Here is a 44,074-nt window from a genome sequence, read left to right as displayed (position 1 = left end):
TCAGCCGCTCAGCGCAAAACCTCTGCATCCAAAGCGTGAATCAGATTTTACGCCAAACGGGAATCCCCTAATCCCCACTTTCGCAACAGGTCTATTGGCATTCCTCATGATTTCGTGTGCGATTGGTGCAGCCCGGCGCGCCGCGCGCCTGCCACGGCTTTTAACAAACCGCACACGTTTCGCCAGCGACACTGCGGTAAAGCAAGATTGATCGGTTCCCGCCGTCGCAATAGTCCCCAAGCGACCGCTCGGCAGGCCGCTTCAAAAGCGCGGCCAGGGCGCGCTACGAGAATCGTGTTTACTGCGTGTAAAGCGGATCAAGCCTATGGGCAGGCCTCTCCGGATCGAGAACCAGATATTGTGAAAAGCGCTAATGAACTTGTCGGCCTCGCTATCAGCGAGCACAATCACGCCAATGTTCCGGACCGGGTAAAAGAGATCGTCGAGCGACATCGCCAGGCGCTGCTCGATCTTGCTGATGCCTTGATCGCGTCTGGCCGTAACGAAGACGAGGTCGTCCAGATCATCCAGAAGGCATCCGAGAGCTTCTCCACCAAAATGAAATCAGAGACTGAGGGCCTGCCGTCATGAGCGCTGTCTGTGACCTGAATTACCTGTCTAAACCCAAGTTCGACGAAGCAGGCCGTCAGCGCTCGCTTGATCGGTTGAACGTGGCCAATTCAGAGGTCGAAGCGCCGTTCGAACAGATTGTCGATCTTGTGAAGGCGACGCTGAATGCACCGATTTGTGCGGTGTCTCTCATCGATAACGACCGCCAGTGGTTCAAGGCTGCCCGGGGATTGGGCGTCAATCAGACACCCCGGAACATCGCCATTTGCGATCATGCCATCCGTGCGGAGGAGCCGTTTGTCATCGAAGATGCGGCGCGTGATCCCAGGTTTGCTGACAATCCGCTTGTCACCGGCGATCCGTTTATCCGGGCCTATCTCGGCATACCGCTCAAGATGTCCGATGGTTACATCGTCGGCAGTCTCTGTGTGATTTTCAAAGAGCCGAGATCCTTCACCACGCATGAAATCGCCATTCTTCAGAGCTTTGCGAATCTCGTGGTCGGAGAGCTTGAACTGCGAACGATCGCATTTACCGATGGCCTGACCAAACTCATGTCGCGCAAGGCGTGGCGAGACCGTGTTCAGGCAGAAATCGACCGTGCTGAACGTTACCCGACCGAGTTGTCCATTATCGTGCTTGATCTGGATCACTTCAAGAAGGTCAATGACACGCTTGGTCACGATGTCGGTGACCTGGTCCTGCGAAAGACCGCCGCGGCGGTAAACGCGGTGCTGCGAAAGGACGATCTGGCCGGGCGGCTGGGCGGCGAGGAGTTCGCCGTTTGCGCGCTTCACGCCCCTCAGGATGTCGGACTGGCGGTTGCCGAGCGCATCAGAGCCCGGATTGAGGCTCTGGAGTTTCCAGAACACGATGGTCTTGCATGCAGCGCCAGCATCGGTGTTGCCGTTTTTGAACCCGGTCTTGGCGTCGATGATCTTTTGAAGATGGCCGATCTGGCCCTTTATGAAGCCAAACGGTCCGGTAGAAACCAGGTCCGCCAAGGCGTGGCACTGGCGGCCGAGGGTCAATCTGCGGCTGCCATGAACCCCGCCGATTTATCCTTGCTTTCCGCGCTGGGAGGCGCGTGAGGAGGCTGCTTTAACCAACTGACGGGCCAAACCCGGATACCCTTCGCAAGCGCGCGATTGCGCCCCTGTCGCCGCGCTGTGCCGCGCGTGTGCAACGGCAATCGTAGGACATTTCAAAATCGGGCCTGTTGATCGCGGCCGCGATAACCTAAGGGGGCGCGGTACTTGCCTAACGCTCGCCCGATGGCGACATGGGCACAACCTGCCAAGAAATGGCCCCACTCGCTCTGCCGCGGCAGACATTCCGACAATTCCCATTGATGCCGTGCTGCGTGTGCACCCCGGCAGGAGAAATACACCATGAAGGGTTACAAGGCACCGAGCTTTCAGGACCGGGCTGCCGCCTCGTCGCAAGCCAAGGACAAGGCGCTGGCCAAGCTGAAGGCCGTGCCTCAGCCAACTGAAGCCGAACTGGCCGAACGCGCAGCACGGCGCGCCGAACGCGAAGCGCAAGCCGAGGCCAAGGCCGCCAAGGCCCGCGCGATGCGGGAAGAAAAGCAGCGCCTCGCCGAAGAAAAGAAGGCCGAGGCAATCCGCGCCAAAGCGGCGGCCAACCCGCCCAAGCGCACCGATGCCGAACAAAAGGCCGCGCGCGATGCCCGCTATGCTGCGCGCAAAAACCGCAAGTGACAGGGGCAGGGCTGCGCTTCCGGGACTTTGATGTCGCGGCGTTCTTGCGCGATTACTGGCAGCAACAGCCGCTGCTGATCAAATCGCCGTGGGTGAGCTGGTCAAACCCGGTCGAGCCGGACGAATTGGCGGGCCTCGCCTGCGAGCCGCTGGTCGATTCGCGCATCATCACTCGCCGGGAACACGCGTGGGAACTGGAACACGGCCCCGTGCCGGAAAGCCGCTTTGCGCAGGCCGGCCGCGACCCGTGGACCCTGCTGGTGCAATCGGTCGATCATCATCTGGCCAGCGTTGCCGCGCTGCTCGATCCGTTCCGCTTTGTGCCCAACTGGCGCATTGATGATGTGATGATCAGCTATGCCGTGGACGGCGGCGGAGTTGGCGCTCATTTCGATCATTATGATGTGTTTCTGGTGCAAGGCCTTGGCCGGCGCCGCTGGGAAATCGGGGCATTGTGTGATGATGACACGGCGCTGCTGCCCCATGATGGTCTGCGCCTGCTCGCGGATTTTCAAGCGACGCAGGAATGGATTCTCGAACCCGGCGACATTCTGTACCTGCCGCCGCGCATCGCCCATCGCGGCACGGCGTTGGGCGATGATTGCATGACCTATTCGATCGGATTTCGCGCGCCGTCACGCAGCGAACTGATCGAGGCCTGGGCCGATGACATCACGACCGATCTGCCCGATAGCGACCGGTACGAAGACCCGCATCTGGCGCAGCAAGGCAATCCCGGGGAAATCAGCGCCGATGCGCTCGCCCGGCTGCAAGGCATGATCGCCGAAACGCTGCATGACCCGGCCCGGTTCGCCCGCTGGTTCGGGCAATACAACACCGCTCCCAAAAACCCCGAGATCGACTGGGGGCCGCAGCAGCCCGTCACCACCGACGACATCGCGGCGCATCTGGCCGCAGGCTTGCCGCTGATCCGCAACCCCGCCAGCCGATTTGCCTTTACCCGCGACAGCGCGTCATCGGTGCTGCTGTTTGCTGACGGGCAATGCTTTGTTTGTTCGGCTGAGACAGCGGGTTTTGCCGAAGCGATCTGCGCACACAGCGCGCTTGTGCTGGATGAGCCTGCCTCAGCGGTGACGCTGGAATTGATCGCTTTGCTGGTGGGCGCTGGCAGCCTCGCGCTTGATGACGGGGGTTCAGACGGGGATTGGGACGAGGAGGCAGACTGACCGTTCTAGACGGTGATCTGCCTGAATTCGCCCGGCGCGATCCCGCTGACGGTCCAATCGCCGATAGACCAGCGCACCAGCCGCAAGGTCGGCAGGCCAACCGCCGCTGTCATGCGCCGCACCTGCCGGTTGCGCCCTTCGCGCAGCGTGATTTGCAGCCAGTGATCGGGGACCGACTTGCGCTCGCGGATTGGCGGATTGCGCGGCCACAGCTCAGGCGGGGCGATCGCTTCGGCGCGGGCAGGCAGGGTCATGCCGTCCTTCAGCATCACGCCGCCGCGCAAGGCTTCCAGCGCTGCTTCGCTGGGATCGCCTTCGACCTGCACCCGATAGGTTTTGGGCAGCTTGAACCGCGGATCGGCAATGCGCGCCTGCAACCGCCCGTCATCACACAACAGCAACAGGCCTTCGCTGTCGCGGTCGAGCCGTCCGGCGGGATAGACGCCCTTGATCTCGATGTAGTCCGACAAGGTCGCGCGTGCCGTTTCCGACCCGCGATCCGTGAACTGCGACAGCACGCCGAACGGTTTGTTGAAAAGGATCAGCCGGGCCATCATCGTGTCCTTTATGGTCGGTCGCAGCCATGGTGTCAGGCAATCGGCGGCGACCGGATCAGCCGGGCCGCACCAGATGCGCGTCGGCAATCGCCACGGCGAGCGCATCGGCCGCGTCGCTTCCGGCGAGCGCTACGCCCGGCAGCAGCACCTTGACCATCGCGGCAACCTGCGCCTTTTCCGCCCCGCCCGTGCCGGTGACGGCTTTCTTGACCAGCCGCGCGGCGTGTTCGTTCACAGTCAGCCCCGCCGCCCCACACGCCGCCAGCACGCTCCCTCGCGCCTGCGCCAGCTTGAGGGTGGATTGCGGGTTCTTGTTGACGAAGATTTCCTCCGCTGCCGCGCGGGCGGGCTGGTGGGTGGCAATCACCTCGGCCAGCCCTGCTTGGAGCGCCGCGAGCCGATGAGACATCGGGGCGGACGGGTCGGTCTTAATCTGGCCATTGGCGACATGGCTGATCCGCGCGCCTTCGCTGCGGATCACACCCCAGCCGGTCGAGGAGAGCGAGGGGTCGAGGCCGAGGATGATCACGGCTTTCTCACCCCGTCATGCTGAACTTGTTTCAGCATCCATCCTTCCTCTCAGAGCTGCGGTTCAATTCGGAGAGATGGACCCTGAAACAAGTTCAGGGTGACGGAAAGAGGAACATTGGGCCCGTTACCCCAGCTTCTCCATCACTTCGTCGGAGATTTCGTAATTGCCCCAGACGGTCTGCACGTCATCATCATCGTCGAGCGTGTCGATCAGCTTCATCAGCGTGCCCGCCGTCGCCTCGTCGACATCCACGCTGAGCACCGGCTTCCACGCCAGCTTCACATTGTCCGCCGGGCCGAGCACCTTTTCGAGCTCGCCCGCAACGCCGTGTAGGGCATCGGCGGCGGTCCAGATGGTGTGGCCGTCCTCGGAGGATTCGACATCATCTGCGCCAGCCTCGATTGCGGCTTCGAGCACCTTCTCCTCGTCGCCCGCAGCGGCAGAATATTCGATCAGCCCGCGCCGTTCAAAGCCATGGCTGACGCTGCCTTCGCTGCCAAGGTTCCCGCCGTTCTTGGAAAAGGCGGTGCGCACATTGGTCGCGGTGCGGTTGCGGTTGTCCGTCAGCGCCTCGACGATCAACGCGACGCCGCCCGGGCCGTACCCTTCGTAGCGGATTTCGATGTAGTCTTCGCCGCCGGCCTGCGCGGCCTTGTCGATCGCGCGCTGGATATTGTCCTTGGGCATCGACTGCGCCTTGGCCGCATTGACCGCGAGGCGCAGGCGCGGGTTCATGTCGGGATCGGGCAGGCCCATCTTGGCCGCCACGGTGATCTCGCGCGAGAGCTTGGAGAACATCGCCGAGCGTTTCTTGTCCTGCGCACCCTTGCGGTGCATGATGTTCTTGAACTTGGAATGGCCTGCCATTGGACGATGTCACCGGAAATGTTGGAATGAGAAGCGCGCGCCTTACTCCGGCAGGCGCGGGGGATGCAAGCGCCCGGTTGGCGCAGGCCATGCCGCTACGCGCGCGGCTGGCGGAGGTGGGGCGGTTTATGGTGCGGCCCGGTTTTCTTGCGCAGCCGCTGGCGTGGCGCAGTGGCGGCGCGCAGGCGCTGGCGGCGGCAGGCGCGGTGCATATGGTGCTTGCGGTGCTGGTGATGGCGCCCTTGTGGCTATGGGGTGGGGATAGCGGTCTGCTGCCTTCACCCGTGCGGCAGGATACGGGCGTGGCAGCGAGCCTGTTTTCCTTTGTCGTGGTTGCGCCGCTGACCGAGGAACTGTTGTTTCGCGGTTGGTTGGGCGGGCGCGTCGCTGCCTTGCGCTTCGCTGCCTATGGCGCGCTCGCGCTGGGGTTGATGCTCGCAGGGGTTACGATTGCGCCCGAATGGTCGCGCCCGCTGGCGCTGGCAGGAGCAGGAGTGGCGCTGGTGGGCGTCGTGCACTGGGGGCTGACCCGGCAGCGCGATACGCGCGTACCCGCGTGGTTTATCGCCCATTTCACGGCCATCGTGTGGGCCACAACGCTGGCGTTCGGCCTGGTACATTTGGGCAATTACACCGCAATCGGCCATCCGGTCGGTGTGCTGGTGGTGCTGCCGCAGATCCTTGGCGGGGTGCTGCTGGCCTATATCCGCACGCGCGCAGGCCTGACTGCGGCGATCGGCTACCACGCGGCGTATAATGCGCTGTTTCTGGGCCTGTCGCTGGCAGGGCCAGCTACACCCTGACCGCCGTGCCGCTTGCCGAAACCATCAGCATCGAACCATTGGGCCCGATTACTTCGTAATCAAGATCAATCGACACCACCGCATTGCCGCCGAGCGCCGCAGCCTCGGCCTGCAATTCCTCGATCGCCTGCTTGCGCGCGTCGGCGAGGATGCGTTCATAGCTGCCCGACCGCCCGCCAACGATGTCGCGGATATTGGCAAACAGATCGCGGAACAGGTTGGCGCCGACGATCACCTCGCCGGTGACGATGCCGAGATAGTCCTGAATCGGGCGGCCTTCGAGCGTCGGGGTGGTGCTGACGATGACGCCGCGTGCGTCTTTCCAGGGGGATGCCATTGCTCGTGTCTCCTTGCCTTGCTGTATTAGGTGCATAACACAGTTTGGTAAAACTTCAATGACACCTCGTCAGGATGCACCAGCCCGCCAACCTTCAGCCGGTCACGCCATCCCGAGTGCGGTCTTGTAGGTCTCCAGCAGCATGTCCTGCTCGCTGCGATCATCGGGCTTCATCTTCCGCAGGCGCACGATCTGGCGCATGATCTTGGGATCATAGCCGACCGCTTTGGCCTCCATGTAAACATCGCGGATATCGTCGGCGATGCCCTTCTTTTCTTCTTCGAGGCGTTCGATCCGCTCGATCAGCAGGCGCAGGCGGTCGTCGGTCGATTGGGCTTCGTCAGCCATGGGTATCTCCATCGGAATAATGAGAATCGGTTGGCAGGGTCGATAGCCAGCCCGCAGCCGGGATTGAACCGCCCGTGCAAATTATTCCTGTGCGTTCTTCGCGATGCTCGCGTCCATGCGCGCCAATTGCTCCGGGGTGGCGGGGGTCTGGCGGGTGGCTTTCCATTCGGCGCCAGACATCCCGTGAATCACTTCGCGCGCGGCCTCCTTGTCGCCGGGGTAGCCTGCATCCCTGATCCAGTCGGCCAGGCAATTGCGGCAGAACCCTGCCAGCCCCATCAGCTCGATGTTCTGGGCATCGTGGCGATGGCGCAGGTGGCGTACCAGCCTGCGGAAGGCAGCGGCAGCCTGTGCATCATCGAGATTATCGAGCGGATCGGCATTGCTATTCATCGCGGCTTTTCCTTGAGTAGAACTGCGCCTGTGCCATAGGCTCGCCTTCAAGAGGGATACCCACAAATGTCACGACGCGATCAGTCACGGATCGACCCGCGCGGCCGCAAGGTCAAGATTCTCGCCACCATTGGCCCGGCCAGCCGCTCGCCGGAAATGCTCGAACGGCTGGTGCGCGCCGGTGCCGATGCGTTCCGCCTCAATATGAGCCATGGCGCCCATGCGGATCACGAAGCCGCCGTCCACGCGATCCGCGCGCTGGAAAAGCAGTTCGCGCGGCCGATCGCGATCCTCGCCGACTTGCAAGGGCCCAAGCTTAGGGTTGGCACCTTCAAAGACGGTCAGGCGGTCATCCGCCATTCGGGCCATTTCGTGCTCGACCGGGACGAGACGCCGGGCGACGAAAACCGCGTCTACCTGCCCCATCCCGAATTGTTCGGCATCATGGAGCGCGGGCAGCGCCTGCTGATCAATGATGGCAAGATCCGGCTGAAGGTGCTGGAAGCGGACGCCAGCCGTATCCTGTGCAGCGCGGAAGTGGGCGGGGTCATCTCCGACCGCAAGGGCGTGAACGTGCCCGATGCCGAGGTGCCGATCCCGGCGCTGACCGAGAAAGACCGCCGCGATCTGGCCTTTGCGACCGAACACGGCGCGGACTGGATCGGCCTCAGCTTCGTCCAGCGGCCCGAGGATATCGCCGAAGCGCGCAAGCTCATCGGCACGCACGGCACGGCCATCTGCGCCAAGATCGAAAAGCCGCAGGCTGTCCACCGTCTCGATGCCATCATTGAACTGGCAGACGGGATTATGGTCGCCCGCGGCGATCTGGGCGTGGAGCTGGAACCTTATGAAGTTCCGCCGTTGCAAAAGCGCATCGTCAACGCCGCCCGCCGCGCCGGCAAGCCGGTGATCGTGGCGACCCAGATGCTCGAATCGATGATCGAAGCGCCCACCCCGACCCGCGCCGAAGTCTCCGACGTCGCCAATGCGGTCTATGACGGGGCAGACGCGGTGATGCTCTCGGCCGAAAGCGCGGCTGGCGCCTGGCCGGAAGAATCGGTCGCCATGATGGACCGGATCGCGGTGCAGGTTGAGCGGGACGAGGGTTACAGGGCGCGGGTGCGCTTTCTGGAAACGCCGCCCGATGCGACCACATCCGACGCGCTGGCCCATGCCTGCATGACCATCGCCGATACCGTTCCGATCAGCGCGATCACGGTGTTCACCACCTCGGGATCGACCGCGCGGCGCGTCGCCCGCGAACGACCGGGCACGCCGATGTTGGTGCTTACCCCCTCGATCCGCACCGCGCGCCGTGTGGCGCTCCTGTGGGGCGCGCATGCCGTGGCGACCAAGGATATCGGCAGCTTTGAAGAGATGATCGGCAAGGGCAAGCGGATGGCCCTGCGTCACGGATTTGCGCAGGCGGGAGCCAAGGTGATCGTGCTCGCCGGGGTGCCGTTCGGCACGCCGGGGGCGACCAACTTGCTGCACGTGGTCAGCGTGACCGGCGACGAGCTGGACAAGCACAAGGCCTGACGCCCGCCTGTCTTGGGTGGAGGCCCGTGCCGTAATCGAGGGAGAAAGCGATGAAGCAGGCATTTATCCGGATCACGGCGTTGGCATTGGCAGGGGCGCTGCCGGGCTGCATGGCCAGCACCGCTGGCAATGGCGCGGACCGGGCCGAGGCTGTTCCGCCGCCGTCCAACGCAATGGTGTGCGATGCGGCGCCGGCGCAATCCTTCGCCGGGCGCGGCGCGGATCAGGCGGTCGGTGACGCGATTCTCAAGGCTAGCGGCGCGCGCAGCCTGCGCTGGGGGCCGCCAAACAGCGCGTGGACGATGGATTACCGCGAGGACCGGGTGAACGTGCGCTATGACGCGCAGATGATCATCACGGACATCACCTGCGGATGAGCGGCGCACCTTCAGAGCGGCTGCGCACGACGTCGGGTTCGCCGTTCGAGGCCGCTTTCGGCTTTGCGCGTGCGGTGCGAGAGGGCGATCGTGTCATAGTTGCAGGCACCGGCCCGGTTGAACCGGACGGAACGACAACGCCCGGCGGCGCGGCCGAGCAGGCGGCGCGGTGCTGCGCGATTATCGTGGCTGCGATCGAAGAACTGGGCGGCAGCGCCGCCGACGTAGTCCGCACCCGGATGTTGCTGACCGACCCCTCCGATCAGGATGCGGTTGGCGCGATGCATGCTCGTTTCTTTGGCGCGGCCCGCCCTGCCGCGACGATGGCCGGCGTCGCGTGGCTCTGCCGCCCGGAATGGAAGGTCGAAATCGAGGCTGAAGCCATCGTGCGTTAGGCGCGCGCGGCGATTCGCATTTCGATCAGGGCCATCAGCGCCGCCAGATCAGGCAATGCCGCCAGCTCCTGTGCGCTCACGAAGATTTCCGGTTGTTCGCCATCGCCGCCCAGCAGCACGGCGGGCAGGGCAAGATCGCGCCGATCAAGCTCGCCCCTGAACTCGTCCCGATACAGGAACAGGGTGGGCAGCCCTAGCCGTTTCAGAAACCGTCGCCACGCGCCTCGCATGGCAACCGGGCCATAGGTCAGCGCGCACAAGGAACACGGGTAGGTTGCGGGCGAGACGATCTTGTGGACCATATCGCCCAGCGCATCCAGCACCCCGCCATCGGCGTTATAGATGAAGATCAGGGTCGAAGTTCTGCTTGTCATTGCGGGGTTTACGGAAGGACTGGGACGTCGGATGTGGCCCAAACAGCGCGAACTAGCAAATTTCCGCAGGCCGGGTGGGCGCGCTGCTCTTTTCGCGGCGGTTCAAGGCCGCTAGAGCACCCGGCATGCACGGACAATTTCAGCTCACCGAAGACCAGCTTGCCATCCGCGAGGTTGCGCAGCGCTTCACCGCCGACCAGATCAAGCCCCACGCTGCGGAGTGGGACGAGAAACACATTTTCCCGCGCGATACGATCCAGCGCAGTGCCGAACTTGGCTTTGGTGCGATCTATGTCTCCGAAGGATCAGGCGGCATCGGCCTGGGTCGGCTTGAAGCGGCGCTGATTATGGAGGCGATGGCCTATGGCTGCCCGTCAACCAGTGCCTTCATTTCGATCCATAATATGGCTGCGTGGATGATCGACCGCTTCGGCGGGGAAGCGGTCAAGGCCAAGTATCTCCCCGATCTGGTCACCATGAACAAGATTGCGAGTTACTGCCTGACCGAGCCTTCGAGCGGGTCAGATGCTTCCGCGCTGCGCACCACCGCGCGCCGCGATGGCGACCATTTTGTGCTCAATGGGACCAAGCAGTTCATCTCCGGCGCGGGCGCGAACGAGATTTACGCTGTGATGGTCCGCACCGGGGAGGATGGGCCCAAGGGCATCTCCTGCATTGTGATCGAAAAGGACATGCCCGGTGTCAGCTTCGGTGCGAACGAGAAGAAGCTCGGCTGGCATTCGCAGCCGACCGCGCAGTTGATCCTTGAAGACGTGCGCGTGCCGGCCGAAAACCTTGTCGGCGGGGAAGGCGAAGGCTTCCGCATCGCGATGATGGGGCTGGATGGCGGGCGGCTGAACATCGGTGCCTGCTCGCTGGGCGGCGCGCAGCGCTGCCTCGACGAAGCGATCAAGTACACCAAGGAACGCACCCAGTTCGGGCAGCCCGTGGCCGAGTTCCAGAACACCCAGTTCATGCTCGCCGACATGGCAACCGATCTGGAGGCAGCGCGTGCGCTGCTCTATCTCGCCGCAGCCAAGGTCACTGACAACGCGCCTGACAAGACGCGGTTTTCGGCGATGGCCAAGCGGCTGGCGACCGATAATGGCTCGTCCGTGGTCGACCGCGCGCTGCAATTGTTCGGCGGCTACGGCTATCTGCAAGATTACCCGATCGAGCGCTTCTGGCGCGACCTGCGGGTGCATTCGATCCTCGAAGGCACCAACCAGATCATGCGGATGGTCGTGGGCCGGGATCTGCTGCGCCAGTGACCTGTGCCCGGCTTGCCCTGACAACGCTGGTGGTGCCCGATTACGATACGGGTATCGCGTTCTTCGTGGGTGCGCTCGGCTTCGATCTGATCGAGGACAGCGACATGGGCGCGGGCAAGCGCTGGGTGGTCGTTGGCGGAAAAGATGGAGGGTGTTTGCTGCTCGCCAAGGCCGCCAATGACACGCAGGCTGCCGCGATCGGCAACCAGACCGGCGGGCGCGTGGGCTTTTTCGCCCACACGCAAGATTTCGCAGGAACCCATGCACGGCTGGTCGAAGCAGGGGCGAAATTCGAAGAAGAACCGCGCCGCGAACGCTATGGCACAGTGGCCGTGTTCAGCGATCCTTTCGGCAACCGCTGGGATCTGATCGAACCGAGAGAAACACCGAAAGACATGGGGCAATGACCGACGACGTTCTGATCCGGGTGAATGGCCCGATTGGCCATATCAGCCTCAATCGCCCCAAGGCGCTCCATGCGCTAACGCTGGAGATGTGCCACGCGATGAGCGCGGCGCTGACGCAGTGGGCCAGCGACGACACCATCAGGGCAGTGATCCTCGATCATCACGAAGGCCGGGGCTTCTGCGCGGGCGGCGACATCGCTTTCCTGCGCGATTCGGCGCTGAATGACGGCGGGGTGTCGGGACGCAAGTTCTTCCACGACGAATACCAGTTGAACCACCAGATGCACGCCTATGCCAAGCCGATCGTAGCCTTCATGGACGGGATCACCATGGGCGGCGGTGTGGGCATCAGCCAGCCCGCCAAATTCCGCGTGGCAACCGAGAACACCCGCTTTGCCATGCCGGAAACCGGCATCGGCCTGTTCCCGGATGTCGGCGGCGGCTGGTATCTGTCGCGGCTGGGGCGCAGGCTCGGTCAGTTTCTCGCGCTGACGGGCGCGCGGCTTGATGGCGCGGAGTGCCTGTGGACGGGGCTTGCCACCCATTACGTGCCGCACACCATGCTGGAAGATATCAAGGCGCGGATCCACGATCACCCGGACCGGATCGCGGGCATTCTCAGCGAGCCGGTTGGCACCCCGCCCAAGGCGCGGATCGAGGCCAACGCCGACAAGATCGCCAAGCATTTTGCCTCCGATCGCTACGAGGACATTCTCGCCAGCCTCGAAACTGCGGCAGATGCAGGAGACGACTGGGCGATGAAGGAGCGCGATACACTCGGCACAAAAAGCCCGCAGACCTGCAAGGTGGCGCTGCGGCAGCTCGCGCAAAGCGCCGCGCTGACCGATTTTGCCGACAATATGGCAATGGAATATCGCATCGCCAGCCGCGTGCTGACCCGCCCGGACTTTGCCGAAGGGGTGCGCGCGGTGATCGTCGACAAGACCAATGATCCCAAATGGAACCCGGCAACGCCCGAGGATGTGACCGATGATCTGCTCGACGCGATCTTCGCACCCTTGCCCGCCGATGAGGAATGGAAGCCCCTATGACCTACGAAACCATCACCGCCGAAGCTGATGCGCGCGGCACGAAGGGCGTGACGCTGCTGACGATCAACCGCCCGCAGGCGCTGAACGCCTTGAATTCCAAGGTGCTGGAAGAACTGATCCACGCCTTCGCCGCCTATCAGGCGGACGGCTCGCAGCTGTGCGCGGTGCTGACGGGCAGCGGCGACAAGGCCTTCGCCGCGGGCGCTGACATCAAGGAAATGAGCGACAAGGCCGCGGCCGATTTCTTCCTCGATGATTTCTTCAGCCCGTGGACGGCCGAGATCGTCAAGAAGACCCGCAAGCCGTGGATCGCCGCCGTCAACGGCTTCGCGCTGGGCGGCGGGTGCGAATTGGCAATGATGGCAGACTTCATCATCGCGTCGGACAAGGCGAAGTTCGGCCAGCCCGAGATCAAGCTGGGCGTGGCGCCGGGTATGGGCGGATCGCAGCGGCTCACCCGCGCGATCGGCAAGTCGAAGTCGATGGAAATGTGCCTCACCGGCCGCATGATGAACGCCGAAGAGGCCGAGCGCAGCAATCTGGTGGCCCGCGTGGTGCCGCATGAGGAACTGATCGCCGAAACGCTCAAGACCGCCGCCACAATCGCCGGGATGCCGCCGATGGCGACCATCGCCAACAAGGAAATGGTGAACTCGGCCTTCGAAATGACGCTCGATCAGGGCCTCATCGTCGAACGCCGGATCTTCCAGATCCTCACCGCAAGCGAGGACAAGGCGGAAGGCATGGCCGCGTTTATCGAGAAGCGCGAAGGGCAGTGGAAGGGGCGGTAGACCTGCCAAAACTCGTCATTGCGAGGAACGCAGTGACGAAGCACTCCATGACCCACCATTTGGCCCATGCTGCGCCATGGATTGCCGCGCGACCTTCGGTCGCTCGCAACGACGAATTGAGAGGGAAGCCAAAATGAAAATCGCATTCATCGGCCTCGGCAATATGGGCGGCGGGATGGCCGCGAACTTGGTGAAGGCGGGCCACGATGTCCGCGCCTTTGATCTCAGCGAAGCCGCGCTGGCCGCTGCACGCGAGGCGGGGTGCACCACCTTCACCACCGCCAAGGAGGCCTGCGCCACCGCCGAGGCGGTCGTCTCGATGCTCCCCAACGGCGCGATCGTGAAACAGGTCTACTGGGACGACGTTATCGGTCACGCCCCCGAAGGTGCGATCCTGCTCGATTGCTCCACCATCGACGTCGCCACCGCGCGCGAGGTGATCTCGGTGACCGAGGCGCACAATTACCAAATGGTCGACGCCCCCGTCAGCGGCGGAATTGCGGCAGCCAATGGCGGCACGCTGACCTTCATGGTCGGGGGCACCGCCGAAGCCTTTGCCCGTGCCCAGCCGATCCTTGCCGCGATGGGCAAGGCGGTGATCCATGCCGGCGACGCGGGCAACGGGCAGGCCGCCAAAATCTGCAACAACATGCTGCTCGCGATCCACATGATCGGCACCTGCGAGGCCTTCGCTATGGCCGAAAAGCTGGGGCTGGACGCGCAGACCTTCTTCGACATCTCCAGCGTTTCCAGCGGCCAGAACTGGTCGATGACGTCTTACTGCCCCGTGCCCGGCGTTGGCCCCGTGACCCCGGCCGACAATGGCTATCAGGGCGGGTTCGCCGCCGGGTTGATGCTGAAAGACCTCAAGCTGGCAATGGAAGCAGCGCGTGCGGCGGGGGCGAAGGTCGAATTGGGCGAGCATGCCCGCGCGATTTACGAAGCCTTTGCCAAGGACAACGCGGGCACCGATTTCTCGGGCATTATCCGCACGCTGTGATCGCCGGCTAGCGGCAGCGCGCCTGCGCTGCCTTGGCCAACCGTTCGGCAGCGACAGCATCACGCCGCGCCAGATCCTTGATCGCTGCGGCGAGCTGCGGGCAGTTGAACGCGGCCCCGCGGGCAAGGCTGGCCGTCGCAATATCGCTGAACGCATCGGCGGGCATCACGGCCACACCGCGGCGCAGGAACAGGTTATGCCACCGCTCTCCGCCGGTCACGATGGCGGTCATGGTCTCGCGTCCCGGCCCGCCAGCTGTGCCGAGCACCTGCGCGCCTGTTTCGGCCAACAGCTCCTGCGGCGCTTCGCTGCGCAGAAACAGCGCAGCGTAACGGCGGGCGGCTTCGGCTGTGTCGCCGCTGGCAAGTGCGAGGCGCAGCACGGCTTCCTGGGCCAAGGGTTCGCGCCAGCCGCGTTGCCCGGCGATTTGGATCGTGATCGATGATGGTCCGGCTTGCCCGGCCTGCGCCTGCGCGACAGCGAGCAGGCTGAGATATTCAGCCGGGACAGGACGCCGGTTCACCAGCCGCTCGGCTTCGGCCAAGGCGCGCGTTGTATCCTCGCTCTGCAACGCGGCGAGCGTGATGGGGACCTGGGCAAAATTGCGCAGGGGACCAGGCACTGTCGCTGCCAGCGACGGCGTTATCTGCGTCTGCTTGTCGATTTGCAGAAATGCGGTGAGGACCGCGAATGATCCCAGCGCGGCAAACCAGAGAACGCGGCCGATCATGGGGTGCCCCCGCTTCTGCCGTGCGGCGTGTCGGCGGCAGCGCGCGCCAGGACCAGCACGGCGAACCCGGCGAGGGCAAGGATGGTTTGGTTGCGCAAGGGATAATCCGTGATCGATTGGGCTCTTGTGCTGGTGCTGTTCGAGATAGGCGTCGATATCCTCGGCGATGAGGCTGTCGGTCTGGAAGCTGGAGGGCGTATCCATCAGAAGTAACCTTCCTGCTTCTTGTCTTCCATGCTGGCCGATTGCCCCTTGTCGATCGCGCGGCCTTGCCGTTCGGAACTGGTGGCGAGCAGCATTTCCTGAATGATCAGGTTCATGTCGGTCGCTTCGCTGACGGTCGCGCCGGTCAGCGGGTAGCACCCCAGCGTGCGGAAGCGCACCGAGCGTTCCACCACCGTATCGCCCGGCTCCATCCGGAAGCGATCATCATCGACCACCAGGATCATCCCGTCACGCTCCACCGTCGGGCGCTTTTTCGAAAAATAGAGTGGCACGATGTCGATGTTTTCCAGCGCGATGTATTGCCAGATGTCGAGCTCGGTCCAGTTCGAGATCGGGAAGACGCGGATGCTTTCGCCCTTGGTCTTCTTGGCGTTGTAAAGGTTCCAGAGTTCCGGGCGCTGGTTCTTCGGATCCCAGCGGTGGGCGCTGCTGCGGAAGCTGAAGATGCGTTCCTTGGCGCGGGCCTTTTCCTCGTCGCGCCGCCCGCCGCCGAAAGCTGCATCAAAGCCATGGGCGGTCAGCGCGCGCTTCAACGGATCGGTCAGCTGCGCCTGACTGTACAGCGCGCTGCCGGTGTCGAAGGGGTTGATCCCCTGCGCCTCGGCCTCGTCGTTCTGGGCCACGATCAGCTCCAGCCCATATTCACTCACCGTGCGGTCGCGGTGGACCAGCAGATCCTGAAAGTCCCATCCGCTCGCCACGTGCAGCATCGGAAAGGGCGGCGGCGCAGGATAGAACGCCTTGCGCGCCAGATGCAGCATGACCGAACTGTCCTTGCCCACCGAATAGAGCATGACCGGGTTTTCCGCCTCGGCCACGACTTCGCGGAAAATATGGATGCTCTCGGCCTCAAGCCGTTCGAGATGGGTCAGACTGCGCATGGTTGCGCGTGCTACACGCTGCAATGCACAAAACAAGCAATTTTGGCTTGGGCTGCCGATGGCACAGATTGGGCGTGCGGACCTGCCTCGCGGGGCTTGCTCTTGCCCGCAGCCCGCGCCACAGAGCATGCCAAACGGGAGAGAAATATGAGCCATTCGACAGGGCCGCTGGCCGGCCTGCGCGTCCTTGAATTCAGCGGTATCGGGCCGGGGCCGCATGTTGCGATGCTGCTCGCCGATCTTGGCGCCGAGGTGGTGCGGATCGACCGGCCCGGGGCAGGGGTGAGCAACCCCGTGGTGGAGCGTGCGCGGCATCGGCTTGCAGTGGATTTGAAAAGCGAGGACGGCAAGGCGCAGGTGCGCGCCGCCGCCGCCAAGGCCGACGTGCTGATCGAAGGCTTCCGCCCCAGTGTGATGGAGCGGCTGGGGCTGGGGCCGGACGTGCTGCTCGAAGCCAATCCACGCCTCGTCTATGCGCGGATGACCGGCTGGGGGCAGGACGGGCCGCTGGCGCAGGCCGCCGGGCATGACATCAATTACATCGCGATCACCGGCGCGCTGGCCGCCGTGGGCAAGGCGGGCGAGACCGCGACCCCGCCGCAGAACCTCGTCGGCGATTTCGGCGGCGGGTCGATGTACTGCGCCTTCGGGATCATGGCCGCGCTGTACGAGCGCGAACGCAGCGGCAAGGGCCAGGTGGTCGACGCTGCGATCGTTGACGGGGCAACCAGCCTGATGAGCTTCTTCTTCGGGGTGCGTCAGGTGCCGCACCTCTCCACGACACGCGGCAAGGGGATGCTGGGCGGCGCGGCGCATTTCTACCGCTGCTTCCGCTGCGCTGACGGCAAGGAGATTTCCTTGGGGTCAATCGAGCCGCAGTTCTATGCCGAAATGCTCCAGCGCACAGGTGCTCCGGCGGAGTTGGCGCAGGGACAGATGATCCACGCCAATTGGGAGGACTACGCTGAAAAGCTTGCCGCGCTGTTCCTGACAAAGACCCAGGCCGAATGGTGCGCGCTGCTGGAAGGCACCGATGCCTGTTTCGCCCCGGTGCTGGGGATCGATGAGGCGCGCGATCACCCGCACATGCAGGCCCGCGGCGCTTATGTGGAGCATGACGGCCTGTGGCACACTGCGCCTGCCCCGCGTTTCAGCCGCACGCCGGGCGCCGTGCGTTCTAGCGCGGATGACGGCGCGGATGTGGTTGCCAGCTGGGGGGCGGCCTGATGGCGGGCAAGTTTTTTGGCGAATGGGTGGTGGGTGAGCGGATCGAGCACGAGATCCGCCGCACCGTGACCGAAACCGACAATCTGCTCTTCTCGACGATGACCCACAATCCGCAGCCTTTGCACCTCGATGTCGAGGCGGCCAAGGCCAGCGGGTTTGGGCAGATTCTGGTGAACTCGACTTTCACCTTCAGCCTGCTGGTCGGGCTGTCGGTGGGGGACACCACGCTGGGCACGCTGGTCGCCAACCTCGGCTTCGACAAGGTGGTCACGCCCAAGCCGGTGTTTATCGGCGATACGCTGCGGGCCACGTCCGAGGTCAAGGAATTGCGCGAAAGCAAATCCCGCCCCGATGCTGGCATTGTCACCTGGGTTCACGAAATGTGGAACCAGCGCGATGACGTGGTGTGCCGGTGTGAGCGGTCAGCCCTGATCCGCCGGCGCGGGTGACGCCATCACCTCGCCGCCCAGCGCCTGCCACAGCACGATCCGCGCGCGGTTAGCGCGGCCCAGGGCAGCGGCTGCGCTCTCGCCGCTGGAATCGGCCGCCCGGCGGGCTTCGAGCACTTCGAGGAAGCTGGCAAGGCCGGCCCGGTAGCGCGTTTCGGCAATCGCGGCCGCGCGGTTCAGCTGGTCGCGCTGGGTCACCGCAAGCTGTGCCTCGGCATCGGCAGCGCTCACCACGCCGTAAGCCGCCTCTGCATCGCCAAGCGCAGTGAACACCGCAGCCCGATAGGCGGCAAAGGCGGCGCGCTTGTCAGCGGCGGCAAGATCGATCCCGGCGCCCACACGCCCGAAATCCAGTAGCGGCCCGGCGATCCCGGCGGTCAGCGTGCCGATGATGGAATCGTTGAAGAAATCCTCCGGCCGGAACGACAGCAGCCCGATCACGCCTGACAACGTGATGCGCGGAAAGCGGGCGCGGGCGGCGGCGGCAAGATCGGCATCGCTGGCGGCGAGATTGGCCGCGGCAGCGGCAACGTCAGGCCGGTTGGCGAGCAGATCGGAGGGCAGGGCGGCGGGCGCGGGTGCGGGTGCCAGCATTGGCGCAGGGGCCGCCAAGGCTGCGCGCACGGCGGCACTATCCTGTCCGGTCAGGGTGACCAGCCGCCCGATCAGCCGGGCGCGCTCGCTATCCAGCGCGGCAAGGCGCAGGGCAGACGAGCTTGCCGTCGCCTCGGCCCGCACACGGTCGAAACCCGGCGCGATACCGGCATCCTCGCGCACCTTGGCAAGGCTGGCGAGTTGGCGGGCGGCGGCACCATCGGCTGCAATCGCCGCGGCGCGGGCATCAAGCACCCGCCAATCGGTTACGCTACCAGCGATTTCGGCGAGCAGGCTCAGCCGCACGCCTTGCGCCTGCGCGCTGGCGGCATCGATCCGGGCGATGGCGGCGCGTTCCTGCGCCTTCAATCGCCCGAAGATGTCGATATCCCAGCTGGCGGTGATGTCGGCCCCGTAAGAGGTCTGTTCGCGCGGGATGAAGCCCTGCTGCCCCGCCTGCCCGAACTGCGCGGGGTTGATGCGGTTGCGGGTGACGTCGGCCCCGGCGGTGACGTTGGGCAGGCGTTCGGCCTCGGCGCGGCGAGCCCCGGCGCGGGCGGTGTCGATCCGCGCGAGCGCCTCGGCAAGGCTCGGGCCTTGCGCGATGGCGGCGGAAGAGAGCGTCTGCCACGCTGGATCGTTCTGCGGCAACAGCGCGGCGAGCGCGGCCCCTGTGCTCGCTTCCGGGCGGAAGAAGAAGGCTGGCGGCAGTTCGGGCACAGGCGTGTCGATTTCGGGGGCGGGCTGCATCACGCAGGCGGCAAGCGCCAGCGGCAGGAGAGCGGGGAGGCGGCGGCGCATCGCCTCAGCCCTCCGCCTTGGCGGCCGCACCGGCCTTGGCGGGGATGAAGGCGTCGATCTGCTGGCCGACGCGGAACGCCTCTGACGGCGGCAGGGCGTAGATCAACTGGAGCACGCGCACATCAACCCGTTCCGCCGCGCTGTTGGTGAGCGAACGCTTGGGCACCACCTGCGGTTCGGCGCGCACGAAGGTGGCATCGACGTGGAGTTCCGCCGCGCCGCGCGGGGAAATCACCGCAGGCGCGCCCAGCTTGACCCGCGCGACCTCGTTTTCATCAATGTCGACGCGCACGTGAAGCGGGTTGGTTTCGCCCATCTGGATGAACGGGATGCTGTTGCCGCCCTGCGTGGCGACGAATTCACCGGGCCGGATGTTGACCGCCAGAATCTCGCCCGCAATCGGCGCGCGGATCACCAGCCGTTCGATCTCGGTGCGGGCGGCAGCGGCGGCCGATTGCGATGCGGCAAGGCGCGCGCGGGCAAGGCCCAGCCGGCTGGTTGCGGCCGCTTCCTCACCCTCGGCGCGGATCACTTCGGCGCGGCTGACGGCGGCGGGATCGGTGAGGCTGCGATAGAGATCAAGCTGCTGGCGCGCTGTCTTCTGCGCGGCGCTGGCTTCGGCAATGGAGGCGCGGGCTTCGGCAATCGCCGCGTTGGCCTGATCGAGGCTGGCCTGCGCGGCGCGGGCATCGACGGTGAACAGCACCTCGCCTTTGGCCACCCGGTCGCCGGGCCGGACCCGCACGTCGATAACAAGGCCGGACAGGGCCGAACCAATGTCGATCACCTCGCTCGCCGGTTCGACGATGCCTGCGCCGGCAACGCGCGGTTCATTGGCCAGCTTGCCGACGGCCTTGGGGGGCTGTTCAGCCGGCTCGGCGGTCGACCGGTCGGGCAGGCCGACAAACACCAGCCACACGGCAACAGCGATGCCGATCAGCGCGGCAATCGGCAGGATCTGTCGGGCAAAACTCAGATTGCGCAGCATGGCGTCCTCGGCGGGTTCGGGAGAAGGAGGGAAGCGGGACGGGCAGCATCAATGGCCATCGGGCATTTCCTTGCCGTCATGGGTGATGCGCCCGTCTTCAAGCACGATGATCCGGTCAGCCAGATCGAAGATGCGGTTATCGTGGGTGACGATGATGCAGGCCCGGTCGGGTGCGACCGCGACTTCGCGCAGCAGGTCCATCACCCGGCGGCCCGACGAGGCATCCAGCGCCGCAGTCGGCTCGTCACACACCACCAGCCGCGGTTCGTGCACCAGCGCGCGGGCAATGGCGACGCGCTGCTGCTGCCCGCCCGAAAGCTGGCGCGGCAGCTTGTCCGCCTGATTGCCGATATTGAGCTTGTCGAGCAGCACCTTGGCCCGTTCGCGTGCCTCGGCGCGGGGCACGCCTTGTGCAATCAGCGGGACAGCCGCGTTGCTGGCGACGTCGATCGATGGGATCAGGTTATACTGCTGGAAGATGAAGCCGATATTGTTGAGGCGGAAGTTGACCAGTTCGGTATCCGACAGCTTGTAGATATCCGTGCCGAAGACCTTCACCTCGCCTTCGGTGGGCCAAAGGATCCCGCACATGATCGAGATCAGCGTGGTCTTGCCCGATCCGCTTTCGCCCACGACATAGGTCATCTCGCCCGCGCGGATCTCGGTATCGATCTCGTGCAGCACGCGGATGGTGGTTTGCCCGGCCTCGAAATCGCGGGCGATGCCGCGCGCGCAGATGGCCGCTTCGGAGGCGCGGTTGCCGATTGTCGACGTGTCCATGGTCACCTCCCCGCTCATCTGAACACCGAGGCCGGTTCGGTGTTGAGCACGCTGCGGATGGCGATCAGGCCGGTGATGGCCAAGATCACCACGACCGCCGCCAGGCTGATGAGCGGGATCTGCCAAGGGATGTAGAACCCCTTGAAGAACGGATTGGTGCTGAAGCCCTTGATAAAGGCCACTGTACCGATCACGCCCAGCGCATATCCGATCAGGCCGACCATTCCGGCCTGCACGCCCACCATCTGCACGATCTTGGCATTGGTGACGCCGATCGCCTTCAAGGCACCGAACTGCTTGATGTTGTCGCGCAGGAACAGGCTGAAGGTGAGGCCGACAATCGCGATCCCGACGACGAAGCCGAGAAATACCGTAATGCCGAAATTGGTCGGGATGCCGGTGTTCTCGATAATGAAATTGACCCCGGCCTGCGCAAATTCTTCGCGGGTCTCGGCCTTGAGGCCGGTCTCCGCCTCGATCCGGGCGGCCACAGCTTCGGGGGTTTGCCCTTCGCTCACGCCGACGAGCACGAAGCTGAGGCGGTTGCGGGTACCAGGCACGAAGTTCAGCGCGCTGGAATAGCGGGTGTAGAGCACCACCGTGCTGGTAAAGCTGGGGATGGCGTCGGAAATGCCGCGGATCACGGCGCGCTGATCGTTCAGTTCGAGCCGCTCGCCCAGCGCGCTGTCTGCATCGGGGAACAGGCGGGTGGTGCCGACATCGTCGATCACCACACTATCAGGGGCGAACAGCACCGATTTGTCGCCCATCGCCATGCGCTCGGGCAAGCCGATCAGGGTGGCATCATCGACCCCGACGATTCCCACGCCTTCAAGATCGCCGTCCTTGGTGCGGACATTGGCGACTGCGCGCAGATGCGGCACCGCCCATTCGACACCGGGGACCGACCGCACCCGGTCCAATGCAGTGCCGGGCATCGCATAGCTGACATCGGTGGTGCGGCTGACCGGGTCCATCACCCATACCTCAGCCTCGGGCGCGTTGTAGACGCCGCTGGCGCCGCGTTCGACCAGATTGACGAAGATCGTCATCTGCTGCGTGATGAGCAAGGTGGAGAAGCCGATGCCGAACAACAGCCCGTAAAACTTCTGGGCGTCTCCGGTGAGCATCCTGATGGCGATCCAGAGCAACGGTCAGACACCTTTACGAGCAGAGAGGGTTGCACGGGTTGGCGAACGGGTCCATGATTAGTGAACGCCAGCGTTTAATTGAACGGAGCCGTTCATTTTGTCAATCTGCGGTTCATCTGAACCCGAAAAAAAATCCGGTCGCCGCAAGGTTGGCCGTCCGCTTGATGCGGCCAAGCGCGCCGTGATTGTTGAGACGGCCGCGCATCATTTCTTTCACCACGGCTACGCCGCAACCGCCATCGAGCAGGTCGCCGCAGACGCGGGCGTTTCCAAGGTCACGATTTACAACCAGTTCGGTGACAAGCGGGCCCTGTTTACCGCTGCGGTCGAATGCGAATGCGAAAAGATGCGCGGCAGCTTCAGCATGGACGCGATGCCGCACGGGACCATCCGCGAACGGCTGACCATGCTTGGCGAGGCGATTTTTGCCTTTCTCTTCCGCCCCGAAATGATCCAGTTCGAACGCCGGATCGCCGCTGAAACCGAACATGACCCCGCGATTGGCGCAGCCTTTCTGGAAGCCGGGCCGCGGCGCATGAAAGCGGGCTTTGCGGCCTGGCTGCGTCACGCTGCGGTGACCGGCGATCTCGTTATCGACGATGCGGAACTGGCAGCGGAACAGTTCGTCTCGATGTGCAAGGGCATGGGCGATCTTGAGCGGCGGTTTGGTGCCCGCCTTGATGCCGATGAAAGTCGCCGGCGGATTCGCGGCGCGGTCGACGTGTTCCTGGCGGCCTATGCAGCTCCCGGCCATCGATAATTCGCATCACGCTGTTCGAAAATTAGCATCAAGTGCCGGGGGGCGCATTATCTTGCCATTCGCCGCAGCCGTCCTACATTGTGACCTGACGAAAGGAATCCCCTGTAATGAGTCAGCAAAACGATCCCCAGCCGCAAGGCGAAGGCCCTAACCCCTGGGTCAAGCAGCTGATGATCTGGGGCGGGATCTTTCTTGCCTTGCTGCTGGTGGTGACCATGTTCAGCAATGCCGGCCAGTCCGGCGGCGCTGCGATCCGCTATTCTGATTTCCGTGCTGCTGTCGCCGAAGGCGAAGTGCAGGACGTGCAGATGGGCACGGACATGATCACCGGCACGCTCAAGAACGGCGAGGCCTTCAGCACTGTTCCGGTGCCCAATGATGTCGAAATCACCAAGCTGATGGAAGACAACGGCGTGCGCTTTACCGGCAAGGCGCGCGAAGGGCAGAATGTCCTGCTGTTCATCTTGCTCAATTCACTGCCCTTTATCCTGATCCTCGGGATCGCCTTCTTCGCGCTGCGCCAGATGCAGAAGGGCGGCGGCGGCGGAGCAATGGGCTTTGGCAAGTCCAAGGCCAAGCTGCTGACCGAACGGTCGGGCAAGGTGACCTTCGACGATGTCGCGGGCATCGACGAAGCGCGCGAAGAATTGCAGGAAATCGTCGAATTCCTGCGCGATCCACAGCGCTTCTCCAAGCTCGGCGGTCAGATCCCCAAGGGCGCGCTGCTGGTCGGCTCGCCCGGTACCGGCAAGACGCTGCTCGCCCGCGCCATTGCAGGCGAAGCCGGCGTGCCGTTCTTCACCATTTCGGGTTCGGACTTTGTCGAAATGTTCGTGGGCGTCGGCGCCAGCCGTGTGCGCGACATGTTCGAACAGGCCAAGAAGAACGCGCCGTGCATCGTCTTCATCGACGAAATCGACGCTGTGGGCCGTTCGCGCGGTAACGGCCTTGGCAATTCGAATGACGAGCGCGAACAGACGCTGAACCAGCTGCTGGTCGAAATGGACGGGTTCGAAGCCAACGAAGGCATCATCATCATCGCGGCGACCAACCGTCCCGACGTGCTCGATCCCGCCCTGCTGCGTCCGGGCCGGTTTGACCGTCAGGTGGTCGTGCCGATCCCCGATATTGACGGGCGTGAGAAGATCCTTGCTGTGCACATGAAGAAGGTGCCGCTGGCCCCTGACGTCAACTCGCGTGTGATTGCGCGCGGCACCCCGGGCTTCTCGGGCGCCGATCTCGCCAACCTCGTCAACGAGGCCGCCCTGTTGGCCGCGCGCCGTAACAAGCGGCTGGTGGCGATGCAGGAGTTCGAGGACGCCAAGGACAAGGTCATGATGGGCGCCGAGCGTCGCAGCATGGTGATGACCGACGACGAAAAGAAGATGACCGCTTATCACGAAGCCGGCCATGCGATTGTCTCGGTCCACGAAAAGGCGTCTGATCCGATCCACAAGGCCACCATCATCCCGCGCGGCCGCGCGCTGGGCATGGTGATGCGTTTGCCGGAACGGGACAGCTATTCCTACCACCGTGACAAGATGCACGCGAACCTGTCGGTCAGCATGGGCGGCCGCGTGGCGGAAGAAATCATCTTCGGCCATGACAAGGTCAGCTCCGGCGCGTCTTCCGACATCCAGTACGCGACCAATCTGGCGCGCAGCATGGTGACGCAGTGGGGCATGTCGGACAAGCTCGGCCCGCTCCAGTATGAAGAGCAGTCCGAAGGCTATCTCGGCATGGGCGCCTCGCAGCGGACCTTCCGTTCGGGCCAGACCAACGAATTGATCGATAACGAGATCAAGGGTCTGGTCGAAGGGGCGCACAAGCGGGCGACGGATATCCTCAAGACCAACGAGGATCAGCTCCACCTGCTGGCACAGGCCCTGCTCGAATATGAAACGCTGACCGGTGATGAGATCAACGCGCTGCTTGAAAACGGCCGGATCGACCGCCCGGATGCGCCGCGTGGACCGAGCGTTGCTGTGCAGGTGCGTGGGTCTGCCATTCCCAAGGCCGGCAAGCGCTTCGGCCCGAAGGAAGCGGGCGGCGATGGAGCGCCGCAAGGAGCCTGACACTTATTGCAGCATCACACAGGGCGCCGGGAGCAATTCCGGCGCCCTTTTCGTGTGTCCAGGCCACCTATGCGTAATCGCGCATCGCCACTGCTTGCTCCACCTGAACCCCGGGTGTCATTACGGGCTTATGCGCCGCACCTGCGGGCTCAAAACGCGCCCAGCACACCCAGGATAAGCACAAACAGCATCAGCACGATCTGGCTCGATATCAGCAGCATGCCAAACCGCCAGAACGCCGAAAAGCGGCTCAGACCATAGGCATAGCGCAACTGCTTGTAGAGGTGCAGCGGCGAAGCGATCAGGAACAGCAGTACCGCCCACCCTCCACCGCCCGGGATGGTGCTGAGGATCGACATCACGATGAACAGCATCGACATGAAACTGAGCGAATAGGTCACGAACACCGCGTGGTCATAGGCCTTGTACTGCCGCCGCCAGGCGAACATCAGCCACAAGAACGGCACCGACAAGGGGATCAGCAACCAACTGAATTTATAGCCATTGGCCTGTAACTTGTAGATCATCAGGCCCGGGTTCTTCTGCCACTTGGCGATCAGCTTCTTGTCGACCCAATCGATCCCGGTGTTCACGTTGACGACCTTGTTCGATCCGCCGGACCGGCTGGCGGCCTTGGCGAGAACGAAGTTGAGGCCTTTGAGTTCGTTGGCGATTTCCGTCCGGCGCGGGCTGGTGGCCGGCAGGGCTGCGCGTTCTTTTTCCAGGGTGTTGATCTGCTCGCGCACATCGGCCTGAAACGGCGTGTCATCGTCCGACCCGAACAGATCGGACGCAATATCCGTCGGCGCGCCGATGCCAACCATCTGAAAAACGGCGAACATTGCAAAGATGGTGAACAGAAACATCGCCATCGGACTGACGAATTTGGCGCGTTCCCCGGCGACATAGCGCCGGGTCAACTCGCCCGGTTTGAAGGTGAGCAGCGGCAGCGTGTCCCACATCTTCCCGTCAAGGTGCAGCACGGCGTGCATGATATCGTGCCCGATGGCCGCAAGACTGCGGTGAATGTGCGCCTTTTGGCCGCATTGGGGGCAGAAATGACCGTGATAGGTAGCGCGGCAATTGGCGCAGGATACGGCGCCGGTAGGGGAATGGCCACTCACCTCGCCCGCCTGCGGTTCAACCGCACGCGCCAGCAATCCGCCCTCGATCGCTGCGCCGATCCCTTCGCCCAATGCGTTCATGCCGCGCGCCCCCGTGTTTTCATTCGGCTCTGGTATAGGCCGATTTGGCGCACCTGCAAAACCGGCTATTTCTGCGCAAGCTTGCGCTCGATCGCGGTCCAGAGTTGGGCAATGGCCCGGGCCGCCGGTGAGCGCGGCGCAAAGGCGCCCACAGGCTGGCGTTCCACCGCGCATTGTTCGACCGCACTGGCAAGCGGGATGATCGGCCAGGTCGGATTGGCATCGCGCGCCTCGCGGTGCAGGCTGCGGCGCAGATCGAGCATTGTCAGCACGGGCAGGATCGGAGGATGGCCCTTGCCACTTCCGCGCACTTCTTCGACCACCACATCAAGCGCCCGGGCTGAAAGCGGCGACGGGGGCAGCGGCACGATCACGACATCGGCGGCGCGCATGATCTGGGCGCTCAACTCATTGAGAACAGGCGGACAATCGAAGATAATCCGGTCATAGGCCTTGCTCAGCCCCTCGGTCAGCCGGGCGATCCGCTTTTTCTTGCCAAGCCGGTCAAGCTGCCGGTCAAGCGTGCGGATGCTTTCGTCGGCGGGCAGCAGATCGAGACCCGGGTAGGCGGTGGACTGAATGACCTTGGCGGTATCGCTTCCGTCAGCGAAGATACTGTCTGCGCTGTGTTTTCTTTTGGGATCAACGCCCAGCAGAAAGCCCGAGCCGTTGGCTGCGTCCAAATCCCACAGCAGGGTTTTGCGGCGCGACAATGTGCTGGCACACCAGGCGAGGTTGACGGCCAGCGTGGTCTTTCCGACCCCGCCCTTGACGCTGTAAATCGCGATCGATGCCATGCGCCCTGTGCTGCCCCGTGTTGTGACCGGATCGTTACAACATACAGGGATAACGCGGGCATCGCCCATGGCAAGCACCTGCACGGCAGCGTCAAGAACCGGTCAAACCCAGCCCTGGGCCGGTCAAGTGGCACGACAAAACGATCAAGGGGCGGTCTAAACCCGGCTAAACCGGGTCTGGACCGCCCCTGAAATCAGGCTAATAATTTGAAACGAAAGGATTACCCGTCGTAATCGCCGCCCAGCGAGGAGGTGCGGGCAGGCGCAGAGGCGGTGATCCGCAGCGCTTCGGCCGACTGGCTGAGCGAACCGATTTCGTCGGCCTCGTCCTCGTCATCGGGGAGGATCTTTTGCAGGCTGGTCACCAGCGATTCGTGCAGCGCACGCGGGCCGATGGTTTCTTCCGCGATTTCGCGCAAGGCAACGACCGGGTTCTTGTCACGGTCCCGATCAATCGTCAGTTCGCTCCCGCCGGAAATCTCACGGGCGCGCTGTGCAGCAAGCAATACGAGGTCGAACCGGTTGGAAACCTTGTCGACGCAATCTTCAACGGTAACGCGTGCCATGGGCGGCCTTCTGACGGATTCGGGAAAGGGAAGCGGGCGGGCTAAGCCTCAAGGGGGGCAAAGTCAAGGAAAACGGCCAGGCCCAGCGGTGCAGCCATGGGCGCCGGAGGGTCAGATCCACCCTGCCGCCCAGGCGATCACCACTGCGGCCGGCACCAGCAACACCTGGGCAGCCAGCGTGCCGGCAAGGCGGCTGAGCGATACCCACACCATCGCCCGGCGGAAGGTCGCCTCGCTCACGCTGCCATCGACCACATCATCGGTCAGCGCCGAGATTTGCGGATCGATCAGGGCAAACAGCAGGATCGTGGCAAACCCGTTGACGATGGCGGTCATCTGCGAGGCGGTGACGCGGAATTCGGGTACGAGGTAGCCGGCATAAAGTGAGGCGATCACGCCAACCGCCAGCAGGCCCTGCGCCATCGCATTGGCGGCGAGCACGGCCCAGCTCACGCCGCGCGGCTGTTTGAGTGCGCGAAGGGTGCCGCTGGCCGGAATCGCAACCGCTTCGCGGATGGTGCGAAGGCCTGCCGGGGTGACGCTCCGCAGCAGCAGCCGGGTGGTGGAGCGATGGGCCTGAAAATGCGTGATCGCCGCCGCAAACAGGCGCTGGCCGGTTGGCACCAGCACGATCCCCAGCATCACCGCCGCCGCGGCGGACAGCAGCACCAGCCTGAGATCGAGCAGCAGCGCCTCGCCCCCGCCGCTGGCCAGCGCGGTTTCGATCCGCTTGGCAAGGAAGGGCCCCAAAAACCCGTTCGACGTGCGGGAAACCAGCAGCAGCACGTTGAACAGCGCAAACGACAGCGCGATGCGCCCGGTTCGCACCCCCGCTATGCGCGCAGCATAGGCCAGCGCGCCGATGAGGTTGATGATCCCCGTCAGCGCGCAGATGAGGATCAGTTCGGTGTCCATCACGCCCGCTCCTGCGTCAGATGATCGGCCACGCTTTGTAGATGCTGAAGGCGCTGGTGACGATCAAAACCACCGCGACCGCCAGCAGCAGCGTTCGGGGTTGCACGCGGCTGGCAAGGATTGCACCGAAGGGCGCAGCGATCACCCCGCCGATAATCAGGCCGACCGTGATGAAGGTGAAGGCGGCAAAGCCGATCGAAGCAATGAAGGCGATCGAGATCGACAGGGTCAGCAGGAATTCGGCGGAATTGACTGTCCCGATGATCTTGCGCGGATCGCCGCCCTGGATCAGCAGGTTGGAGGTCACCACCGGCCCCCACCCGCCGCCGCCCGCTGCATCCAGAAACCCGCCCACCGCCGCCAGCGGGCTGGTGAAACGCGGGTCTGCAAACCGCGGTTTGGACAGGCGGATACCGCGCCACAGCAGGTAAAAGCCGATGCCGGTGAGGTAGATCATGACGAAGGGCCGGGCGGCCGACGCATCGACATTCGACAACAGATAGGCCCCGCTGACCCCGCCCAGCACACCGAAGGGCACCAGCCGCCGGAACAGCCCCCAATCGACATTGCGGTGCCAGATATGGCTCGCCCCCGATGCCCCTGTGGTGAACAGTTCGACCAGATGGACACTGGCTGAAGCCGCTGCCGGCGGCACGCCCAGCGCGCTCACCAGCAGGGTCTGCGTGATGACCCCGAAGGCCATGCCCAGCGCACCGTCGATCATCTGAGCGGCCATGCCGATCGCGATGAAGGGAGCGATGTCGATCAGAAGCGGGATGATATCAGGCATGAGGCGGTCCTCTCTGCATGGAGCAGGGTCAGGGCAGGATCTAGAAAGTAATGCTGGCAGTCGCGCCCCAGGTGCGCGGATCGCCGGGCAGGCCTGCAATCAGCCCGGTATTGCCGGGCCCGACGAAGAGCTGCTCGAAATAGTTCTGGTCAAAGGCATTGCGCACCCAGGCGAACAGGTTGAGGCCGTCATCGGCGCGGAAGCCGACCCGAAAGTTCGACAGGTGGTAGCCTGCGATCTGCGTCGCGGCCGATGGTGAGGCATTGGATGAAAACTCCGTCCGGTAGCTGCCGTCATAACCCAGATAGGCCTCGCCATCCTTGCCAAAAACGCTGGCTGGCAGATTGCCTTCTGCGCCGAAGGAAAATGACCATTCCGACACGCCAGGCAGGCGCTGGCCCGAAATGTCGCAATTGGCCGGGCTGATCCCGCCGGGTGTGCCGGGCGCGGACGGGGTTTGTCCGGGCGCCGCCGTGGTGCCGCCAGCCAGTTCCGGCGGGCAGGGCGCGTCGACAAAGCGGATATACTTCGCGTCCGTATAGGCCCCGCTGACATAGGCGGTGAACCGCTGGCTGGGGCGGATGCTGAAGTCCGCCTCAACCCCTTGCGAGCGCACTTTGCCCGCATTGGCGAGGAAGCCGCGCAGCACGCCGAACTGGCCATTGGTGACGGTTGCCTGATAATCGCGGATGTCGGTGCGGAAGGCTGCGAGGTTGAGCGTTGCGCGGCGATCCCAGAACTGGCTTTTCAGGCCGATTTCGAAGTGATCGACGGTTTCGGGCCGGATCGTCCCCGCCTCGGCAATCGGCACGCCATTGGCATCGGTGGGCAGGCCGTTCTGATTGATCCCGATGGTCTTGAAGCTGCGCGCATAGGTGCCGTAGCCCAGCACATCGGGCGCCAGTTCATAGCTCAGTGTCAGATCGTAGGTGAGGTTCCAGTCGGTATCCTCGGGCGCGCTTTGCTGCGGCTGGAACACGCCCAGCTGCGCCCGGCTGCGGGCGTCGGTTTCGGTGCCGGTCAGCTCGGTCCCGGTGCCGGTGAAGACCCGGCGCTCGTAAAAGCCGCGCTTCTCGTCATAGTTGAGACGCACGCCCGGCTGGATCGTGAAGGCATCGGTGACCTTCCAGCTCAATTGCCCGAACAGCGCGGCGCTGGTGCTTTCAAGGAACTGGGTGTTGCGCGCGGTCAGCCCGTTCAGCACCGTGGGATCATTCGACAGCGGGTTATTGGGCGCAATCGTCCAGCGGCTGGAGGCCGGACCGTGCGCTTCGAGACCCTGCGTGTCGATCCGCTGATCGAAAGCGAAGGCCCCGACCACGAAATCGAAGGCGTCGCCAGTGTAGGCGTAGCGCAGTTCCTGGGTGTACTGGTTCTGCTGCGAAGGGTTGTTGGAGGCGATGACGATCGGCAGGCCCGTGAAATCGCGGTCATTGCGCGGGATCCAGTCCCAATACCGCCACGCCGTTACCGAGGTGAAGGTGCCCGGGCCGATGTCCCACACCAACCGCAGCGCCGCGCCCGCAATGACGTTGGCGGCCCGGAGTTCAGCATCGAGATCGCTCAGCCGGTCGAACGCGTTGGTGCTGGGCGGTGCATAGTTCTGCGCGGCGGCCAGCGCGGCGAATTGCCGGTTCAGCGGGCGCTGGGTCGCGGTGGTGCCGACAAACACCGATCCGCAGCACACCGCATCCTGCTTGTTATAGTCACCCACCAGAGTGATTTTCAGGTTGCTCGCCGGCTCCCACAACAGCTGCCCGCGCACGCCGATATTATCGAGGCTCTGGATGTTCTGTCCGGTTACGACATTGGTAATCGTCCCGCGCCGTGTGGTGCCCGACACCGCCACCCGCGCCGCAACCGTTTCGGACAGCGGGCCGGACAGTGACAGGCGGGATTGGCGGAAATCGAAATTGCCAAGGCTCACCTCTGTCCGGCCTTCGAAGGCAAAGGTCGGCTGATTGGTGGTGATGTTGATCGCGCCCGCGGTCGTGTTCTTGCCGTACAGCGTGCCCTGCGGCCCGCGCAGCACTTCGATCTGGGCGACATCGAGGAAATCGAACGTCGCCGAGGCCACGCGCGAATAATAGACATCGTCGATATAGATGCCGACACCCTGTTCGAACCCGTCGCTGGTCAGCCCGAACGGCGCGCCAAGGCCGCGGATGTTGACGGCGGTGTTGCGCGGGTTGGACGAATAGAACTGCAAGGTCGGCGTCAATTGCTGAAGCCGCGCCACGTTGAACGAGCCGGTTTCATCCAGCTGCTTGGCATCGATCACCGACACGGCGAGCGGAATGGATTGCGCGCTTTCGGAGCGGCGGCGGGCGGTGACCATAATGTCATTGCTGGCAGGCTCCTGTGCGGCGTCGGAGGAAGGTTCGGCCGGCGCTGCGTCCTGCGCGGCAGCAGGCGCGGGCAGGACCGCGACCAGCGCCGCGCTGAGCAGCAAGACGCTGCGAGTGGAAATCGGATACATGGTCTCGCCTTTGCAAGCGGGCATCATGCATCCGGTGGTCCGGTCTGCGGGTCCCTGGTGTGGTGTGGTGATGTGAGAGGATCGTGGCTGCGCCGGCCGGGTCAGGCCGATCAATCGGTCAGCCGCTTCCTTTCGGTAACGTCGATCTGCATGACCTTGCCGTCATGCACCGTCAGCTGGATCGCGCCGTAACGCAGCCGGCTCAGCGCATCGCTGACCACGGCCAGGGCTTCGGGCAGAATGCCGCCGGGGGTAGAGAGTTTCTCGTTGCGGTCCATGGATGGGCCTTTCGTTGCGCGGGGTCTGTCCGCAGCGACGCAATTAAACTCAAGCGATTTACTTGACAATAGGCTTCGCGAACAGATTTTCTGCATTGCGACAAAAGGTGGGGTTTATGCGCCGCGATGCTGGCCGCTGATCGTTCAGGCGGTGTCCTGACCGAACGAAGGCACGGGCTCAATCGGGTCGGAAAGCCGAATGCCATCAAGGATTTGCGCGGTTCGGTCGCGCACGTCCAGCAACAGCGCGCGGGTCCGGCATTCGCCTTCCTCAAGGCAATTCTTGCACTTTTCATGGGCATAGCGGCTGGCACAGGGCACCAGCGCCAAGGATCCGCGCATGTGCCGGATGAGATCGCCATAGGTGATGTCGACCGGCGGGATCGCCAGCCAATAGCCGCCGTCACGCCCACGCTGCGATTCGACCAGCCCTGCGCGTGTCAGTTCCGACAGGATCACGGTCAGAAACTTGGCCGGGATTTTCTGGGCTTCGGCAATCGCGGCCAGCTGCATTGGCCCCTCGCGATAATGATCGGCGAGGTGCTGCATCGCTCTGATGGCATAGCGGGTCTTCTGCGACAGCATGGCTTTGTCTATCCCGCTGGTAGGCAATCAGGTCAAGAGCCTGGACGATCAACTACGGCTCCCGCACAGGGTAACCGCTTTACCGCGCGGCTCTGTCAACTGACCGCGGTTTCAGGCTACACATCCTGCCATGGCCACACCTCACGCCGAATCGCCCGCCGCCGACCCGGCTGACACAGCCTGCGACTACGCGGATCTGGAACCCTTCAGCCTTACAGCGGCGGGACACGAATTTACGTTCTATCCCCGCGGACAAGACCGGCTGCGCGCGTTGGTGGATCTGATTGGCAGCGCTGAGGCGAGCCTCAGGGTGTTCTACTATCTGTTTGATAGCGACATCTCGGGCACGATGGTGCGCGATGCGCTGGTGGAAGCGGCCCGGCGCGGGGTTACGGTTGAACTGATCGTCGATGATTTCGGCAATGATGCGGGCGCCGATTTCTTTGCGCCGCTGACCGAGGCGGGCGGCAATTTTGCGATCTTTTCCCCCAAATGGGGCAAGCGCTATCTGGTGCGCAATCATCAGAAGTTTGTGATCGCCGATGAACGCCGGGTGATGACTGGCGGGGCCAATGTCTCGGACCATTATTTTGCGATCCCTGCCGATAATGGCTGGTGCGATCTGTCGGCGATCATCGAAGGGCCGGTGGCGGATCAGTTCACCCGCTGGTTCGGCCTGCTGCAACGCTGGGTCGCCAATGAGGAAGCGGGGCGCACCCGCCAGCTGCGGGCCTTGCGCGATATCGTGAAGGAATGGGACGGCGGAGATGGCCCGGTGCGGCTGCTGGTTGGCGGCCCGCTGGTGCGCAAGGGCCACTGGGCCTGGGTGCTGCGCCGCGATCTGGTGGGGGCCAAGCGGCTCGACACAGTCTCGGCCTATTTCTCCCCGCCGCGCAGTTTCCGCCGCTTGTTCGCGCGGATCGGGCGGCGCGGCAGCGCGCGGATGATCATGCCGGGCAAATCGGATATTTCCGCCGCGATCGACATGGCCCGGCTGCTCTATGGCAAGCTGCTGCGCGCGGGCGTCAAGATCTTTGAATTCACCCCCTGCAAGCTGCACATGAAGCTGCTGGTGGTGGATGACATCAGCTATGTCGGCAGCGCCAATCTCGACAAGCGGTCGTTCCGCGTCAATGTCGAGCTGATGGTGCGGATCGAGGATGCCGGGCTTGCGGCGCGGCTGCGCGAACTGATCGATCATATGGAAGCGGCCAGCATGCCGATCACGCCGGAATGGTACGCGCGCGAAAGCACGGTGTTCAACCGGCTGCGCTGGCGGCTGGCCTATTGGATGAGCCTGGCTGATTACCGCATCAGCAAGGCGGGCACGGGTTAGGGGGCTGATAGGCCGGGGGTGACATCCGTCATATCCCGCCCCTGACACCCCGCACTGCCTGCTGGCCCGGAGCCAGGCTATTTCGGTCTCGTTATCAACGAAAGGGACCGATCATGCCGCTCAACGCTTGCCCGCCTGTCGCCATGCTGGGCCATGTAACCAAGGCTTATAAGGGCCGCCGCGTGCTCGATGGGTTCGATTTCGCGCTGGAGGCCGGACAGGTGACCGCATTGCTCGGCCCCAACGGCGCAGGCAAATCGACGGTGGCCGGGTTGCTGACGGGCCGTATTGCCGCTGATGCGGGCACGGTGCAGCTGTTCGGGCTCGACCCGCGCGCGCCGTTGGCCCGGGCAAGGCTGGGGATCATGCTGCAAGCGGGCGGCCTGCCCGAAACCCTGACCGTGGCCGAAGCGGTGGCGCTGCACGCGGGCTATTTCGCCCGCAGCCTGCCGACCAGCGATGTGCTCGAACAGGCGGGCCTCACCGATCTGGCGCACCGCCGCTGCGACCGTCTCTCCGGCGGGGAGGCGCGCAAGGTGCAGTTCGCGCTCGCCATTGCCGGGTCGCCCGATCTGCTGGTTCTGGACGAGCCGACCACCGGCTTCGATCCCGAAGCGCGCCGGGCGATGTGGCAGGTGGTGCGCGCCAAGGCTGAAGCCGGGGCCGCCGTGCTGCTCGCCACGCACCACATGGACGAGGCCGAGGCGCTGGCCGACCGGATCGTGGTGATCGCCGATGGCCGCATCCTCGCCGATGGCCCGCCCGCCGCAATCAAGGCGCAGGTCGCCGCCAGCGTGCTGAAACTGCGCACGCGTCTTGCCGCGCAGCGCTTTGCGGCGCTGCCCGGCGTGGTCAAGGTGGAGACGGTCGGCGCTGATCTCGCCATCCTGACCACCGCCCCGCGCGCCGCGCTGGAAGCGGCCTTCGCGCTCGACCCAGCGATCGAAGCTTTCGAAGTCACCAGCGCGAGCCTGGAAGACGCACTCGCCAATCTTGTCACCGCCAACCGCACCATGAAGGAGGCTGCATAATGTCCGCCGCTCTGATCGCCCCCGCACCCGCCGTCTATGCCCGTGAAAGCTGGGCAGAGATCGTCAAATCGGCACGGATGCCGCAGTTCATCATTCCCACGATTGCCTTGCCGCCCGCATTCTACGCGCTGTTCGCATTGGCGATGGGGCAGGGCAGCGCCGAGGTTGCAACCCGCACGCTGGCGACCTTCGGGGTGTTTGCAGTGATGGGCCCGGCGCTGTTCGGCTTTGGTGCCAATATCGCGGCTGAACGCGAAAGCGGCCAGCTGGAACTGAAGCGCCTTTCGCCCATGCCTGCTGGCGCGCAGATCGCCGCCAAGGTGGCGGCGACCACGGTGTTCAGCATGGTGGCCTTCGTGCTGCTCTATGCGTTGGGGCTGGCGGGCGGGGTGGTGCTGCCGGCCGGGCGCTGGGCGGCGCTGATCGCGGTGCACACGCTGGCGATCATTCCCTTTGCGCTGATCGGGCTTGGCATCGGCTACCGGCTTGGCCAGAAAGGCGCGGTGGCGGTGGCCAATATCGTGTTTCTGGCGATGGCTGTGCTGGGGGGATTGTGGATGCCGATTGCCGTCTTGCCGCAGGCGATGCAGGCTCTGGCCTGGACGCTGCCGTCCTACCATCTGGGCGAGATCGCGCTGATGGCGGTGGGCAAGTCGGATGCGGCCAACCTGTGGCTCCATGCTGGCCCGCTCGCGCTGATTACTCTGGCCGCCGCTCTGTTCGCCTGGACGGGTGAGCGTCAGCAGGCCGGGTGACATGACAGGCGCTGACACCAAGGTGGCCAAAGGCCGGATGCTGCGATGGGAAGCCATCGATCATCCGGCCATCTGGCTGGCCTATCTCCCGCTGTTCTTCATCCCCTGGTTCATCCGCTTGCCCAGCCCGGTGCAGATGATCGCCGCCGGGATTGGTCTGGCGGTGTTCCTCGGCCTGTATTTCGCCTCGATGAGCGCGGCGGGCGGGCGGCTGGTGGCGCTGGCAGTGGCCTGTCTGCTGCTCTCCTTCGCGCTCGCCTTTACGGGCAGCAACTGGACGGTGATCGCGGTCTATGCAGCCGCCATGATCGCCGAACTGCGCCCGGCCCGGCGCGCGAGCTTTGCGGTGGGCGGCTTTGCGGCGGCCAGCGCTGGCTTGGCATGGGTGACCGGCCAGCCGGCGATTTACTGGCTTTTGGGCGTGTTCCTGATGATCATGGTCGGCATCGGCAATATCTCGCGCGCGGCCTTGCAGGACAAGAACCGCGCGCTCGCCGCCGCGCAGGAGGAAGTGCGCAACTTTGCCGCCTCGGCCGAGCGGGAGCGGATCGGGCGCGATCTGCACGATCTGCTGGGCCGCACGCTGACACTGATAGCGCTGAAAGCCGATCTGGCCGCGCGCCTGTCGGCCACTGCGCCGGACAAGGCGACCGCTGAAATGCGCGACATCGCCGCCGCCGCGCGCGAAGGGCTGGCCGAAGTGCGCGCCGCGGTCAGCGGGATGACCGGGGCCAGCCTCGCGCGGGAAATCGCCGGGTCGAAGGCCGCGCTCGCCGCCGCCGGGATCGCTTGCGAGATCGAAGGCGATGCCGAGGCTATCGATCCGGGCACCAGCGCCGTGCTGGCCATGGCGCTGCGCGAGGCGGTGACCAACGTGATCCGCCATTCCGGCGCGCGCACCTGCCGCATCGCGCTGATCCAGCAGCCGGGGGGATTGGAACTGATGGTCAGCGACGATGGTGATGGCAAAGCGGTTCGCTCTGGCGGCGGGATCGCCGGGCTGACATCGCGCCTGACCGCAGCGGGCGGCGACCTTGCGGTGCATGGCGATGCGCAGGGCACCCGCCTCACCGCGCGTCTGCCCCAAGGAGCGCTCGCATGATCCGGCTGGTGATTGCCGAAGATCAGGCGCTGGTGCTGGGCGCGCTGGCGACGCTGCTGGGGCTGGAGAATGACATCGACATCATCGCCCGCGTCGGAGACGGCGCCGCGGCGCTCGACGCGGTGCGTGAGCACAAGCCCGATATTCTCCTCTCCGATATCGAAATGCCGCAAATGAGCGGTCTCGACGTGGCCGAAGCCATCGCGCGCGAAGGGCTGGCGGCCCGCGTGCTGATTGTCACCACCTTCGGACGGGCGGGTTATCTGCGCCGCGCGATGGATGCAGGCGTGCGCGGCTACCTGCTGAAGGACACGCCGTCCGACGCGCTGGCGGCTGCGATCCGCAAGGTGGCCGCCGGTGGCCGCGCGATCGCGCCTGAACTGGCCGAACTGGCGTGGGACGCGCCCGCCAACCCCCTGACTGAACGGGAGCGTGATGTGCTGCGGCTGGCGGACGAGGGGCGGTCGAACAAGGAAATCGCCCGCCAGCTTGATCTGTCGCCCGGAACGGTGCGCAACTACCTCTCCGAAGCCTCGGCCAAGCTTTATGCCGCCAGCCGGATCGAAGCCGGACGCATCGCGCGCGATCGCGGGTGGTTGTGAGTCGCACCATGACGCTTGTCACCCCGCCGCGCTGACACCCTGCACTGCCGCGTCCCCGATCCCGGCGGCATCTGTATCGGAAACATGGGAGCCAAGCCGATGACATGGACCAAAGGAGTGATGGCAGCCGCAGCGATCGCGGGCCTGCTGGGCGCAGCGGCGTTGTTCAAAGGCCTGGCGCCTGACCGTTACGGCCTGCCGGAAATCGAAGTGCTCGCACCCGGCAAGACGGGGCAGCGGATTACGGAAGGACGGTTGTTCGGCAACTACTTTCCTGCCGCTGGCTCTGCCTTAGCTTCCGCCACTGGCCAGCACCCGGCGGTGCTGCTGCTGGGCGGATCGGAAGGCGGGCTGGGCAGCGGCACGCATGTGATGGCGCTGGCCTTGCAGAAGGAAGGCTTTGCCGTCTTCCACCTCGCCTATTTCGGTGCGCCGGGGCAATCCGATGCGCTGGAGCGCGTGCCGCTGGAACTGTTTGATGAGGGGCTGGCGTGGCTGAAAGCGCAGCCCGGCGTCGATCCGGCGCGGATTGCGGTGATGGGCGCGTCCAAGGGGGCAGAGGCCGCGCTGCTGGTCGCCGCCCGCCGCCCCGATCTGGTCGCCGCCATCGCCGGGATGCCAACCAGCGTTGCCTGGAACGGGGTCAACTGGGCCAGCGGCGGGCAGTCCGAATATGCCTCGTGGACGGCAGGCGGCCAGCAGGTGGCAACCATGCCGTTTGGCGACTGGGATCAGGCGCAAGGCATCATCAGCGTCTATCGCAAGGTCGAAGACCCCGCCCATCAGGCCGCCGCCGCGCGCGCCGCGATCCCGGTCGAACGCGCGCGGGCCAAGGTGCTGCTGGTGTGCGGAGAGGCTGAAACCATGTGGCCCGCCTGCCCGATGGCGCGGCAGGTCGCCGCCCGCAGCACGGCGCGCCGCGGCCCGCCGGTCACGGTGCTGGCCTACAAGGACGCTGGCCATTTCGTGTTCGGCCCGCCGATTGCGCGCGAACACCCCGTTTATGACCGGCTGGGCGAATATGGTGGCAGCATCGCCGGCAATGCCGCCGCGCGGGCCGATAGCTGGCCCAAGGTGATCGCGTTCCTGAAACAGGCCGCCGACGCTGCGCCCGCCGACCCGGCCTGATGCGCTATTCGTAACCGTAGTCCGAATAGTCCTTGTAATTGGGCGAGGTAAACTTGGTGATGTCGCTCTGGAAGTGGAGCGGCACGTTGCCAGTCGACCCGTGGCGCTGCTTGGCCACGATCAGCGTTGCACGGCCCACCATCGCCTCGAACTTTTCTTCCCACGCGCGGTATTTTTCCTGCACGTCGGGCGTGCTGCTGGCATCGGGCGTGTCGGGCTTGACCAGCAGGTGATAGTAATCGCCGCGGAAGATGAACCACACCATGTCGGCGTCCTGCTCGATCGAGCCGGATTCGCGCAGGTCGGACAGCATCGGGCGCTTGTCCTCGCGCTGTTCGACCGCGCGGCTAAGCTGCGACAGCGCGATCACCGGCACCTGCAATTCCTTGGCCAGCGTTTTCAGGCCCCGGCTGATTTCCGAGATTTCGTTCACCCGGTTGTCGTTCGCGCGGCCCGATCCCTGCAACAGCTGGAGGTAATCGACGATGATGAGGCCAATGTCATGCCGCCGCTTCATCCGCCGCGCGCGGGTGCGCAAGGCGCCGATGGTCAGCGCGGGCGTATCGTCGATATAGAGCGGCAGTTCGGCCAGCCGCTGGCTGGCATAGGACAGCTTCTGGAAATCCTCGCGCGACAATTTACCGCTGCGCAGCGCTTCCGATGAAATCTCCGCCTGTTCCGCCAGAATACGGGTGGCGAGCTGATCCGCGCTCATTTCCAGACTGAAGAAGGCCACCGGCCCGCCATAGTTGAACTCGCCCCCGTCGCGCTGCCATTCAAGATGCTTTTCGGCGCAATTGAAGGCGATATTGGTGGCGAGCGAGGTTTTGCCCATGCCGGGGCGTCCGGCCAGAATGATAAGGTCGGAACTGTGCAGGCCGCTCGTCTTCTGGTCGATGGTGGCAAGGCCCGTGGTCTTGCCCGACAGGCCCCCGCCCGAATTCATCGCCGCTTCGGCCAGTTTGATCGCATGCATGGCAGCTTCGCGGAAGGTTGCCGCTTCCCGGCCCGTCGCCGCGCCTTCAGCCACGCGGAACAGATCGGCTTCGGCCTGCGCGATGCGGTCCAGCGGCGAGGTGTCTTCCGAGGTATCAAGCGCGCCTTCGACCAGCCCGCGCCCGACGCTGACAAGTTCGCGCAGCAAGGCGAGGTCATAGATTTGCTGGGCCAGTTCGCGCGGAACCAGCAGGCCGGCGCCGCTGGCGGTCAGCTGCGCCAGATAGGATGTGCCGCCCAGTTCCTTCAGCGCCTCGTCCGCCTCGAAAAACGGGCGCAGCGTCACGGGCGAGGCGGTGGCGTTGCGTTCGATCAGGGTCAGCACCCGCTCATAGATGCGGGCGTGCAGGCCTTCGAAGAAATGTTCAGGCCGGATCGGCACCGGCAATTCCTCGATCACCCGGTTGTCGATCAGCACCGCGCCAAGAAACGCGGCCTCGGCATCAAGATTATAGGGCAGCTTGCGCGCCACAGCTTCGCTGTCGCCAGCTTGCGGTTTGATCGGGGTGACTTTTTCGGGTTCGGCCATGGCCGCCTGATGCGCGCGACTGGCGGCTGCGCGCAAGGGTAAGGGCGCGCAATTTTTATTTTGGTCGCTGTGGATAGTGGGGAGATCGCGTCCCCAACCCTATCGAAGTGCTTGAAGTGTCGCCCCCCGATCTGCGAAGGCAGGGGTTATGGGCCATCCGCCGTCCGATTCCCTGCCTGTTTCTCCCGCGCCCGGGGCCGCGGGTGCGCATCGCATTGCCCAGATCACGCTGGATGAAGCAACGATCCTGTGGCGCAATGCCGATGTCGAACAGGAACGCCGTGTGGCGATTTATGATCTGATCGAGGAAAACAGCTTCAAGCCGCTGCGCTCGGCCGAACGCGGGGCGCCGGGGCCGTACCACCTGCATCTGTCGGTGACCGATGGGCGGCTGGTGATGGACATCCGCGATACCGGCGACGTGCTGCTGGAAACGTTGCTGATCGGCATGGGCCGGTTCCGCCGCCCGATCCGCGAGTATTTCGCGATCTGCGATTCGTATTATCAGGCGATTCGCAAGGCCACCCCGGCCGAGATCGAGACGATCGACATGGCCCGGCGCGGCATTCACAACAACGCGGCCGAACTGCTGCTGGAGCGGCTGGACGGCAAGGTCGACACCGATTTTGCAACAGCGCGGCGCTTGTTCACGCTGATCTGCGTGCTGCACATCAAGGGCTGAGGGGCAGGGCAGGCAGGCATGGCAAAAGGGGGCAAGGCCAGGGCGCTACGGGCGCCCAGGCGCTGGTTGCTGCGGTTGGCGGCGCTGGTGGTGCTGTTCGCCATGGCTTTCGCCGCCTGGCTGTGGTGGGACATGCGCGCCTGGCGCCCTGACCCGGCGATGTACCCCGAACAAGGCGCGCTGGTTCCCGCAAGCGGCGCCGATGTGCGCTTTGCAACCTTGAAGGCGGTGGGCGCGCAGTTTGTCTATTTGCCGCTGGCCGCCGGAGCCTCCGGCACCGACGCGCCCGGTGGCTTTGCCGACCGGTTTGCCCGCGCGCAGGAGGCGGGCTTGCAGGTCGGCGTGTTGCTGCATTTTGATCCTTGCGCAGGCGCCGATGCGCAAAGCGGATTGTTTGCCCAGATGGTCCCGCGTGATCCCGACCTGCTGCCGCCCGCCATCGGCCTTGATCGGTTGGCTGACACGTGTGCGCCCAAGGTCAGCGATGCGGCGGTGGAAAGCGAGCTGATGACGCTCATCAACCAGATCGAGACCCATGCCGGCCGGTCGGTGATTCTCAAGCTGACGCCCGCCTTTCAGGAGCGTCACAGCACCGCGACCACGCTGGCGCGCGACCTGTGGCTGGCCCGCGACCGCGCGCGGCCGGACTATGCGGGCCGTCCGTGGCTGTTATGGAGCGCCAACAGCGCGCTGGTGACCGAAGCGAGCGAGGAGCCGGTGGAATGGGTGGTGGTGCAGAAATGACGCTGGGTGATGCGCAGGAACAGGCGCTGATTGACGCAGCCTTTGCGGCGGCGGCGCAGGCCTATGCACCCTATTCCGATTACCCCGTCGGCGCGGCGCTGTTGTTTGATGACGGCGCGGTGATCACCGGCTGCAATGTCGAGAACGCCAGCTACGGCCTTGCCCTGTGCGCTGAGACGGTCGCGGTTGCCAAGGCGCTGGGCGAAGGGCGGCGCGGCGGGTTGGTGGCGGTCGCGGTGGTCGGGCTGAAGGCCGATGCCGAGCCGATCACCCCCTGCGGGCGCTGCCGTCAGGTGCTGAACGAAGTCGCGGCCTTGGGCAGCACCGATCCGCTGGTGCTGTGCGTAGCCAAGGACGGCGTGCGGCGCATCACGCTGTCAGCGCTGCTGCCGCACGCCTTCGGGCCTTCGCACTTAGGCTAGGCTTCACGCCTCAGGCGGATTTGGCCTCAAGCCACTCGACCAGCGCGGCCATGCATTCGCGGCCCAACAGCTTGCAGCGCTCGGGCGACCAGCCCTGTTCAGGCTCGGGGAAGTCGGCGAGATCCTTGTACGGCATCTCCAGCGTCATCGCGACCGCGCCGAAGCGTTCGGCGAGCTGGTTGGTGCTCATCGACAGGTTCGCGCGGCCCGGTGCGGCCTTGGGATAGCCCAGCTTGGTCTGGAAATCGGGCGTGCGGCGATCAAGAATGCGCTGGTAGCGATCATAGCCATCGCCTTGCGCCTGCGTCCACGAAGGGATGCCGTCAAACCCGGCAATGAACACCGCGGGGATGGCTTCGTCGGCATGCGCGTCGATGGCGAAATCGACCCCCGTTTCGTCCATCCGGTTGCGGATCGCCAGCACCTCGGGCGAACGTTCGGGCGTGGGATCGGCCCACTCGCGGTTGAGGTTGGTGCCCACCGCATTGGTGCGCAAATGCCCGCGGCGCGATCCATCCGGGTTGCAGTTGGGAACGATGTGGATGCGGCAGGCCTTGCGCAGTGCGCGCGCGACCGGATCGGCCGGATCGATCAGGCATTCAATCGCGCCCTCCATCCACCATTCGGCCTGGGTTTCGCCCGGATGCTGGCGGGCATAGAGCCAGACCTGCACGTCGCCTTCGCCCAGTTCGAGGCAATCGATCGGTTGCCCGTCCAGCGTGGTGCCCAGCCGGACGTAGTCCACGCCCTCGCAGGCCGCGGTTTCGGCAATCAGATCGTGGTGCCGTTCCATCGAATAGGGCGCAAAGTAAGCCACCCAGAACACGCCGCCGGCCGGCACATAACGCACGGTCAGCGTGCCGCCGTCCTCGTCCTTGTCAAAGGTGCTTGCCGCACGCGCCCAGTAATCGCGGTCTTCCGAGACGCAGGCGTCATAGTCGGGCCAGCCGCCGGGATAGGCGCTGGCATTCAGACCGGTCAGCTTGAGCACCGCCTCTTCGCCCGCGGGCGCGGTGACGCGGAAATGGAACCACTGGAAAAACTCCGAAGCATTGTCGCGCCGGATCGCAAGGCGCGCGGTGGCGCCGTCGATCCCCAGCACGTCGATATTGCCGCTGTCGAATCCGGCATCGATAAAAAGAGCGGTCATCGGGTTCCCTGAAGTTTCTTGACGTCGATTGTTACGGTCTCGCCATTGCCACCGGGAAAGTCCCGGAACAACCCGGAAGCCAGCGTGCGCGCGCTGGTATCGATTTGCGAATAGGGCGACTTCACCCCGGTCGCCAGCTGCGCGCGGCCCTCCCACAGGGCGGCGTTGGCATCATTGGTGATCCGCACCGACAGTTCGGTGTTGACCGCCGGCCCTTCGCGGCCCCCGCCCAGATTGATGCCGACGCCCATGCCAAGGCCCGACCCAAAGCTGCCCGTTCCCCCGCCCACGCCGACATTCACCGGCCCCCGGCGATTATCGATGGTGGCGGCAATCGGCGTGCGGGCGGTGCGGATGGCCGCAACCTGAACGCCGCGGCCTTCCTGCGCGGCGATGGTGTAGCCCAGCGCCTGCAATTCTTGCGTCACCGCCGCCGTGATCGCCGCTTTGGCCTGCGCATTGGCGATCTCGTCCGGGAAATAGATCACGATGGGCCCTTGCCCGAGGCCCGCCCGGTCAGGCGCGACAAAGCGGGTGACCTCGACCGGTCCGGTGAAAGGTGTGGTCGCACACGCCGACAGCGCAAGGGCAGCAGCAAGCGTGGCAAGCAGGGATAGGCGGGGCATGGCGCAGGTTCCTTTTGTGGTCAGCGTCTTATAAGGCGCACGGATGAACCTGCACAGACTGGCTTTTGGTGACCCCAGATTAGACCTGTTGCGAAAGCCGGGCCAGTTTGATTTTTCTGGGACATCGAGTGAGGACAGGGGGGTGTCTTTTGATGCAAGGGATCAGAAGCCGGC

General features: G+C 64.6%; 51 protein-coding genes. 27 read left to right on the top strand and 24 right to left on the bottom strand.

Annotated elements, in window-relative coordinates:
• The 5 genes from C0V72_RS16625 to C0V72_RS11500 all read left to right on the top strand — a co-directional run.
• Nucleotides 1-211: hypothetical protein (locus tag C0V72_RS16625; RefSeq protein ID WP_233999916.1), on the top strand; the 211-nt coding region annotated here is incomplete at its 5' end.
• 149 nt (nt 212-360) lie between these two features.
• Nucleotides 361-591 carry a hypothetical protein gene (locus tag C0V72_RS11515; RefSeq protein WP_101794281.1) on the top strand — a complete coding sequence of 77 codons (231 nt, stop codon included), beginning with the start codon at nt 361-363 and terminating at the stop codon, nt 589-591.
• Nucleotides 588-1,661: a sensor domain-containing diguanylate cyclase gene (locus C0V72_RS11510; RefSeq protein WP_101794280.1), complete on the top strand. Its 1,074-nt coding sequence runs from the start codon at nt 588-590 to the stop codon at nt 1,659-1,661. The genes C0V72_RS11515 and C0V72_RS11510 overlap by 4 nt, the downstream gene beginning before the upstream one ends.
• A 300-nt stretch (nt 1,662-1,961) precedes the next feature.
• A complete protein-coding gene (locus C0V72_RS11505) occupies nt 1,962-2,291 on the top strand; it encodes a DUF6481 family protein (protein WP_101794279.1) in 330 nt (109 codons plus the stop codon).
• Nucleotides 2,288-3,478: a cupin domain-containing protein gene (locus tag C0V72_RS11500; RefSeq protein ID WP_233999915.1), complete on the top strand. Its 1,191-nt coding sequence runs from the start codon at nt 2,288-2,290 to the stop codon at nt 3,476-3,478. Before C0V72_RS11505 ends, C0V72_RS11500 begins: the two co-directional genes overlap by 4 nt.
• Nucleotides 3,479-3,483: 5 nt before the next feature.
• Here the strand turns inward: C0V72_RS11500 and C0V72_RS11495 are convergent, their stop codons facing one another.
• The 3 genes from C0V72_RS11495 to C0V72_RS11485 all read right to left on the bottom strand — a co-directional run bounded on the left by C0V72_RS11495 (nt 3,484) and on the right by C0V72_RS11485 (nt 5,434).
• Complete coding sequence (locus C0V72_RS11495; RefSeq protein WP_101794288.1) at nt 3,484-4,032, bottom strand: pseudouridine synthase; 549 nt, start codon at nt 4,030-4,032, stop codon at nt 3,484-3,486.
• Between the two features lie 58 nt (nt 4,033-4,090).
• Nucleotides 4,091-4,564, bottom strand: a complete 474-nt coding sequence (gene ruvC, locus C0V72_RS11490; RefSeq protein WP_101794278.1) for a crossover junction endodeoxyribonuclease RuvC — start codon at nt 4,562-4,564, stop codon at nt 4,091-4,093.
• A 126-nt stretch (nt 4,565-4,690) separates the two neighbouring features.
• Nucleotides 4,691-5,434, bottom strand: a complete 744-nt coding sequence (locus C0V72_RS11485; RefSeq protein ID WP_101794277.1) for a YebC/PmpR family DNA-binding transcriptional regulator — start codon at nt 5,432-5,434, stop codon at nt 4,691-4,693.
• 26 nt (nt 5,435-5,460) lie between these two features.
• Here C0V72_RS11485 and C0V72_RS11480 point away from each other — a divergent pair, with 26 nt between their 5' ends.
• On the top strand, nt 5,461-6,237 hold the full coding sequence (locus tag C0V72_RS11480; RefSeq protein ID WP_101794276.1) for a CPBP family glutamic-type intramembrane protease: 777 nt from the start codon (nt 5,461-5,463) through the stop codon (nt 6,235-6,237).
• On the opposite strand, the gene C0V72_RS11475 is transcribed toward C0V72_RS11480, so the two are convergent.
• The 3 genes from C0V72_RS11475 to C0V72_RS11465 form a co-directional block, all read right to left on the bottom strand.
• Complete coding sequence (locus tag C0V72_RS11475; RefSeq protein ID WP_101794275.1) at nt 6,227-6,574, bottom strand: heavy metal-binding domain-containing protein; 348 nt, start codon at nt 6,572-6,574, stop codon at nt 6,227-6,229. The two genes, C0V72_RS11480 and C0V72_RS11475, sit on opposite strands and share 11 nt — an antisense overlap.
• Nucleotides 6,575-6,676: 102 nt before the next feature.
• On the bottom strand, nt 6,677-6,922 hold the full coding sequence (locus C0V72_RS11470; protein ID WP_101794274.1) for a DUF2312 domain-containing protein: 246 nt from the start codon (nt 6,920-6,922) through the stop codon (nt 6,677-6,679).
• A gap of 81 nt (nt 6,923-7,003) precedes the next feature.
• A complete protein-coding gene (locus tag C0V72_RS11465; protein ID WP_101794273.1) occupies nt 7,004-7,315 on the bottom strand; it encodes a DUF1244 domain-containing protein in 312 nt (103 codons plus the stop codon).
• Between the two features lie 66 nt (nt 7,316-7,381).
• Between C0V72_RS11465 and pyk the strand changes: the two genes are divergently transcribed.
• Genes pyk through C0V72_RS11450 form a run of 3 tightly spaced genes read left to right on the top strand, consistent with a single transcriptional unit; the run spans nt 7,382 to nt 9,626 of the window.
• Entirely contained in the window at nt 7,382-8,854 is a 1,473-nt protein-coding gene (pyk, locus tag C0V72_RS11460; protein ID WP_101794272.1) for a pyruvate kinase, read from the top strand.
• Between the two features lie 50 nt (nt 8,855-8,904).
• Entirely contained in the window at nt 8,905-9,231 is a 327-nt protein-coding gene (locus C0V72_RS11455) for an I78 family peptidase inhibitor (protein WP_233999914.1), read from the top strand.
• The gene (locus C0V72_RS11450) at nt 9,228-9,626 is read left to right on the top strand and encodes a RidA family protein (protein ID WP_101794271.1); all 399 of its coding nucleotides are present in this window, start codon (nt 9,228-9,230) and stop codon (nt 9,624-9,626) included. The genes C0V72_RS11455 and C0V72_RS11450 overlap by 4 nt, the downstream gene beginning before the upstream one ends.
• On the opposite strand, the gene C0V72_RS11445 is transcribed toward C0V72_RS11450, so the two are convergent.
• The gene (locus C0V72_RS11445; RefSeq protein WP_101794270.1) at nt 9,623-10,000 is read right to left on the bottom strand and encodes a hypothetical protein; all 378 of its coding nucleotides are present in this window, start codon (nt 9,998-10,000) and stop codon (nt 9,623-9,625) included. The two genes, C0V72_RS11450 and C0V72_RS11445, sit on opposite strands and share 4 nt — an antisense overlap.
• Before the next feature lie 125 nt (nt 10,001-10,125).
• On the opposite strand from C0V72_RS11445, the gene C0V72_RS11440 reads away from it, so the two are divergent.
• From C0V72_RS11440 to mmsB, 5 genes are all read left to right on the top strand, one after another.
• Nucleotides 10,126-11,271 (top strand): acyl-CoA dehydrogenase family protein, encoded by a 1,146-nt coding sequence (locus C0V72_RS11440; RefSeq protein ID WP_101794269.1) that lies wholly within the window; start codon nt 10,126-10,128, stop codon nt 11,269-11,271.
• Nucleotides 11,268-11,678 (top strand): VOC family protein, encoded by a 411-nt coding sequence (locus tag C0V72_RS11435; protein ID WP_233999913.1) that lies wholly within the window; start codon nt 11,268-11,270, stop codon nt 11,676-11,678. The genes C0V72_RS11440 and C0V72_RS11435 overlap by 4 nt, the downstream gene beginning before the upstream one ends.
• Nucleotides 11,675-12,730, top strand: a complete 1,056-nt coding sequence (locus C0V72_RS11430) for an enoyl-CoA hydratase/isomerase family protein (protein ID WP_101794268.1) — start codon at nt 11,675-11,677, stop codon at nt 12,728-12,730. The genes C0V72_RS11435 and C0V72_RS11430 overlap by 4 nt, the downstream gene beginning before the upstream one ends.
• Nucleotides 12,727-13,521 (top strand): enoyl-CoA hydratase-related protein, encoded by a 795-nt coding sequence (locus C0V72_RS11425; protein ID WP_101794267.1) that lies wholly within the window; start codon nt 12,727-12,729, stop codon nt 13,519-13,521. The genes C0V72_RS11430 and C0V72_RS11425 overlap by 4 nt, the downstream gene beginning before the upstream one ends.
• Nucleotides 13,522-13,597: 76 nt before the next feature.
• Nucleotides 13,598-14,521 carry a 3-hydroxyisobutyrate dehydrogenase gene (gene mmsB / locus C0V72_RS11420; RefSeq protein WP_324761537.1) on the top strand — a complete coding sequence of 308 codons (924 nt, stop codon included), beginning with the start codon at nt 13,598-13,600 and terminating at the stop codon, nt 14,519-14,521.
• Nucleotides 14,522-14,528: 7 nt separating this feature from the next.
• On the opposite strand, the gene C0V72_RS11415 is transcribed toward mmsB, so the two are convergent.
• Both C0V72_RS11415 and cysD read right to left on the bottom strand, forming a co-directional pair.
• A complete protein-coding gene (locus C0V72_RS11415; protein WP_101794265.1) occupies nt 14,529-15,251 on the bottom strand; it encodes a hypothetical protein in 723 nt (240 codons plus the stop codon).
• A gap of 203 nt (nt 15,252-15,454) precedes the next feature.
• Nucleotides 15,455-16,357 carry a sulfate adenylyltransferase subunit CysD gene (gene cysD, locus C0V72_RS11410; protein WP_101794264.1) on the bottom strand — a complete coding sequence of 301 codons (903 nt, stop codon included), beginning with the start codon at nt 16,355-16,357 and terminating at the stop codon, nt 15,455-15,457.
• A 147-nt stretch (nt 16,358-16,504) separates the two neighbouring features.
• Between cysD and C0V72_RS11405 the strand changes: the two genes are divergently transcribed.
• Both C0V72_RS11405 and C0V72_RS11400 read left to right on the top strand, forming a co-directional pair.
• On the top strand, nt 16,505-17,584 hold the full coding sequence (locus C0V72_RS11405; protein ID WP_101794263.1) for a CaiB/BaiF CoA transferase family protein: 1,080 nt from the start codon (nt 16,505-16,507) through the stop codon (nt 17,582-17,584).
• On the top strand, nt 17,584-18,033 hold the full coding sequence (locus C0V72_RS11400) for a MaoC family dehydratase (protein WP_101794262.1): 450 nt from the start codon (nt 17,584-17,586) through the stop codon (nt 18,031-18,033). The genes C0V72_RS11405 and C0V72_RS11400 overlap by 1 nt, the downstream gene beginning before the upstream one ends.
• On the opposite strand, the gene C0V72_RS11395 is transcribed toward C0V72_RS11400, so the two are convergent.
• The 4 genes from C0V72_RS11395 to C0V72_RS11380 are packed head-to-tail and all read right to left on the bottom strand — an operon-like array spanning nt 18,007 to nt 22,347.
• Nucleotides 18,007-19,428, bottom strand: a complete 1,422-nt coding sequence (locus C0V72_RS11395) for an efflux transporter outer membrane subunit (RefSeq protein ID WP_101794261.1) — start codon at nt 19,426-19,428, stop codon at nt 18,007-18,009. The genes C0V72_RS11400 and C0V72_RS11395 overlap by 27 nt on opposite strands.
• 4 nt (nt 19,429-19,432) lie before the next feature.
• Complete coding sequence (locus tag C0V72_RS11390) at nt 19,433-20,416, bottom strand: efflux RND transporter periplasmic adaptor subunit (RefSeq protein ID WP_101794260.1); 984 nt, start codon at nt 20,414-20,416, stop codon at nt 19,433-19,435.
• Nucleotides 20,417-20,464: 48 nt separating this feature from the next.
• A complete protein-coding gene (locus C0V72_RS11385; RefSeq protein WP_101794285.1) occupies nt 20,465-21,196 on the bottom strand; it encodes an ABC transporter ATP-binding protein in 732 nt (243 codons plus the stop codon).
• 14 nt (nt 21,197-21,210) lie between these two features.
• A complete protein-coding gene (locus C0V72_RS11380) occupies nt 21,211-22,347 on the bottom strand; it encodes an ABC transporter permease (RefSeq protein WP_101794259.1) in 1,137 nt (378 codons plus the stop codon).
• Between the two features lie 181 nt (nt 22,348-22,528).
• Between C0V72_RS11380 and C0V72_RS11375 the strand changes: the two genes are divergently transcribed.
• Entirely contained in the window at nt 22,529-23,107 is a 579-nt protein-coding gene (locus tag C0V72_RS11375; protein ID WP_233999912.1) for a TetR/AcrR family transcriptional regulator, read from the top strand.
• A 107-nt stretch (nt 23,108-23,214) separates the two neighbouring features.
• Complete coding sequence (gene ftsH, locus C0V72_RS11370) at nt 23,215-25,182, top strand: ATP-dependent zinc metalloprotease FtsH (RefSeq protein ID WP_101794257.1); 1,968 nt, start codon at nt 23,215-23,217, stop codon at nt 25,180-25,182.
• A gap of 149 nt (nt 25,183-25,331) precedes the next feature.
• Here ftsH and C0V72_RS11365 read toward each other — a convergent pair whose 3' ends face one another.
• The 8 genes from C0V72_RS11365 to C0V72_RS11330 form a co-directional block, all read right to left on the bottom strand.
• A complete protein-coding gene (locus tag C0V72_RS11365) occupies nt 25,332-26,387 on the bottom strand; it encodes a DUF3667 domain-containing protein (RefSeq protein ID WP_101794256.1) in 1,056 nt (351 codons plus the stop codon).
• A 65-nt stretch (nt 26,388-26,452) separates the two neighbouring features.
• Nucleotides 26,453-27,184 carry a ParA family protein gene (locus C0V72_RS11360; RefSeq protein WP_101794284.1) on the bottom strand — a complete coding sequence of 244 codons (732 nt, stop codon included), beginning with the start codon at nt 27,182-27,184 and terminating at the stop codon, nt 26,453-26,455.
• Between the two features lie 221 nt (nt 27,185-27,405).
• On the bottom strand, nt 27,406-27,750 hold the full coding sequence (gene rpoZ, locus C0V72_RS11355; RefSeq protein WP_101794255.1) for a DNA-directed RNA polymerase subunit omega: 345 nt from the start codon (nt 27,748-27,750) through the stop codon (nt 27,406-27,408).
• Nucleotides 27,751-27,861: 111 nt separating this feature from the next.
• A complete protein-coding gene (locus C0V72_RS11350) occupies nt 27,862-28,665 on the bottom strand; it encodes a lipid II flippase family protein (protein ID WP_101794254.1) in 804 nt (267 codons plus the stop codon).
• Nucleotides 28,666-28,681: 16 nt separating this feature from the next.
• Nucleotides 28,682-29,455, bottom strand: coding sequence for a sulfite exporter TauE/SafE family protein (locus tag C0V72_RS11345; protein WP_101794253.1), 774 nt, complete (start codon nt 29,453-29,455; stop codon nt 28,682-28,684).
• A gap of 40 nt (nt 29,456-29,495) precedes the next feature.
• Nucleotides 29,496-31,934: a TonB-dependent receptor gene (locus C0V72_RS11340; protein WP_101794252.1), complete on the bottom strand. Its 2,439-nt coding sequence runs from the start codon at nt 31,932-31,934 to the stop codon at nt 29,496-29,498.
• Nucleotides 31,935-32,044: 110 nt separating this feature from the next.
• Complete coding sequence (locus C0V72_RS11335) at nt 32,045-32,212, bottom strand: YezD family protein (protein ID WP_101794251.1); 168 nt, start codon at nt 32,210-32,212, stop codon at nt 32,045-32,047.
• A 144-nt stretch (nt 32,213-32,356) separates the two neighbouring features.
• Nucleotides 32,357-32,797 carry an RrF2 family transcriptional regulator gene (locus C0V72_RS11330; protein WP_101794250.1) on the bottom strand — a complete coding sequence of 147 codons (441 nt, stop codon included), beginning with the start codon at nt 32,795-32,797 and terminating at the stop codon, nt 32,357-32,359.
• Between the two features lie 130 nt (nt 32,798-32,927).
• Between C0V72_RS11330 and C0V72_RS11325 the strand changes: the two genes are divergently transcribed.
• The 6 genes from C0V72_RS11325 (at nt 32,928) to C0V72_RS11300 (ending at nt 38,751) form a co-directional block, all read left to right on the top strand.
• Nucleotides 32,928-34,133, top strand: a complete 1,206-nt coding sequence (locus C0V72_RS11325) for a phospholipase D-like domain-containing protein (protein ID WP_101794249.1) — start codon at nt 32,928-32,930, stop codon at nt 34,131-34,133.
• A 113-nt stretch (nt 34,134-34,246) separates the two neighbouring features.
• A complete protein-coding gene (locus C0V72_RS11320) occupies nt 34,247-35,164 on the top strand; it encodes an ABC transporter ATP-binding protein (RefSeq protein WP_101794248.1) in 918 nt (305 codons plus the stop codon).
• Entirely contained in the window at nt 35,164-35,919 is a 756-nt protein-coding gene (locus tag C0V72_RS11315; protein WP_101794247.1) for an ABC transporter permease, read from the top strand. Before C0V72_RS11320 ends, C0V72_RS11315 begins: the two co-directional genes overlap by 1 nt.
• 1 nt (nt 35,920) lies before the next feature.
• The gene (locus C0V72_RS11310; RefSeq protein ID WP_101794246.1) at nt 35,921-37,021 is read left to right on the top strand and encodes a sensor histidine kinase; all 1,101 of its coding nucleotides are present in this window, start codon (nt 35,921-35,923) and stop codon (nt 37,019-37,021) included.
• Complete coding sequence (locus tag C0V72_RS11305; RefSeq protein WP_101794245.1) at nt 37,018-37,623, top strand: response regulator transcription factor; 606 nt, start codon at nt 37,018-37,020, stop codon at nt 37,621-37,623. The genes C0V72_RS11310 and C0V72_RS11305 overlap by 4 nt, the downstream gene beginning before the upstream one ends.
• A 99-nt stretch (nt 37,624-37,722) precedes the next feature.
• Nucleotides 37,723-38,751 (top strand): acyl-CoA thioester hydrolase/BAAT C-terminal domain-containing protein, encoded by a 1,029-nt coding sequence (locus C0V72_RS11300; RefSeq protein WP_172439004.1) that lies wholly within the window; start codon nt 37,723-37,725, stop codon nt 38,749-38,751.
• A gap of 4 nt (nt 38,752-38,755) precedes the next feature.
• Here the strand turns inward: C0V72_RS11300 and C0V72_RS11295 are convergent, their stop codons facing one another.
• Nucleotides 38,756-40,276 (bottom strand): replicative DNA helicase, encoded by a 1,521-nt coding sequence (locus C0V72_RS11295; RefSeq protein ID WP_172439003.1) that lies wholly within the window; start codon nt 40,274-40,276, stop codon nt 38,756-38,758.
• A 148-nt stretch (nt 40,277-40,424) separates the two neighbouring features.
• Between C0V72_RS11295 and C0V72_RS11290 the strand changes: the two genes are divergently transcribed.
• From C0V72_RS11290 to C0V72_RS11280, 3 genes are all read left to right on the top strand, one after another.
• Nucleotides 40,425-40,958, top strand: a complete 534-nt coding sequence (locus C0V72_RS11290) for a UPF0262 family protein (protein ID WP_233999911.1) — start codon at nt 40,425-40,427, stop codon at nt 40,956-40,958.
• A 66-nt stretch (nt 40,959-41,024) separates the two neighbouring features.
• Entirely contained in the window at nt 41,025-41,702 is a 678-nt protein-coding gene (locus C0V72_RS11285) for a glycoside hydrolase family 25 protein (RefSeq protein WP_233999910.1), read from the top strand.
• Nucleotides 41,681-42,124 carry a cytidine deaminase gene (locus tag C0V72_RS11280; protein WP_233999909.1) on the top strand — a complete coding sequence of 148 codons (444 nt, stop codon included), beginning with the start codon at nt 41,681-41,683 and terminating at the stop codon, nt 42,122-42,124. Before C0V72_RS11285 ends, C0V72_RS11280 begins: the two co-directional genes overlap by 22 nt.
• 10 nt (nt 42,125-42,134) lie before the next feature.
• On the opposite strand, the gene C0V72_RS11275 is transcribed toward C0V72_RS11280, so the two are convergent.
• Both C0V72_RS11275 and C0V72_RS11270 read right to left on the bottom strand, forming a co-directional pair.
• On the bottom strand, nt 42,135-43,274 hold the full coding sequence (locus tag C0V72_RS11275; protein ID WP_101794241.1) for a M14 family metallopeptidase: 1,140 nt from the start codon (nt 43,272-43,274) through the stop codon (nt 42,135-42,137).
• Nucleotides 43,271-43,900: a hypothetical protein gene (locus tag C0V72_RS11270; RefSeq protein WP_101794240.1), complete on the bottom strand. Its 630-nt coding sequence runs from the start codon at nt 43,898-43,900 to the stop codon at nt 43,271-43,273. Before C0V72_RS11270 ends, C0V72_RS11275 begins: the two co-directional genes overlap by 4 nt.
• Nucleotides 43,901-44,074: the final 174 nt, after the last annotated feature.

Origin of the sequence: Porphyrobacter sp. TH134 (genome assembly GCF_002855495.1) — a bacterium.
Classification (GTDB): Bacteria; Pseudomonadota; Alphaproteobacteria; order Sphingomonadales; family Sphingomonadaceae; genus Erythrobacter.
The sequence above is the reverse complement of the archived record's forward strand: the minus strand, read 5'-3'. Positions and strand labels throughout refer to the sequence as shown.

Bases quoted from the DNA above. Each gene is read 5' to 3' on its own strand.
- C0V72_RS11440 (WP_101794269.1), top strand. From the start codon at position 10,126: ATGCACGGACAATTTCAGCTCACCGAAGACCAGCTTGCCATCCGCGAG.
- C0V72_RS11485 (WP_101794277.1), bottom strand. From the start codon at position 5,434: ATGGCAGGCCATTCCAAGTTCAAGAACATCATGCACCGCAAGGGTGCG.
- C0V72_RS11405 (WP_101794263.1), top strand. From the start codon at position 16,505: ATGAGCCATTCGACAGGGCCGCTGGCCGGCCTGCGCGTCCTTGAATTC.
- C0V72_RS11430 (WP_101794268.1), top strand. From the start codon at position 11,675: ATGACCGACGACGTTCTGATCCGGGTGAATGGCCCGATTGGCCATATC.
- cysD (WP_101794264.1), bottom strand. From the start codon at position 16,357: ATGCGCAGTCTGACCCATCTCGAACGGCTTGAGGCCGAGAGCATCCAT.
- C0V72_RS11365 (WP_101794256.1), bottom strand. From the start codon at position 26,387: ATGAACGCATTGGGCGAAGGGATCGGCGCAGCGATCGAGGGCGGATTG.
- C0V72_RS11455 (WP_233999914.1), top strand. From the start codon at position 8,905: ATGAAGCAGGCATTTATCCGGATCACGGCGTTGGCATTGGCAGGGGCG.
- C0V72_RS11335 (WP_101794251.1), bottom strand. From the start codon at position 32,212: ATGGACCGCAACGAGAAACTCTCTACCCCCGGCGGCATTCTGCCCGAA.
- C0V72_RS11505 (WP_101794279.1), top strand. From the start codon at position 1,962: ATGAAGGGTTACAAGGCACCGAGCTTTCAGGACCGGGCTGCCGCCTCG.
- C0V72_RS11325 (WP_101794249.1), top strand. From the start codon at position 32,928: ATGGCCACACCTCACGCCGAATCGCCCGCCGCCGACCCGGCTGACACA.
- C0V72_RS11480 (WP_101794276.1), top strand. From the start codon at position 5,461: ATGAGAAGCGCGCGCCTTACTCCGGCAGGCGCGGGGGATGCAAGCGCC.
- ftsH (WP_101794257.1), top strand. From the start codon at position 23,215: ATGAGTCAGCAAAACGATCCCCAGCCGCAAGGCGAAGGCCCTAACCCC.
- C0V72_RS11415 (WP_101794265.1), bottom strand. From the start codon at position 15,251: ATGATCGGCCGCGTTCTCTGGTTTGCCGCGCTGGGATCATTCGCGGTC.
- rpoZ (WP_101794255.1), bottom strand. From the start codon at position 27,750: ATGGCACGCGTTACCGTTGAAGATTGCGTCGACAAGGTTTCCAACCGG.
- C0V72_RS11360 (WP_101794284.1), bottom strand. From the start codon at position 27,184: ATGGCATCGATCGCGATTTACAGCGTCAAGGGCGGGGTCGGAAAGACC.
- C0V72_RS11445 (WP_101794270.1), bottom strand. From the start codon at position 10,000: ATGACAAGCAGAACTTCGACCCTGATCTTCATCTATAACGCCGATGGC.
- C0V72_RS11390 (WP_101794260.1), bottom strand. From the start codon at position 20,416: ATGCTGCGCAATCTGAGTTTTGCCCGACAGATCCTGCCGATTGCCGCG.
- C0V72_RS11270 (WP_101794240.1), bottom strand. From the start codon at position 43,900: ATGCCCCGCCTATCCCTGCTTGCCACGCTTGCTGCTGCCCTTGCGCTG.
- C0V72_RS11345 (WP_101794253.1), bottom strand. From the start codon at position 29,455: ATGCCTGATATCATCCCGCTTCTGATCGACATCGCTCCCTTCATCGCG.
- C0V72_RS11320 (WP_101794248.1), top strand. From the start codon at position 34,247: ATGCCGCTCAACGCTTGCCCGCCTGTCGCCATGCTGGGCCATGTAACC.
- C0V72_RS11280 (WP_233999909.1), top strand. From the start codon at position 41,681: ATGGGTGGTGGTGCAGAAATGACGCTGGGTGATGCGCAGGAACAGGCG.
- C0V72_RS11295 (WP_172439003.1), bottom strand. From the start codon at position 40,276: ATGGCCGAACCCGAAAAAGTCACCCCGATCAAACCGCAAGCTGGCGAC.
- C0V72_RS11385 (WP_101794285.1), bottom strand. From the start codon at position 21,196: ATGGACACGTCGACAATCGGCAACCGCGCCTCCGAAGCGGCCATCTGC.
- C0V72_RS11315 (WP_101794247.1), top strand. From the start codon at position 35,164: ATGTCCGCCGCTCTGATCGCCCCCGCACCCGCCGTCTATGCCCGTGAA.
- C0V72_RS11400 (WP_101794262.1), top strand. From the start codon at position 17,584: ATGGCGGGCAAGTTTTTTGGCGAATGGGTGGTGGGTGAGCGGATCGAG.
- C0V72_RS11305 (WP_101794245.1), top strand. From the start codon at position 37,018: ATGATCCGGCTGGTGATTGCCGAAGATCAGGCGCTGGTGCTGGGCGCG.
- C0V72_RS11495 (WP_101794288.1), bottom strand. From the start codon at position 4,032: ATGGCCCGGCTGATCCTTTTCAACAAACCGTTCGGCGTGCTGTCGCAG.
- C0V72_RS11450 (WP_101794271.1), top strand. From the start codon at position 9,228: ATGAGCGGCGCACCTTCAGAGCGGCTGCGCACGACGTCGGGTTCGCCG.
- C0V72_RS11300 (WP_172439004.1), top strand. From the start codon at position 37,723: ATGACATGGACCAAAGGAGTGATGGCAGCCGCAGCGATCGCGGGCCTG.
- C0V72_RS11475 (WP_101794275.1), bottom strand. From the start codon at position 6,574: ATGGCATCCCCCTGGAAAGACGCACGCGGCGTCATCGTCAGCACCACC.
- C0V72_RS11350 (WP_101794254.1), bottom strand. From the start codon at position 28,665: ATGGACACCGAACTGATCCTCATCTGCGCGCTGACGGGGATCATCAAC.
- pyk (WP_101794272.1), top strand. From the start codon at position 7,382: ATGTCACGACGCGATCAGTCACGGATCGACCCGCGCGGCCGCAAGGTC.
- C0V72_RS11290 (WP_233999911.1), top strand. From the start codon at position 40,425: ATGGGCCATCCGCCGTCCGATTCCCTGCCTGTTTCTCCCGCGCCCGGG.
- C0V72_RS11425 (WP_101794267.1), top strand. From the start codon at position 12,727: ATGACCTACGAAACCATCACCGCCGAAGCTGATGCGCGCGGCACGAAG.
- C0V72_RS11310 (WP_101794246.1), top strand. From the start codon at position 35,921: ATGACAGGCGCTGACACCAAGGTGGCCAAAGGCCGGATGCTGCGATGG.
- C0V72_RS11395 (WP_101794261.1), bottom strand. From the start codon at position 19,428: ATGCGCCGCCGCCTCCCCGCTCTCCTGCCGCTGGCGCTTGCCGCCTGC.
- C0V72_RS11510 (WP_101794280.1), top strand. From the start codon at position 588: ATGAGCGCTGTCTGTGACCTGAATTACCTGTCTAAACCCAAGTTCGAC.
- C0V72_RS11330 (WP_101794250.1), bottom strand. From the start codon at position 32,797: ATGCTGTCGCAGAAGACCCGCTATGCCATCAGAGCGATGCAGCACCTC.
- C0V72_RS11275 (WP_101794241.1), bottom strand. From the start codon at position 43,274: ATGACCGCTCTTTTTATCGATGCCGGATTCGACAGCGGCAATATCGAC.
- C0V72_RS11340 (WP_101794252.1), bottom strand. From the start codon at position 31,934: ATGTATCCGATTTCCACTCGCAGCGTCTTGCTGCTCAGCGCGGCGCTG.
- C0V72_RS11465 (WP_101794273.1), bottom strand. From the start codon at position 7,315: ATGAATAGCAATGCCGATCCGCTCGATAATCTCGATGATGCACAGGCT.
- mmsB (WP_324761537.1), top strand. From the start codon at position 13,598: ATGGATTGCCGCGCGACCTTCGGTCGCTCGCAACGACGAATTGAGAGG.
- C0V72_RS11470 (WP_101794274.1), bottom strand. From the start codon at position 6,922: ATGGCTGACGAAGCCCAATCGACCGACGACCGCCTGCGCCTGCTGATC.